This is a genomic window from Herbaspirillum sp. WKF16 (assembly GCF_028993615.1).
Classification (GTDB): domain Bacteria; phylum Pseudomonadota; class Gammaproteobacteria; order Burkholderiales; family Burkholderiaceae_D; genus Herbaspirillum.
The window spans coordinates 2,998,014-3,055,684 of sequence record NZ_CP118632.1 but is presented as its reverse complement, the minus strand read 5'-3'; the positions used below and the strand labels follow the sequence as shown (position 1 = coordinate 3,055,684).

Below are 57,671 nucleotides of genomic sequence, written 5' to 3'. Positions count from 1 at the left end.
GACATGCTCATACGCGATGCGCGCTCGGAAGACCTGCAGTTGCGCCGCCTGAAGAAGCGCAAGCTGCAATTGAAGGACCACATCTCGCTGCTGAAGATGCAGCTGGTGCCCGACATTCCCGCCTGATATTGCCTGCCTTGCCGTCCCGCGCCAGCGATTGCGTCATCAATTGGCGCATTGGCCCCAGGCCGCAGCGCCTGCATCCGCGAGTCCGCGTAAAATAGCGCCTTGTCCCGGTTATCCGGTTGCCCGGATGATTTGCCCTCTTCGGAACCGGCCGCGCCGCGGCGGTTCCGCCGTCCAGTTCCTATTCCTACAGGTTTGCCCCAGTGAGTGCCCCCGACGATACCGCCGTACCGGAAACACCAGGTATCCATGATGCCGAAATCGACGCCATGTTCGGCGCCGGCGGGCCGCTGGGCGGCGCCGTGGGCAGCTACCGGCCGCGCCATTCGCAGACCGCCATGGCCAAGGCCATCGCCTCGGCCATCGCCAACCAGGGCACCCTGATCGCCGAGGCCGGCACCGGCACCGGCAAGACTTTCGCCTATCTGGTGCCGGCCCTGCTGTGGGGCGGCAAGGTGATCGTCTCGACCGGCACCAAGACCCTGCAGGACCAACTCTACAACCGCGACATCCCGACCGTGCGTCGCGCGCTGCACGCGCCGGTGTCGGTGGCGCTGCTCAAGGGGCGCAGCAACTACGTCTGCCATTTCCACCTGGAGCGCACGCTGCAGAATGGCCGCCTGACTGCGCGCGAGGACGTCGGCTACCTGCGCGAGATCTCGCGCTTCGTGAAGACGACTTCTTCGGGCGACAAGGCCGAGCTGACCAAGGTGCCGGAAACCGCGCCGGTGTGGAACCTGGTGACCTCGACCCGCGACACCTGTTTCGGCTCCGAGTGCCAGTACTACCAGGACTGCTTCGTCATGAAGGCGCGCAAGGAGGCGCAGCAAGCCGACGTGGTGGTGGTGAACCATCACCTGTTCTTCGCCGACGTGGCGTTGAAGGACACCGGTATCGCCGAGCTGCTGCCGTCGGCCAATACGGTGATCTTCGACGAGGCGCACCAGCTGCCCGAGACCGCCACGCTGTTCTTCGGCGAGACCGTGTCCACCTCGCAGGTGCTGGAACTGTGCCGCGACGTGCTGGCAGAGGGCCTGTCTCATGCCCGCGACGGCGCCGACTGGCCGCGTGTGGTGGCGCCGGTGGAGCGCGCCGCGCGCGACCTGCGGCTGGCCTTTCCGGAAGACTCGGTGCGCCTGGCGCTGAACCAGATCGCCCCGTCCGCCGCCTTCTTCCCGGCGCTCGATACGCTCAAGGATTGCATGGACGACATGATCGCCGTGCTGGAGAAGCAGGCCGAGCGCGCCGAGAGTATCCAGCAATGCCGCGACCGCGCCAATGAGATCCTGCGCCAGCTGGAAACCTGGAACGCGCCGGAAGCACCCGCCGGGAAATCCGCGAAGCCGCCCGCCAAGGCGCTCGCGGCCGAGAAGGACGGGCAGGATCCGGCGCCGGAAGAAAAGCCTTTCTACGTGCTGTGGGTCGAGGCGTTCTCGTCCTCGCTGCAGCTGCACCGCACGCCGCTGTCGATCGCGCCCATCTTCAACAAGCAGCGCGAAGGCACGCCGCGCTCGTGGATTTTTACCTCGGCCACGTTGGCGGTGAAGCGCGACTTCAATCACTACGCGGCGCAGATGGGCTTGTGGAACGCGCCGGCGCATTCCTGGCCGAGCCCGTTCAACTACGCCGAACAGGGGCTGCTGTATGTGCCGCAGAACCTGCCGCAGCCCAATTCCTTCGAGTACACCGACGCCGTCATCGACGCCGCGTTGCCGACCATCGAGGCCGCCGGCGGGCGCTGCTTCTTCCTGTGCACCACGCTGCGCGCGGTCAACCGCGCCGCCGAGCGCCTGCGCGCGGAGTTCGAGGCGCGCGGCCTGGGCTTCCCGCTGTTCGTGCAGGGCGAGGCCGGACGCACCGAGTTGCTCGACCGCTTCCGCGCGGCCGGCAACGGCGTGCTGATCGGCAGCCAGAGTTTCTGGGAAGGCGTGGACGTGCGCGGCGACGCGCTGTCGCTGGTGATCATCGACAAGCTGCCGTTTTCGCCACCGGACGACCCGGTGCTGGCCGCGCGCATCTCCGAGATGGAGAAACAGGGCCTGAACGGCTTCGTGCATCACCAGCTGCCCTCGGCCATCATCAACCTCAAGCAGGGCGCGGGCCGCCTGATTCGCGACGAGGGCGACCGCGGCGTGCTGATGATCTGCGATCCGCGCATCATCACCAAGAACTACGGCCGCCGCATCTGGCAGAGCTTGCCGCCGTTCAAGCGCACCCGCGAGCTGTCGCTGGTGCAGGAGTTTTTCCGCGAGCAGGACGCGCGCCGCGAAGCTGCGGCAGCAGCTGCGGCGGCGCCCGCCCCCGCCGCGCAAGCTGAACCCGACCTGGCCTGACCGCGCGCGATCGGCTTCATGCAAATGCTGCGTGAAACCGGATTTTTGGTTAAGGTAGTGATTACTTCAATAACAATGGGATCGCGGCGCGCCTGCAGGGCCGCCGCGCGGGAAACGACATGTCCAGTTCGACTTCACTGGTGCCGGTACGGGCTTCCGAACTGATGCTGGGAAAGGCCGCGCCCTGGCCGATCTACAACGAGGCCGGCAAGCTGCTGCTGGCGCGCGGCACCATCATCGATACGCAGGATCAACTGGACGGGCTGGTGGAGAACGGCCTGTACCGCAACGCCAACTGGGTCAGCGAACCGGATACCGAATCGGTGCCCTTGCCCAAGGCGCGCGACGTGCTGCGCAAGAAGGCCGGCGGCGACCGCAAACCGCTCAAGCCTTCCGCCGCCGCCCGCGGCACGGAGAGCGTGATCACCATCGACGAGGTGCGCTGGCAGATCGGCGACACCCTGTGGCTGCAGTTCGCCGACGATGCCAATCAGCGCTACGCGGTCAGCCTGGTGGGCAGCCTGCCCAACCGCAGCATCCTGGTGACGGCTCCGGTGCGGGAGGGCAAGCAGCTGTTCGTGCGCGAAGGCCAGGCCTTTGTGGTGCGCGCGCTGGCCGGCAAGCGCGCCTACGCGTTCAGCGCGCAGCTCATCAAGTACCAGCAGACGCCGTTCATCTACATGCACCTGTCGATTCCTCGCGAAGTGCGCTGCACGGTGATCCGCCAGGATACGCGCGTGCCGGTCGGCGCCGAGGGTTTCCTCGCGCTGGGCGGCGCCAATCCCTTGCCGGCCAGCGTGATCGACCTGAGCCTGGGCGGCGCCTCGCTGGTGGCGCCGCCGCTGCCGGGCAGGATCGAGGCGCAGAAGGGCGCCACCGGCACCTTGCGTTTCGTGGCCTCCGTGGCCGACCAGCAGCTGAGCCTGGAGCTGCCGCTGGTGCTGCGCGCGGTGGAGTCCCTGGGGGACCCGAATTTCTTCAAGTACGGGGTGGAATTCGCCAGCCTGCCCACGCGCGACAAGCTGGTGCTGTCGGCCTACGTCTACCAGGAGTCCAGCGTACAGGAGTAGGCCGGGCAGCCGTGCCGGCAGCCTGCCGGCGGCGAGCTGCATTTTGTCTCCCGGATGGCCGATTGTTGGCCGCGGGCTTCGGTTAAAATGCAGCCCATGAAAATCCTGATCAGCAACGACGACGGCTACCTCGCGCCGGGCATCATCGCCCTGGCCGAGGCGCTCGCACCGATCGCCGACATCACCGTGGTCGCCCCGGACAGCAACCGCTCCGGCAGCTCCAATTCACTGACGCTGGATCGCCCGCTGTGGGTTGAGCAGGCCGCCAATGGATTCCACTACCTGAACGGCACGCCGTCCGATTGCGTTCACGTGGCGCTCACGGGGCTGATGAAGGAGCGTCCGGACCTGATCGTCTCGGGCATCAACCAGGGGCAGAACATGGGCGACGACACGCTGTATTCCGGCACCGTCGCGGCCGCTACCGAAGGCTTCCTGTTCGGCATTCCCTCGATCGCCTTCTCGCAGATGCACAAGGGCTGGGCCGAGCTGAAGTCGGCGGCGCGCATCGCCCGGGAAGTGGTCGAGCGCCAGTTCGATTCGCTGCCCAAGCCTTACCTGCTCAATGTCAACATTCCCAACCTCCCGTATGCCGAGCTCAAGGGCTGTGTCGCCACCCGCCTGGGCAAGCGCCACATGTCGGAGCCGGTGCACAAGCTGACCGACCCGCACGGCCGCGACCTGTACTGGATCGGCCCGGCCGGCGCGGCCAAGGATGGCGGGGAGGGCACCGATTTCCACGCCACCGCCAACGGCTATGTATCGATCACGCCGCTGCAGATCGACCTGACGCACAACGCGCAGCTGGACAACCTGAAGAAAGCGCTCGCATGAGCGACAAGCCGAGCCGCTTTCCGTTGAGCCTGTCCTCGGTGGTCGACAAGAAGGGCAAGAGCGCCGCGCCGGCCGGCGCACGGGCGCAGGCGACCACACAGACGGCGGCCAAGAATGCGGCGCAATCCTTGCAGCGCACCGCGTTGAAACCGGTGCAGCAAGGCTTGTCCCAGGCCCTGCGCGCGCAGCCTGCGGCGTTGCCTGCCGCCGGCCGGGCGCCATTGCCGCAGCAACCGCTCTTGAGCGCCGCGCCGGCGCCGAAGAGCGCGGTGAAGAATGTGATGGCGGTGACCCAGACCAACAGCTCCAGCCATGCCTCGCCGCTGGCGTCGGAAGCCGTGCGCCGCGCCATGGTGGCGCGCGTGGCCAAGCAAGGCGTGGCCGACGCCAAGGTGCTGGCGGCGCTGGAGGCGGTGCCGCGCCACATGTTCGTCGAGCCGGGGCTGGGCAGCCAGGCCTACATCGACGCTTCGTTGCCGATCGGCCACCACCAGACCATTTCCCAGCCCTACATCGTGGCGCGGATGATAGAAATCATGCGCCAGAACAACAAGGGCGGCGTCCTGAACCGGGTGCTGGAGATCGGCACCGGCTGCGGCTACCAGGCGGCGGTGCTGTCGCGGGTGGCGGGCGAGGTGTATTCGATCGAACGCATCAGGCCGCTGCATGAACTGGCCAAGACCAACCTGCGTCCGCTGCGGGTCGCAAACATCCGCTTGCATTACGGAGATGGTATGCTTGGCTTGCCTCAGGTGGCGCCGTTCGACGGCATCATTCTGGCGGCCGCCGGAATGGAGGTGCCGCAGGCGCTGCTGGAGCAACTGGCCGTGGGTGGCCGGCTGGTCGCGCCGGTCGGCGGGCGCCAGCAGGTGCTCGAGCTGATCGAACGCGTCAGCCAGCGTGAATGGCGCCGTACGACGATGGAGCAGTGCCATTTCGTGCCGTTGCGGCCGGGAACGGTGTAAGGCCGGGGACGTCTTCCGGCTCGTTATAGGTATAGGTCGGAATCGCGCAGGTATCAAGAACGGCGGCGAATTGTCGAAACCTGAAGCAGGCGGCAAGCACAACAGCAAAGGCCGCCGCCGCATGGCGATGGCGCAATGACAGACCGGCAAGGGCGCCGGGTTTCCCTGATGAACTTCTCACGCTGGCTGCGGGTCAACTAGCGTTGTACAAAATTTAATGTAAGAGCATGAAGAAAATTCGTTTGGCTGTGTTGGGGAGCGTAGTCGGTATCCTGGCTGCTTGCAGCTCGACACCAAATCAGCAGGCGCCGGTCGTGGAGCGCACCTCCAGCGGCGGCAAGGCGGCTGATGTGGCGGCGGCCGCTCCAGCGGCGGCGCCTGCGCCGTCGGGGCGCGGCTACTACACGGTCAAGAAAGGCGACACCCTGTACCGCATCGCGCTGGAGGTGGGGCAGAGCTACCGCGATATCGTGGCCTGGAACAACCTGACCAACCCCAACGACATCAAGGTCGACCAAGTGCTGCGCGTGGCGCCGCCGGGGGCGGTCACCGCGCCGCAAACCGCCGCCGTGGCTGCGGCGCCGGCTTCGGGCATCGAGGTCAAGTCGCTGGGCGCGCCGGGTGCGGCAGCGCCGGCCGCTGCGGCTGCCGGCTCTAACAAGACCGGTCCGCGCGGCGACAAGCGCGCCTATTCCGACAGCGCGCTGGCGGAGCTGGAGAAGCCCGATGTGGCGTCCGCCCCGGCAGCTGCGCAGGCGCCGGCCAAGGCCGACGTGGCGCATCCGGCCGAGAAGCCGGCAGCCAGCGCGGCCGCAGCCGCCCCGGGCGACGATGAAGGCGTGTCCTGGATGTGGCCGGCCGAAGGCAAGGTCGTGGGCACCTTCGACGGCGGCAAGAAGGGATTGGACATCTCCGGCAAGTCGGGCCAACCTGTGATGGCGGCCGGCGCCGGCAAGGTGATGTATGCGGGCAGCGGCATCCGCGGCTACGGCAACCTGGTGATCATCAAGCACACCAACAACCTGCTGTCGGCCTATGCGCACAACAAGACCATCCTGGTGAAGGAAGGGCAGAGCGTCACCAAGGGGCAGAAGATCGCCGAAATGGGCAATTCCGACAGTGACAGCGTCAAGCTGCACTTCGAAATCCGTCAGCAAGGCAAGCCTGTCGATCCTTCCAAATACTTGCCGCCACGCTAGAAATGAAATAACTCATAACATGCCCTTATGACAAGCAATCGCCACGATCACTTGCCGGACCAGGACCCTCGCCATGAGGATGCCGACGATCCCATTGATGAGATCGATGAACCGGAAGTGATCGATGGCGATCCGGATGCCGCCGAGCAGCAGGAGCCTGCGGCGGCGGAAACGGGTGTGGACGAGATCAAGAAGGCGCTCGCCGCCGAGCTCTCCACCGACACCACCCAGCACTACCTCAACAAGATCGGCGCCAAGCCGCTTCTGACCGCGGCCGAGGAGCTGCACTTCGCGACGCTTGCCAAGCAGGGCGAGTTCGACGCGCGGCAGAAGATGATCGAGCACAACCTGCGGCTGGTGGTCTCGATCGCCAAGCATTACATCAATCGCGGGGTCGCGCTGCTGGACCTGATCGAAGAGGGTAACCTCGGCCTGATGCGCGCCATCGACAAGTTCGAACCCGAGCGCGGCTTCCGCTTCTCCACTTACGCCACCTGGTGGATACGCCAGAGCATCGAGCGCGCCATCATGAACCAGGCGCGCACGGTGCGCCTGCCGGTGCACATGGTGCGCGAACTGAACCAGATCCTGCGCGCCAAGTACCACCTGGAGGCGCAGCAGCGCGACGGCCGCGACGCCACTGCCGAAGACATCGCGCATCTGGTGGAGCGCCCGGTGGAAGAGGTGCAGGACGTGCTGGCGCTGTCCGAGCACGCGGCCTCGCTGGATACCCCGCTGGACAACGATCCCCAGGCCAGCCTGATGGATCTGTTGCCCAGCGCCGTGGAAGAGCACCCCGATACCCGCGCCGAAAGCCACGAGATGGCGATCCTGATCCGCGAATGGTTGAAGAGCCTGTCCGAAAAACAACGGGTGGTGGTGGCGCGCCGGTTCGGTCTCGACAACGACGACCCCTCCACCCTGGAGCAGTTGGCCAGCGAAATGGGCATCACCCGCGAGCGCGTGCGCCAGGTCCAGCAGGAGGCGCTGGTCAAGCTCAAGCGCTTGCTGACCTCGCGCGGCGTGGGGCGCGACGCGCTGTTCTGAGTCGGGCCGGCGACGACTGCCGTTACGGCGTGGCCTCCCTGATTTTCCGTTTGCGTTGCGCGGATGCGCAACGCGCTTCCCTCCGGCTGCCGGATCGCGGACAATACCGCCTTTCTTTCGTTCTTCGGCAGCGGACAGGCGGTGCATCACGCGCCGCAGTCCCACCCTGCGGTTTCCCTCATGCAACAAGACAACATCATCGAAATCAAGTCGCTCGACATGGACGGCCGCGGCGTCGGCCACCTCGACAACGAGGACGGTTCGCCGGGCAAGGTCATCTTCGTCGAGGGCGCGCTGCCGGGCGAGCGCGTCAGTTTCCAGTCCTACCGCAAGAAGCCCAAATGGGAAGCGGGCGTGATGACGGCGCTGCATCGCGAGTCCTCGTTGCGCATCAAGCCGCGCTGCCCGCATTTCGGCGTCTGCGGCGGCTGCGCCATGCAGCACCTGGAGCCTTCGGCCCAGGTGGCGATGAAGCAGCGGGTGCTGGAAGACAACCTGTGGCACCTCGGCAAGACCCGCGCCGAAACCATGCTGCGCCCGATCTACGGACCGACCTGGGGCTATCGCTATCGCGCCCGCATCTCGGTGCGTTACGTGGCCAAGAAGGGCGGAGTGCTGGTGGGCTTCCACGAAAAGCGCTCGACCTTCATCGCCGATATGAAGACCTGCGAGATCCTGCCGCCGAAGGTCTCCGCCATGCTGGTGCCGCTGCGCGAGCTGGTGGCCGGGCTGTCGATCCGCGACCGCATGCCGCAAATCGAGCTGGCCGTGGGCGAGGGCGATGACGGCGCCAAGATCACGGTGCTGGTGCTGCGCATCATGGGGGCGCTGACCCCGGCCGACGAAATCATCCTCAAGGCCTTCGCCGACCAGCACCAGATCGAATGGTGGTTGCAGACCAAGGGTCCGGACACCGCCGCGCCTTACTATCCGGCGCAGTCGAGGCTGCAATACACGCTGCCGGAATTCGGCATCCGCATGCCGTTCAAGCCGACCGACTTCACCCAGGTCAACCACCAGATCAACCGCGTGCTGGTGGCGCGCGCGCTGCGCCTGCTCGACGTGCAGCCGCAGGATCGCGTCGCCGACCTGTTCTGCGGCCTGGGCAACTTCACGCTGCCGCTGGCCACGCAGGCGCGCGAGGTGGTGGGCATCGAGGGCAGCACCGCGCTGACCGAGCGCGCGCTGGAGAATGCCAGGGTCAACGGCGTGGACGGCAAGACCTCCTTCTATTGCCGCAACCTGTTCGAAGCCAAGCCCGAGGATTTCGTCGCGCTCGGCAAGTTCGACCGTATGCTGATCGATCCGCCGCGCGAGGGCGCAATGGAGGTGTGCAAGGCCCTGGTGGAGTTGCCGCCGGAACAGCAGCATTTGAAGCCCCGGCGCATCGTCTACGTCTCGTGCAATCCGGCAACCCTGGCGCGCGATGCCGGCGTGCTGGTGCACCTGGGCGGCTATGTGCTCAAGCATGCGGGCGTGGTCAACATGTTCCCGCATACCGCGCACGTCGAGTCGATCGCCGTATTCGACCTGCCTGAATAAGGCCTTGTCGCGCAGGAAATGAAAAAGCCGGCTTGCGCCGGCTTTTTTGTTGCTGCGGTGAAAGTGCCCGTCGCGTCAGTCGCGGTTGCCGCCGACGATGCCCAGGATGGACAGCAGGTTCACGAAGACGTTGTAGACGTCCAGGTAGATCGACAGGGTGGCGGAGATGTAGTTGGTCTCGCCGCCGTTGATCACCTGCTGCACGTCGAACAGGATGTAGGCCGAGAAGATGGCGATGGCCACCACCGAGATCGCCAGTTGCAGCGCCGGCAGGTGCAGGAAGATGTTAGCCAGCGACGCCACCAGGATCACCAGCACGCCGGCGAACAGCCATTTGCCCAGGCCCGAGAAGTCGCGCTTGGAGACGGTCGCGACGGTTGCCATGCCGGTGAAGATGATCGCAGTGCCGCCGAAGGCCGTCATGATCAGGCCGGCGCCGTTGGAGAAGCCCAGCGTGAACTCGATCAGGCGCGACAGCATCAGGCCCATGAAGAAGGTGAAGCCCAGCAGCACGGCCACGCCGAGGCCGGAATTCTTGGTTTTTTCGATCGCGTAGAAGAAGCCGAAGGCGATCGCCAGGAACAGCACGAAGCCGATCATCGGGCTGCCCGCGAACAGGCTGAAGTGCAGTTGCACGCCCAGCCAGGCGCCCAGCACGGTCGGGATCATCGACAGCGCCAGCAGCCAGTAGGTGTTGCGCAGCACGCGGTTGCGAGCGGCCGTGCCCACGTTCGAGTGGCCGAAAGTCGTGTCCAGATGTTGATTCATTTGTCCTCCGATTGCGTTGAAATGCGAGTGACAGCATAGCACGGCAGGCACTTGTTCAGACAGCTCGCCGGTCGTTCAAGTTCGAGGCTGGGAGGCAATATGAGTGATATCGATGCCAAAGCCTGTCCGTACGCCTCGAATTGCCATGTAATTTGATGGTTTCATGCTAAAATACAAGGTTCATTGAATTATCATTTATTGGCTTTAAGCCATTATTTTTATTGGAGTTTTTCTCATGGCAATTGAACGCACCCTGTCGATTATCAAACCGGACGCCGTCGCAAAGAACGTGATCGGCCAGATCTACACCCGTTTTGAAAACGCCGGCCTGAAGATCATCGCTTCGCGCATGACCCAACTGTCGCGCGCCGAAGCCGAAGGCTTCTACGCCGTGCACCGCGAGCGTCCTTTCTTCAAGGACCTGGTGGACTTCATGGTGTCCGGCCCGGTCGTGATCCAAGTGCTGGAAGGCGAAGGCGCGATCCTGAAGAACCGCGACCTGATGGGCGCCACCGATCCGAAGAAGGCAGAGAAGGGCACCATCCGCGCCGACTTCGCCGATTCCATCGACGCCAACGCCGTGCACGGTTCGGACGCCGCTGAAACTGCGAACGTCGAAATCGCCTACTTCTTCCCGGCGCTGAACGTCTATTCGCGTTAATCTGTATTTGTTTTTATCGGTTTTCAGGATGGGGCGCGAACCGGTGCGGCAATTCCTGCCGCGCCTTTGTTCTCCGGCCTGATCCGACAGTGTCATGACTACAGCTCTCACCAATCTGCTGGATATGGATCCCGCGCAACTCGTCGCTTACTGCGGCGAGTTGGGTGAGAAGCCGTTTCGCGCAAAACAATTGCAGCGTTGGATACACCAGTTCGGCGTCGCTGATTTCGATCAGATGACCGACCTGGCCAAATCGCTGCGCGACAAGCTGAGAACCCGCGCCGAAGTGCGTGCGCCGGCCATCATCAGCGACCACACCTCCACCGACGGCACACGCAAGTGGCTGGTCGACGTGGGCCAGGGCAACGCGGTCGAAACCGTGTTCATTCCTGAAGAAAACCGCGGCACGCTTTGCATCTCCTCGCAGGCGGGCTGCGCCGTCAATTGCCGCTTCTGTTCGACCGGCAAGCAAGGCTTCAACCGCAATCTCACCGTGGCCGAAATCATCGGCCAGCTGTGGATGGCGGAATTCGAATTGCGCAAGACCAAGGGCATCGAGCCCGGCCCAAAGGGTGAGCGCCAGATCACCAACGTGGTGATGATGGGCATGGGTGAGCCGCTGCTGAACTTCGAGCCGACCGTCACGGCCCTGCGCCTGATGCTGGACGACAACGCCTACGGCCTGTCGCGCCGCCGCGTGACGCTTTCCACCAGCGGCGTGGTGCCGATGATCGACAAACTGTCGCAGGAATGCCCGGTGGCGCTGGCGGTGTCGCTGCATGCCTCCAACGACGCGCTGCGCGATTCGCTCATTCCCCTGAACCGCAAGCATCCGCTGCGCGAACTGATGGCCGCTTGCCAGCGCTATCTCGAATTCGCGCCGCGCGACTTCGTGACCTTTGAATACTGCATGCTCGACGGCGTCAACGACAGCGATCAGAACGCGCGCGAGCTGGTCGAGCTGGTGACGCGGGGCGATACCGCCATTCCCTGCAAGTTCAACCTGATCCCGTTCAACCCCTTCCCCGAATCGGGTTTGAAGCGCTCGCACAATCCGCGCATCAAGGCGTTCGCGCAGATCCTGATGGATGCCGGCATCGTCACCACCATCCGCAAGACGCGCGGCGACGATATCGACGCCGCCTGCGGCCAGCTGGCCGGCGAGGTGAAGGATCGTACGCGCGTGCAGGAGCGCATGCAGAAGATGGCCGAATACCAAAACAAGTTCGGCAAGGATTTCGGCCGCATCGTGGAGATCTCCGGGTGACGGCAAGCTGTTCGTTCGCTTTTGCCGGCCGTGCCGCGCCTGTCCTCGCCGCAAGCGCGGCGATCCCGGCGGCTCCGCTCAAGGAAGTATCTGGAAGGACCCCGGCGGCATGCGTCTCGGCCATCGCCGGGCGTCCTTTTTGTGTTTTTGTTGAGGGTTGTGCAGTCGCCGGGGATGTCCTGCGGCGGCTGTTGAAGTTGTCGAATTTCCCGGGCGCGCGCAACGAGCCGCGCCGGGACGCTCCAGAAGAATCCGGCGCAGTCCGGTTTGAAAAAAAGCTTTCCATGTGGAGCATTTGATGAGTGATCAACAAATGAACGAAGTGCCTTCGTCGCAACCGCAAGAAGACGGGCAGCCGGTTCCGGCGCCCGTGGCGACGCTGCCTGGCGCCGCGCTGGCGGCGCAGCGGCAGAAGAAGGGCTGGTCGGTCGAGCAGGTGGCGAGCCTGGTGAAGCTCTCGCCGCGCCAGATCCAGGCGATCGAGACGGACAATTATTCGGCCCTGCCGGGCCTGGCGGTGGCGCGCGGTTTCGTGCGCAGCTATGCCAAGGCGGTGGGCCTGGACGCCAATGCGCTGACCGCGGCCATGCCGCAGGAATCGGCGGTGGCGCAGCGGGACCACATCGTGCCTAACCATTCGCTGTCGACGCCGTTCTCGGAAGGACCGTTGCCGGCCATGATGATGAGCACCCGCGGCAACAGCTCTCCGGTGGCGGTGGTCGCCGGGGTGGTGGTGCTCGCCGTGGTGATCGGCGCGGCCGCCGTGCGCTGGACCGACCTGGGCGACAACTTGCCGCAGCTGGGTTGGCTCAAGGCGCACAAGGACGATGCCGCGCCGGCGACGCCTGACGCCGCGCCTGCCGGAGACGCCGGCGCCTCGTCCGATACGCCGGTGAACGCGCGGGTCGACACGATCACCTCGAGTGCTGCCGACGACGCGGCCAAGCCGGCCGGTCCGGCCGCATCCGAGCCGGCGGCTGCAGCGCCGACACCCACGCCGGCGCCTGCCCCGTCGCCATCGGTCGCGGCGACTGCAGCGGTGCCTGCCGCGTCGGCAAGCGCTTCCGCGCCGGCCGCGGTCGCCGCGCCGGCGGCCTCGTCCAGCGCGCCCAGCGGCCTGAACATCGTCAACAGCAAGGACCTGCTGCGCCTGACCTTCCGCGAGGATTCCTGGGTGGAAATCCGCCGCGCCGACAAGACCACGATCATTTCCCGCCTGCTCAAGGCGGGAACCACCGAGGCCTTTGACGTATCGGACGCAACCGTGCTGGTGATCGGCAACGCCTCCGGCGTCGACGCCACGCTGCGGGGCCAATCGCTGGACCTGAAAGCCACCGGCGGCAGCAATGTCGCCCGCCTGAACCTGAATTGAGCATCGAACCGAGCATTCAAGCGCACGCCATGTCTTCTTCCCCGATCGCTTCCGGGCCGCTGGCCCGCCGCAACAGCCGCCGTGTGGTGATCAGCCACGGCGCGCGCGAGATCGTCGTCGGCGGCGGCGCGCCGGTGATGGTGCAGTCGATGACCAACACCGACACCGCGGACGCCATCGGCACCGCGATCCAGATCAAGGACCTGGCGCGCGCCGGCTCCGAAGTGGTGCGCCTGACCGTCAACACGCCGGAAGCGGCGGCGGCGGTGCCGGCCATCCGCGAGCAGCTCGACCGCATGGGCGTGGACGTGCCGTTGGTGGGCGACTTCCACTACAACGGCCACACGCTGCTGACCGATTATCCGGAATGCGCCCAGGCGCTTTCCAAGTACCGCATCAACCCCGGCAACGTCGGCAAGGGCGCCAAGCGCGATTCGCAGTTCGCGCAAATGATCGAGGTTGCCTGCAAGTACGACAAGCCGGTGCGCATCGGCGTCAACTGGGGCAGCCTGGACCAGGCGCTGCTGGCCCGCATCATGGATGAGAACGCCGGGCGCGCCGAGCCCTGGTCGGCGCAGGCCGTGATGTACGAAGCGCTGGTCACGTCGGCCATCGAGAACGCCCAGCGCGCGGAAGAACTGGGCATGGCGGGCGACAAGATCATCCTGTCGTGCAAGGTCTCCGGCGTGCAGGACCTGATCGCGGTGTACCGCGAGCTGGGACGCCGTTGCAACTATCCGCTGCACCTGGGCCTGACCGAGGCCGGCATGGGCAGCAAGGGCATCGTCGCCTCCACCGCGGCGCTGTCGGTGCTGCTGCAAGAGGGCATCGGCGACACCATCCGCATTTCGCTGACCCCCGAACCGGGCGGCGACCGCACCAAGGAAGTGGTGGTCGGGCAGGAAATCCTGCAGACCATGGGCCTGCGCAAATTCACCCCGATGGTGATCGCCTGCCCGGGCTGCGGACGCACCACCTCGACCGTGTTCCAGGACCTGGCCGACAAGATCCAGACCTACCTGCGCGACCAGATGCCGGTGTGGAAGGGCAAGTATCCCGGCGTGGAAGGCATGAACGTGGCGGTGATGGGCTGCATCGTCAACGGCCCCGGCGAATCCAAGCACGCCAACATCGGCATCAGCCTGCCGGGCACCGGCGAATCGCCGGCGGCGCCGGTGTTCATCGACGGCGAGAAGCGCATGACGCTGCGCGGCGACCGCATCGCCGAGGAATTCCAGAACGTGGTGCTGGAATACGTGCAGACGCACTACGGCCAGGCCTGAGGCAATCATCATCCGGCGCTGTGCCGGATGCCATGCAGTACACTTGCGCCTGCCGCGCGTGCTGAACGCATGCGGCGGGCCCGTCATTTGAATTGAAGACAACACTCTCCGGTATCGGTATGTCAGAACAAAAGAAGGTCGAGAAGATTGTCGGCGTGAAAGGGATGAACGACATCCTGCCCGCCGATGCACCGCTGTGGGAACTGTTTGAGAACACCGTGCAATCGGTGTTGAAGAGCTACGGCTTCCAGCAGATCCGCACGCCCATCGTCGAGCCGACGGCGCTGTTCGCGCGCGGCCTGGGCGAGGTCACCGACATCGTCGAGAAGGAAATGTATTCCTTCACCGATTCCATGAACGGCGACAACCTGACCCTGCGCCCGGAGAACACCGCCGGCGTGGTGCGCGCCGCGCTGGAGCACAACCTGACCTACGACGGCCCCAAGCGCCTGTGGTACGTCGGCCCGATGTTCCGCCACGAGCGCCCGCAGCGCGGCCGCTATCGCCAGTTCCACCAGGTCGGCGCAGAAGCGGTCGGCTTCACCGGCCCGGACGTCGATGCCGAACTGATCATGATGTGCCAGCGCCTGTGGGATGACCTGGGCCTGTCCGACATCCGCCTGGAGCTGAACTCGATCGGCAACGCCGAAGAGCGCAACAAGCACCGCGCCGACCTGATCGCCTACTTCGAGCAGCACAAGGATCTGCTGGACACCGATGCCCAGCGTCGCCTGCACGCCAATCCGCTGCGCATCCTCGATACCAAGAATCCGACGATGCAGGAAATGGTCAACGCCGCGCCCAAGCTGCTGGACTACCTGGGCGAGGAATCGCGCTCGCACTTCGAGGGCGTGCAGAAGATCCTGCGCCACAACAATATTCCGTTCACCATCAACCCGCGCCTGGTGCGCGGCATGGACTACTACAACCGCACCGTGTTCGAATGGGTGACCGACCAGCTCGGCTCGCAAGGCACGGTCTGCGGCGGCGGCCGCTACGATCCCCTGATCGAGATGTTCGGCGGCAAGCCGACGCCGGCCTGCGGCTTCGCCATGGGCGTGGAGCGCCTGCTGGAGCTGATGAAGGCCAACGGCGAGCAATACGCGCCGAACCAGTGCGACGTCTACATGGTGCACCAGGGTGAAGATGCGCAGATGCAATCTTTCGTATTGGCCGAGCGTTTGCGGACTGCCGGGCTCGATGTTGTGCTACATTGCGCATCGTCGAACGGCGGCGGCAGCTTCAAGGCGCAGATGAAACGCGCCGACGGCAGCGGCGCCGCATTCGCGGTGATCCTGGGCGAAGACGAAGTCAAGGCCGGCACCGCCACCGTCAAGCACATGCGCGAAGGCGATGCCGAAGAGGGCCGCGCCAACCAGAGCAGCATGGCGTTCGACGCAGTGGTCGACTACATCGTGGAACAGATCGTGGGCGACCACGATCATGACCATGATCACGTGCACTACCATCCCTAACAGTTACGTTTTTTCAGAGTTACATGGCATACGATCTCGAAGAACAAGAACAGCTCGACTCCATCAAGGCGTGGTGGGCGAAGTACGGCAACCTGGTCACCTGGTTGGTGATCATCGCATTGGCGGCCTACGCCGGCTGGACCGGCTGGAACACCTACCAGGCGCGCCAGGCCGGCCAGGCTTCCGTGCTGTATGAAGAACAGCAGAAGTCGCTGGCAGGCAAGGACAACGCCAAGGTGCAGCGCGCCGCGGCCGACATCCAGGACAAGTTCAGCGGCACCGCCTACGCCGAGATGAGCGCGCTGGTGGCGGCCAAGTCGGCGTTCGACGCCAACGACGGCGAGACTGCCAGGAAGCAGTTGCAGTGGGTGATCGACCACGGCCGCGGCGCCGAGTACAAGGCGATCGCCGCGGTGCGCCTGGCCGGCGTGCTGCTGGACGCCAAGTCCTACGACGATGCGCTCAAGGTGCTGTCGGGCGATTTCCCGGCGCAATTCGCCGGCGCCGTCGCCGACCGCAAGGGCGACGTCCTGCTGGCGCAGGGAAAGCGCGACGATGCCCGCGCCGCCTACAAGCTGGCGCTGGAAAAGACTGAAGCCAAGGATCCGGGCCGCCAGCTCATCCAGATCAAGCTGGACGCCATCGGCGGCGAAGCGCCCAAGGCCTGAGAACAATAATGCGCGCGCCCGGCACAGGCCGGACGCGCGCATCCGCAATCCGCAGGCAGGCGCGGATGCATCCCGATGCAGCGGCCGCCGGCGCGGCCGGGCGATACAACCGCAATCCCACCGCGAACCCATCCATCGCTTAGAGGAAGAACAATATGCGTAGTGCGACAGCGACTGCTGCCAAGGCAACATCCTTAGTCCGATCCGGCGCCGCCGGCAAGCTCGCCCTGAAGGTGGCGGCGGTGGCCGCGGTCGCGGCCCTGTCGGGTTGTGCATGGTTTTCCGGCAAGAAAGATCCGAACCCGCCGGCGCCGCTGGTCGAGTTCGCCCAGAAGCTGCGCGTGCAGACCGCCTGGTCGGTGTCGGTCGGCAAGGCCGGCAGCTTCACGTTCGCGCCCGTCTATGCCGCCGGCAGCGTCTTTGCCGCAGCCAATGATGGCACCGTGATCCGCATCAACGCCCAGAACGGCCAGACCGTCTGGCGCGTGCGCGCCGACATGTCGCTGACCGCAGGCGTCGGCAGTGACGGCAGCACCGTCGTGGTGGTGGGCGAGAAGGGCAAGATCCAGGCGTTCGACGGTTCGGGCAAGCCGACCTGGAGCGCGCAGGCCTCCAGCGAGGTGCTGTCGGCGCCGGCCGTGGGCGAAGGCCTGGTCGTGATCCGCAGCATCGACAACCGCGTGACCGCTTATGACGCCGACAACGGCAGCCAGCGCTGGGTGGTCCAGCGCAACGTGCCGTCGCTGACGCTGCGCAATGCGCCCGGCATCGTGATCGGCGCGCAGACCGCCTTCGTGGCGTTGCCGGGCGGCCGCCTGTCGGCGCTGGCGCTGAACAACGGCGGTCCGCGCTGGGAAGCGCCGGTCGGCGATCCGCGCGGCATCACCGAGCTGGAACGTATTTCCGACGTCTCGGGCGTCCCGGCCGTGGGCGCGCGCGATGTCTGCGCCGTGGCTTACCAGGGCCGCATCGGTTGCTTCGATTTGCCCAACGGCAATGTGCGCTGGATCAAGGACTTCTCCAGCGACGTCGGCGTGACGCTGGATGACGATTACGTCTATGCCGCCGATGTCGGCGGTGCCGTGACCGAGTTCGCGCGCGACACCGGCGCCGTCGTGTGGCGCAACGACCGCCTGAAGAATCGCCTGCTGTCCAGCCCGATCAATATCGGCAAGGCCGTAGCGGTGGGTGATTACCAAGGGTATATTCACTTCCTGTCGCGTGACGATGGCTCCTTCCTGGCGCGTCTTTCCAGCGACGGCAGCCCCATCCAGGCCCCGCCGGTTTCCACCGGCCAGTCTGTCGTTTTCCAAACCAAATCAGGAACCGTCGTCTCTGTCGTGACAGAGTGACCCAACAATTGAAATGAAACCGGTAATTGCACTCGTAGGCCGTCCCAACGTCGGCAAGTCGACGTTGTTCAACAGGCTCACCCGCAGCCGTGATGCGCTGGTGGCAGACCTGCCCGGCCTGACGCGCGATCGTCACTACGGCGAAGGCCGGGTCGGCGAACGCCCGTTCCTGGTGATCGATACCGGTGGCTTCGAACCTGTTGCCAAGGAAGGCATCATGGTCGAGATGGCCAAGCAGACCAAGCAGGCGGTGGTCGAGGCCGACGTCGTGGTGTTCATCGTCGACGGCCGCCAGGGCTTGACGCCGCACGACAAGACCATCACCGACTTCCTGCGCAAGTGCGGGCGTCCGGTGATGCTGGTGGTGAACAAGTCCGAAGGCATGAAGTACACCTCGGTCACCGCCGACTTCTACGAGCTGGGCATGGGCGATCCCTACGTGATCTCCGCGGCCCACGGCGATGGCGTGGCCGACCTGGTGGAGGAGGCGCTCAACAGCGCCGAAGCCCAGCGCGCGCCCGAGCCAGAGCTGGATGAGACGGTCGTGCGCGGCACCAAGATCGCCATCGTCGGCCGCCCCAACGTGGGCAAGTCGACGCTGGTCAACACGCTCCTGGGCGAAGAGCGCGTGATCGCCTTCGACATGCCGGGCACCACGCGCGACTCGATCGAGATTCCCTTCGAGCGCGAAGGCCGCCATTACACGCTGATCGACACCGCCGGCATCCGTCGCCGCGGCAAGGTGTTCGAGGCCATCGAGAAGTTCTCGGTGGTCAAGACGCTGAAGTCGATCTCGGACGCCAATGTCGTGCTGCTGCTGCTCGATGCCCAGCAGGACATCTCGGAGCAGGATGCCCACATCGCCGGCTTCGTGCTGGAATCCGGCCGCGCGCTGGTGGTCGGCGTCAACAAGTGGGACGGTATGCAGAGCGACCAGCGCGACCAGATCAAGATGGATCTGGAGCGCAAGCTCAACTTCCTGTCGTTTGCGAAATTCCACTTCATCTCGGCCCTGAAGTCGACCGGCATCGGTCCCCTGATGAAGTCCATCGATTCCGCCTACGCCGCGGCGATGGCCAAGCTCAGCACGCCCAGGCTCACGCGTGCCCTGGAAGAGGCGCTGGAGCACCAGCAGCCGCGCCGCAAGGGTTCGATCCGTCCCAAGATGCGCTATGCGCACCAGGGCGGCCAGAACCCGCCGGTGGTGGTCATCCACGGCAATGCGCTGGATGCCATCGACGACAACTACAAACGCTATCTCGAAAAGCATTTCCGGGAAACTTTCTCCCTGGTTGGCACTCCACTCCGTATTGAGTTCCGTTCTGGCAAGAATCCGTTTGCCCGCCAAGAGAAGTAAAGCAAAATAATGCTGTAATTCAGTTAATGATTTTTGGTGTTGCGCTGAAAATCGTTTAAATTGATAAAGCGTAAATTGGTAAAGCACTTGTTTTTAACGAAAGTGCCTCCAAGTCCTAATCACAACAACACCGTGGAGCTGCCATGAGCAACAAAGGGCAATTGTTACAAGACCCATTTCTGAACGCATTGAGAAAAGAGCACGTTCCCGTCTCTATCTATCTGGTCAACGGCATCAAGCTGCAAGGCCATGTGGAGTCTTTCGATCAATACGTGGTCCTGCTGCGCAACACCGTTACGCAAATGGTTTACAAACACGCCATCTCGACCGTCGTGCCAGCACGCGCGGTCAACCTGAGTCTCGAATCCCCGTCCGACGGCGAATAATGGCTTACCGAGCCGGCGCAACGCCGTGTGCATCTTGATATGCGTGCCGCGTTAGTCGGCCTGGACTTCGGCAAGAACGATTTCGCCGCAAGTCTGGATGAATTATTCCTGTTGGCAAAATCGGCCGGCGCGGAACCGGTGATCACCATCACCGGGCGCCGCGCCAGTCCGGACGCAGCTCTCTTTGTCGGCTCCGGCAAGGCACAAGAAGTCGCCGACGCCGTGGCTGACCTTCAGCTCGAGCTGGTCATCTTCAATCACGCCCTGTCGCCAGCCCAGCAACGCAACCTCGAACGCGTTCTCAAGGTGCGCGTGCTCGACCGTACCAGCCTGATCCTCGATATCTTCGCCCAGCGGGCCAAGAGCCATGAGGGCAAGGTCCAGGTCGAACTCGCGCAGCTGCAGCATCTGGCCACGCGCCTGATCCGCGGCTGGACCCACCTGGAGCGGCAGAAGGGCGGCATCGGCCTGCGCGGCCCAGGCGAAACCCAGCTGGAGACCGACCGTCGCCTGCTCGGCGAGCGGGTCAAGGCCTTGCGCGCGGTGCTGGCCAAATTGCGCCGGCAGCACGCGACGCAGCGGCGGGCGAGGGGACGCAGCGAGACGTTTTCAGTATCGCTGGTGGGTTATACCAACGCCGGCAAATCGACCATCTTCAACGCGGTGACCAAGGCTGGCGTGTATGCCGCCAACCAGCTCTTCGCCACGCTGGACACCACCTCGCGCCGGGTCTACCTGGGCGAGGTCGGGCACGTGGTCATTTCCGACACCGTCGGCTTCATCCGCGAGCTGCCCCACCAACTGGTGGACGCTTTCCGCGCGACGCTGGAAGAGACCATCCACGCCGACCTGCTGCTGCACGTGGTCGATGCCGCCAGCCCGGTACGCATGGAGCAGATCGAGCAGGTCAACCTGGTCCTGAAGGAGATCGGCGCCGAGCACGTGCCGCAGATCCTGGTCTGGAACAAGATCGACGCGGCGGGCCTGGAGCCCTCGGTCGAGCATGACGAGTATGGTAAAATCCAGCGGGTTTTCGTCAGTGCGAAGTCTGGTGCTGGCTTGGATCTGCTGCGCGAAGCGATAGCCGCTTCGTTGAAGGCCGCATTGGAGGCCCGGGGACGCAGCCGATCTGAGCCTGTCGATTCCGAAGACATGCACGCATGACGGTGGGCGAAAGCTTTCCTGCCATCGCGCGCATTCTCCTCCTTGATTCTCTTTTCAATCACTACAGCCGGATCGCAAACGCATGCTCTTGTCTTTATTCAAGAAAATCGGTGTGAAGTTCTCGTTGAACGATCCCCAATGGGGGCGTGGTTCGCAGGACGACAACCGCGAGAATCAGAATAACGGAAGTAACGGCGACAACCGACCCGACAAGCGACCCGAAAAGCCGGCCGGCAGCAATGACGGCCCGCCCGACCTCGACCAGCTCTGGCGCGACTTCAACCAGCGTCTTTCCGGCATGTTCGGTCGCAAGGGCGGCGGCGGTTCGTCCGATGGCGGCGGCGGCTTCAACCGCGGCGACGTCAAGGGCGCCGGCATCGGCGTGGGCGTAATCGCCATCATCGTCGTGTTCCTGTGGCTGGCCAGCGGCTTCTTCATCGTGCAGGAAGGCCAGACCGCCGTGGTGACCACCTTCGGCCGCTACAGCCATACCACGCTGCCGGGCTTCAACTGGCGCTGGCCGTACCCGATCCAGGGGCATGAGATCGTCAACATGTCGCAGGTGCGCACCGCCGAAATCGGCTACCGCGGCAGTGTGCGCAACAAGCAGCTCAAGGAATCGCTGATGCTGACCGACGACGAGAACATCATCGACATCCAGTTCGCCGTCCAGTACAAGCTCAAGAACGCCGCCGAATGGCTGTTCAACAACCGCGACCAGGACGACTCCGTGCGCCAGGTCGCCGAGACCGCGATCCGCGAGATCGTCGGCCGCAGCAAGATGGACTTCGTCCTGTACGAGGGCCGCGAAAAGGTGGCGCTGGACGTGAGCCAGCGCATGCAGCAGATCCTGGACCGCTACAAGTCCGGCGTGCAGATCACCAACGTGACCATGCAGGGTGTGCAGCCGCCCGAGCAGGTGCAGGCCGCCTTCGACGACGCCGTCAAGGCAGGGCAGGACCGCGAGCGCCTCAAGAACGAAGGCCAGGCCTACGCCAACGACGTCATCCCGCGCGCCTCCGGCGCCGCTTCGCGCCTGCTGGAAGAGGCCGAGGCCTATCGCTCGCGCGTGGTGGCCAATGCCGAGGGCGATGCCGCGCGCTTCCGCCAGGTGCTGGATGAATACCAAAAGGCGCCGGCCGTGACGCGCGACCGCATGTACATCGAAACCATGCAGCAGATCTTCGCCAACACCACCAAGGTGATGGTGGACGCCAAGTCCGGCAGCAACCTGCTGTACCTGCCGCTGGACAAGCTGATCCAGCAAAGCGACGCCGCTGCGGCGGCCGGCAAGCCGGCCCAGCCATCGGGCGCCCAGGCCCCCGCGGCCGCCGGCGCAGCATCGAACAATTCGACTTCGGGAAATGACACCGTGTACTCCTCCGACGTGACGCGCGACATCAGAACCAGGGATCCGCGCGAGTCGCGTGAAAGGGAGGTGCGCTGATGGGCCGCCTCGTCACATCCGTCATCGTCGCCGTCGTGGCGATCTGGCTGGCTTCCTCCACCATCTTCGTGGTCGACCAGCGTTCCTCGGCCATCGTGTTCGCGCTGGGCGAAGTCAAGCAGGTGATCAGCGAACCCGGCCTGCACTTCAAGCTGCCGCCGCCGTTCCAGAACGTGATGTACCTGGACAAGCGCATCCAGACGCTGGATACCCCGGACGCCGACCGCTTCATCACCGCCGAGAAGATGAACGTGCTGGTCGATGCCTACGTCAAGTGGCGCATCGTCGACCCGCGCCTGTACTTCGTCAGCTTCGGCGCCGACGAGCGTCGCACCCAGGATCGCCTGTCGCAGATCGTCAAGGCCGCGCTCAACGACGAGATCACCAAGCGCACCGTGCGTGAAGTGATTTCCAGCCAGCGCAACAGCGTGATGGACGCGATCCAGGCCCGTACCGCCAGCGAAGCCAAGCAGATCGGCGTCGAGGTCATCGACGTGCGCCTGCGCCGCGTGGACTACGTCGACCAGATCAACAATTCCGTCTTCGAGCGCATGAAGTCCGAGCGGGTGCGCGTGGCCAACGAGCTGCGCTCCACCGGCGGCGCCGAGTCCGAGAAGATTCGCGCCGATGCCGACCGCCAGCGCGTGGTGATCCTGGCCGAAGCCTACCGCGAGTCCGAGAAGGCGCGCGGCGCGGGCGACGCCAAGGCTTCGCAGATCTACGCCCAGGCCTTCGGCCAGAATCCGGACTTCTACAAGTTCTATCGCAGCCTCGAGGCCTATCGCGCCAGCTTCAAGAATCGCCATGATGTGATGGTGGTGGATCCGAGCTCGGAGTTCTTCAAATACTTCAAAGGTGTCGGCAACAGCAACAGCGCTTCCAAGAAGTAGGCCGACAACGAGGACAGGCCCGCGCCGCCGGCAGCAAGAAGGGCGGCGTGGGTGAAGATGGATGCCGCTGGTAGAGGGCATCTTTGCTTTTTTGTCCGGCGCATTGTTCCGGCTTGGCAATTTTCCCGGCACACAGGATTGGGGTGGCAAGCGATGTCCGGCCGCCCCGGTTTTTCGTCCGGACCCTGTGTGATGCTCAGTTGATGATGTAGGATGCGCCGGTTGCCGGATCATCATCCCGATTTTTTCCTGTTTATTTTTTGTCTATGCCTAACTGGCTTCTTCCTGAAAACATTGCCGACGTCTTGCCGTCCGAAGCGCGCAAGATCGAAGAACTGCGCCGCCGGCTGCTCGACAATTTCCGCCTCTACGGCTACGAAATGGTCATGCCGCCGCTGCTGGAGTACCTGGAGTCGCTGCTCACCGGCGCCGGCCAGGACACCGACCTGCGCACCTTCAAGCTGGTGGACCAATTGTCCGGCCGCACGCTGGGCGTGCGCGCCGACATGACCACCCAGGTCGCGCGCATCGACGCCCACCTGCTCAACCGCGCCTCGGTGACCCGCCTGTGCTACGCCGGCAGCGTGCTGCACACCCGTCCGACCGGTCTGCACGCCACCCGTGAGCCGATCCAGATCGGCGCCGAGATCTACGGCCATGCCGGCATCGAGGCCGATGCCGAGATCCAGGAGCTGGCGCTGAACTCGCTGGCCCTGGCCGGCATGCGCACCATCCGCCTGGACCTGTGCCACGTCGGCGTGCTGCGCGCCATCATCGCCAACGATCCCGCCGCCAAGCGCCAGGAAGCGCAGCTGTTCGGCCTGCTGGAAGCCAAGGATGTCCCGGGCCTGCAAGAGATCACCGCGGCTTACCAGGACGGCACGCGCGCCGCGCTGCTGGCATTGCCCAACCTCTACGGCGATCTCTCGGTCATCGCGCGCGCGCGCATCACGCTGCCCGCGCTGCCGGGCATCGCCCAGGCCCTGGATGAGCTGCAGGCGCTGGTCGAACTGGCCGCCGGCCACGAAGGCGCGGCCGTCACCATCGATCTGGCCGACCTGCGCGGGTATCATTACCACAGCGGCGTGATGTTCTCCGCCTACGTGCCGGGCCTGCCCAACGCGGTGGTGCGCGGCGGCCGCTATGACCACGTCGGCGAGGCCTTCGGCCGCGCGCGTCCGGCCACCGGCTTCTCGATGGACCTGCGCGAACTGGCGCGGCTGATGCCGGGCGCCGAAAGAAAGGCCGCGATTCGCGCGCCATGGGGCACCGAAGCCGGTCTGCGTGAGAAAATAGCGCAATTGCGGCAAGCGGGCGACATCGTGATCCAAAGCCTGCCGGGCCACGAAAACGATCAGGACGAATTCGATTGCGACCGCGCCGTCGAATTCAGCAATGGAAACTGGATTATCAAAAACTTGGGTTGAGTCATGTTACAGAACAGCAATGCAAAGAACGTCGTCGTCATCGGTACGCAATGGGGCGATGAAGGCAAGGGCAAAATCGTCGATTGGCTGACCGATCACGCGCAAGGCGTGGTGCGTTTCCAGGGCGGCCACAATGCCGGCCACACGCTGGTCATCGGCGGCAAGAAGACTGCGCTGCAACTGATTCCCTCGGGCATCATGCGCGAAGGCGTGGCTTGCTACATCGGCAACGGCGTGGTGCTGTCCGTGCCCGACCTGCTGCGCGAGATCGACAAGCTGGAAGCCGCCGGCGTGGAGGTGTGCTCGCGCCTGAAGGTGTCCGACGCCTGTCCGCTGATCCTGCCTTACCACGTGGCGCTGGACGTGGCCCGTGAAGCCGCGCGCGGCGACGCCAAGATCGGCACCACCGGCAAGGGCATCGGCCCGGCCTACGAAGACAAGGTGGCGCGCCGCGCCATCCGCGTGGCCGACCTGTTGAACGAAAAGCGCTTCGCCGAGAAGCTGCTGGCCAACCTGGACTACCACAACTTCGTCCTGACCCACTACCTGAAGACCCAGCCGGTGGACTACCAGAAGACCCTGGACGACGCGCTGGCCAACGTGCCGCGCATCAAGCCCATGGTCACCGACGTCTCCAGCGACCTGTACGCCGTGCACAACGCCGGCGGCAAGATCCTGTTCGAAGGCGCGCAGGGCAGCCTGCTGGACGTCGACCACGGCACCTATCCGTTCGTCACCTCGAGCAACTGCGTGGCCGGCAACGCCGCCGCCGGCACCGGCGTGGGCCCGGGCATGCTGCATTACATCATGGGCATCACCAAGGCCTACACCACCCGCGTGGGTTCGGGCCCGTTCCCGGCCGAACTGCCGACCGACGCCGGCACCGGCAAGCACCTGGCCTCCGTCGGCCATGAATTCGGCACCGTCACCGGCCGCGCGCGCCGCTGCGGCTGGTTCGACGCCGCGCTGCTCAAGCGCTCGGTGCAGATCAATGGCGTCTCCGGCATGTGCCTGACCAAGCTGGACGTGCTGGACGGCCTGGAGTCGCTCAAGCTGTGCACCGGCTACAAGCTCAACGGCAAGGTCGTCGACATCTTCCCGGTCGGCGCCGAAGAAGCCGCCGCCTGCGAACCGATCTACGAAGAAATGCCCGGCTGGTCCGAGAACACCGTCGGCGCCAAGTCGCTGGACGCGCTGCCGGCCAACGCCCGCGCCTACATCAAGCGCATCGAGGAACTGGTGGGCGTGCCCATCGACATGATCTCCACCGGCCCGGACCGCGAAGAGACCATCGTCCTGCGCCACCCGTTCAAGTAATCCCCGCATCAAGCACGACGAGCAACAAGAAGCAAGAAACACGATATGAAGATCTCTGACGACAAAGACCTGTGGGTCACCTGGGACGACTACAACCGCCTGATCGAACGCCTGGCGCTGAAAGTCTATGAATCCGGCTGGCAGTTCGACCAGGTGCTCTGCCTGGCGCGCGGCGGCCTGCGTCCGGGCGACGTGATGTCGCGCATTTTCGATGTCCCGCTGGCGATCCTGTCGACCAGCTCCTACCGCGAAGCCGCCGGCACCATCCGCAGCTCGCTGGACATTGCCAAGTACATCACCATCACCAAGGGCACCCTGGGCGGACGCATCCTGCTGGTGGACGACCTGGTCGATTCCGGCGTGACGCTGCAAAAGGTGATGGTGCACCTGAAGGAGCATTACCCGGCCGTCACCGAGATCAAGAGCGCCGTCGTGTGGTGGAAGGCTTGCTCGATCGTGGAGCCCGACTACCACGTCGACCACCTGCCGACCAACCCGTGGATCCACCAGCCGTTCGAAGACTACGACGGCCTGGGCCCGCACCAGTTGGCCGCGTGGATCAAGAAGGGCGGCGCCTGAGGCGTTGTTCTTCCTGCCTGCCAATGAAAAAGAGCTTGCCGCGGCAAGCTCTTTTTTTGTTTGCAGGCACCGATCCAGGCAATCAGAAGCGCGAGAAAACGGGCTGGCGGCGATTGGGACGCCGGTGGCGTTGCGACTGCCGTTGAACGACGCTGGGTCCCGGCGTTCGCCGGGACGACACAGAGGAAGTGGGTGGCAAGGACTGGGATTCGAGTCGCCCCACACCCTGCCGTCCCCGCGAAGGCGGGGACCCAGTGGCTTTGGGCGCGGCGCTGAGGCTCAGCAGGCTTCGACGTTGCCGCCCGGTTGCACGGCGGCGCGCTTGCCGTCCATCTTCCAGCTGATCAGGGCCACCACGATGCCGGCGATAGGCAGCAGGGCGGCGACGTAGGGCACCGCATGCAGGCCGGGGCCGTGGTCGATGGTCAGGCCGCCCAGCCAGGCGCCGGCGGCATTGCCCAGGTTGAACGCGGCGATGTTGGCCGAGGACGCCAGGTTGGGCGCGCCGGTAGCTTTTTCCAGCACGCGCATCTGCAGCGGCGGCACGGTGGCGAAGGCGGCCATGCCCATCAGGCCCACGCCGATGATGGAAGCGATCTTGTGCTCATTGGTCAGGCCGAACAGCACCAGCACGATCGCCAGCGCCGCCATGCTGCCCACCAGCGTGGCCATCAGCTTCCTGTCGGCCAGCTTGCCGCCCAGCAGGTTGCCGATCACCAGGCCCACGCCGAACAGCAGCAGGATGGGCGAGACCGCAGCCGGCGGGAAACCGCTGATGTCGGTCAGGATCGGGGCGATATAGGTGAAGGCCGCGAACACGCCGCCGAAGCCCAGCACCGTCATCGCCAGGCCCAGCATGACCTGGGGACGGGCCAGCACGCGCAGCTCGCGGCCGAAGTCGGCCTCCTCGCCGCCCTGCGAGCGCGGCACCAGGAGGGCGGTCGCGGCCAGCGCCACGAGGCCGATCACGGTGACCGCCCAGAAGGTGGCGCGCCAGCCGTACATCTGGCCCAGCCAGGTGCCGAAGGGCACGCCCAGCACGTTGGCCACGGTCAGGCCGGTGAACATCAGCGCGATGGCCGATGCCTGCTTTTCCTTGGACACCAGGCTGGTGGCTACCACCGAGCCGACGCCGAAGAACGCGCCATGGGCGAAGGACGCCACCACGCGGCCCAGCATCAGCATGCCGTAGTTGGGCGCCAGCGCGCACAGCAGGTTGCCGATCACGAACACCACCATCAGGGCGATCAACAGCGTCTTGCGCGGCAGGCGGCCGGTGGTGGCGGTCACCAGCGGCGCGCCGACGAACACGCCCAGCGCATAGCCGGTCACCAGCAGGCCGGCGGCGGAGAGCGTCACGCCCAGGTTGGCCGCCACCTCCGGCAACAGGCCCATGATCACGAACTCGGTGGTTCCGATCGCAAATGCGCTGATGGTCAGCGCCCAAAGTGCTATTGGCATTTCAATTCCTTCCCAGGAGCCCGCGGGGTTGCGGGCCGTTATCAGTTGATGAAGACCAGATGGGCCGGCGGGGCGGAAAGCCAGAGCGCTCTGCCAGCGATGGGAAGGATTGTGCCAGTGTCTTTTGTTGAGAAAAATACCGTTAGAATCAAAGAATATTTGATTTGGAGTCAAGGATGGCGATTCAATCGGAAGAACTGCGCACCTTCGTCGCCGTGGTGGAGGCGGGAACCCTGTCGGCTGCCGCCGAGGTGCTGGAGCAGACCACCTCGGGCGTGAGCCGCGCGCTGTCGCGGCTGGAGGAGAAGCTGGGCGCCAGCCTGCTGACCCGCACCACGCGCCGCATGGACCTGACCGAGGAGGGCCATGCCTTCCTGGAGCAGGCGCGCAGCATCCTGGCGGCCATGGAGACGGCCGAGGAGACCGTGCGCATGCGTACCCAGAAGCCGGTCGGCAAGCTGCGCGTGGATGCCGCCGTGCCCTTCATGCTCCATTGCGTGGTGCCGCATGTGGGCGCCTTTCGCGAGGCCTATCCCGGCATCGAGCTGGAACTGACCACCAACGACCGCTTCATCGACCTGGTGGAGCAGCGCACCGACATCGCCATCCGCATCGGTGAGCTGCAGGATTCCACGCTGCACGCCAAGCCCCTCAGTTCGGCGCGGCTCAACATCGTCGCCAGCCCCGGCTACCTGGCGCGTCATGGCGAACCGACCTCGGTCGAGGCGCTGGCCGAACACCGCCTGATCGGCTTTTCCCAGCCCGACTCGCTGAACCACTGGCCGCTGCGCCATGAGGGCGGCGACCGCTACCCGATCAAGCCGTCGATCCGCGCCTCCAGCGGCGAGACCATCCGGCAACTGGCGCTGCACGGGCAGGGCATCGCCTCGCTGTCCAATTTCATGTCGGACGCCGACATCGCCGGCGGCCGGCTGGTGAAATTGCTGGCGCCGGCCTATAGCGGCTATCAGCAAAAGATTTCAGCGGTCTACTATCGCAATACGCAACTTTCGCGGCGTATCAGCTGTTTTTTGGATTTTTTGCAGGACAAGCTTTGAACATGCATTATTGAGTTCCGCTTGCGCAACGTTTTGCCGCAAAGCTGGTCTGAGCGCCAGCGACGCCGTATGGGGGGAGCAGCCCATGGCCGACATCACAACAAGATCGATCCGGAGAGCCAGATGAAGCAAACGCAAGCCGCCATGGCCGCGGGCTGCATGCCCAGAATAAATGGAATGCAAGTCCAACCAACTCCTCCCGCCCGGCCGGAAATCCTCAAGGCATGGCGCAGCGGCCTGGCCGGGCTGGCCGCGATGGCTGCGCTGCTGCTGCCGGCGCCCGCCGCGCAGGCCGCCAACGCCAGCGTAGTCTCCTTCTCGCCGCAGGGCGAGGTGTCGCGCATCAGGCAGGTGAGGGCGCGCTTCTCCGAATCCATGGTCAGGTTCGGCGACCCCAAGGCGGCCTCGCCGTTCGACGTCGATTGCGGCGTGGCCGGCAGTTCGCGCTGGGCCGACGACAAGAACTGGGTATTCGACTTCGAGCGCGACCTGCCGCCGGGCGCCAGCTGCAGCTTCAGCGTGCGCACCGGCACCCGCTCGGTGGCCGGCAATGCGTTGGGCGGCAAGAGCCGTTTCCAGTTCAGCACCGGCGGTCCGGCGGTGACGCGCGTGCAGCCCTATGCCGAGTCGCAGATCGCCGAAGACCAGGCCTTCATCCTGTTCCAGAACGGCGCAGCCACCGAGGCCTCGGTGCGCGAGCACCTGTATTGCGAAGCCGAGGGCATCAACGAACGCATCCCCGCCAAGGCGGTGGGCGAGGGCGACCGCAAGGCCCTGCTGCAGGAGTTCGCCAAGGGCATCGACCCGGCCTCGGTCACCATCGTGCAATGCCAGCAGCGCCTGCCCAACGATGCGCACGTGAAGCTGGTGTGGGATCGCGGCATCGCCGCCGCCGGCGCGCCGGCGATCGTCACCTCGCAGCCGCAGGTGTTCAAGTTCCAGGTCCGCAGCGAGTTCAGCGCCAGCTTCTCCTGCCAGCGCGAGAACGCCAACGCGGCCTGCTCGCCCATCCTGCCGCTGACGCTGTCGTTCTCCGCGCCGGTGCCGCGCAAGCTGGCCGAACAGGTGCTCCTCAACGCCACCACCGGCAAGATCAAGCCGACGCTGGACAGCAGCGAAGGCGATGCGGTGCGCGACCTGACGTTCAAGCCGCCGTTCCCCGAGAAGTCCGAATTCACCATCACGCTGCCGAGCGGCTTCAAGGATGAGGACGGCCGCGCGTTGGGCAATGCCTCGTCCTTCCCGCTGAAATCGGCGCTGGCCGATTTCCCGCCGTTGGCCAAATTCCCGGCCGCCCCCTTTGGCATCATCGAACTCAACGCCGACCCCACGCTGCCTGTCACGCTGCGCCGCGTCGAATCCGGCCTGCTGGTGCGCGGCGCCGACGGCCGCGCGCTGCCCGGCAAGGTAGCCGACCTGAAGGTCGACGGTGGCAATGGCGACCGCGGCGTGATCGCCTGGCTGACGCGCCTGAACAAATATCACGAGAAATGGGGCGACCCGAAGAAGGTCGATTCGCGCGGCGTGAGCCTGCTTTCCAAGGAGCCGGGCGTGAAGAAACTCGACCTGCCGGCGCAGAAGGATGCCAAGGAGGGCGAATGGCCCTTCGAGGTGATCGGCATTCCCCTGAAGGAGCCGGGCTTCTACGTGGTGGAGCTGGAGTCGCAAAAGCTGGGCGCCTCGCTGCTGGGCAAGCCGCAGCCGATGTACGTGCGCACCAGCGCGCTGGTGACCAACCTGGCAGTGCACGTGAAGCTGGGCCGCGCCAACGGCGCCGTGTGGGTCACGCGCCTGGACAACGCCAAGCCTGTGGCCGAGGCCGAGGTGCGCGTCTCCAACTGCCAGGGCGCGCAGCTGTGGCAGGGCAAGACCGACGCCCGCGGCGTGGCCGTGCTGCCGCCGCTGGAAGACGCCTGCGCCAACCGCCCGTACAGCGCGGCCAATGCCGACGACATCAACGGCCTCTTCGTCAGCGCGCGCAAGACCGATGAAAAGGGTCGCGCCGACATGGCCTTCGCCCTGACCTCATGGAATGACGGCATCGAGTCCTGGCGCTTCAACCTGCCTACCGATACCGACAAGGCGGCCACCACGCGCGCCACCACCATCTTCGACCGCAGCCTGTTCCGCGCCGGCGAGACGGTGTCGATGAAGCACGTGATCCGCACCGAGACCATGCAGGGCCTGGGCCTGGTGCGCAGGGAAGACTTGCCCACGCGCGTGCGTATCACGCACCAGGGCAGCGGCCAGCAATACCAGTTCCCGCTGGCCTGGCGCGGCAACAAGAGCGCCGAGACCACGTTCGCGTTACCCAGGGAGGCCAAGCTGGGCAGCTATGAGGTGGTGCTGGACCAGGGCACGGTCAAGGCCGGCGGCCAGAATGCCGGCAATGACGGCGGCGATGGCAATGAAGAGGAAGGCGGCTACGGCTACGGCCGCGGCACCTATTACACCGGCAGCTTCCGCGTCGAGGAATTCCGCCTGCCGCTGATGCAGGGGCGCATCACGCCGCCCAAGGGCGCGCAGGTGGCGATCAGGGAACTGCCGCTGGACCTGCAGCTGAACTACATCAACGGCGGCGGCGCAGCCAACCAGCAGGTGCGGGTATCGAGCCTGCTGCGTTCGCGTGCGGTGAACATCGCCGGCTACGACGGCTTCTCGTTCGACCCGCCGCGTGCCGACGGCGATGGCAACAGCAACGCCGACGACCAGAAGATCGTGGCCGACAAGCTGGCCGTCACGCTCGACAAGAACGGCGCGGGCCGCACCGTGGTCGCCAAGCTGCCGGCGGTGCAACGGCCGCAGGAATTGCTCACCGAGATGACCTACAGCGATCCCAACGGCGAGGTGCAGACCGTCTCCAGTGTCACGCCGCTGTGGCCCTCGGCCGTGGTGGTCGGACTGCGCGCGGGCAACTGGATCTCGGTCAAGAAGAAGCTGACGCTCTCCGCCGTCACGCTCGACACCGCCGGCCGGCCGCTGGCCGGGGTGCCGGTCGAGATCCGCGCAGTCGCCCGCAAGACCAACTCGCACCGCAAGCGTATGGTCGGCGGCTTCTACGCCTATGAAAACGACCAGAGCACGCAGGACCTCGGTAAGCTATGCTCGGGCAAGAGCGACCAGCACGGCATGTTCATGTGCGACACCGAGTTGTCCGAGGCGGGCAACGTGGATCTCATCGCCAGCGCGAAGGATGAGCGCGGAAATGCTTCCAACGCCTACTCCTCCGTGTGGGTGACCGGCCGCGGCGAGCTGTGGTTCGACGGCGAGAACCAGGACCGCATCGATATCCTGGCCGAGAAGAAGAACTACCAGCCCGGCGAGACCGCCAAGTTCCAGGTGCGCATGCCGTTCCGCTATGCCACCGCGCTGGTGGCGGTGGAGCGCGAGGGCGTGATCGATACCCAGGTGGTGCAATTGTCCGGCCAGGATCCGACGATCAGCGTGCCGGTCAAGGCCGGCTACGGCCCCAACGTCTATGTGTCGGTGCTGGCGGTGCGCGGCCGCATGCGCGAGGTGCCGTGGTACTCCTTCTTCGTCTGGGGCTGGAAGGAGCCGGTCAACTGGTGGCATGAGTTCCGCGAGTACCAGGCGCCCGGCCCGGTCGTCGACCTCTCCAAGCCGGCCTGGAAGTACGGCATCGCCGAGATCAACGTCGGCGACGCCGGCCACAGGCTGCAAGTGGCGGTGACGGCCGACAAGGCGGCCTATCCGATCCGGGCCACCGCCAAGGTGCAGGTGCAGGTCAAGCTGCCCGACGGCAAGCCCGCCGCCGGCGCCGAGTTCGCGCTGGCGGCGGTGGACGAGGCGCTGCTCGAACTGCAGCCCAACAGCAGTTGGGATGTGCTGCACGCCATGCTGCAGCGGCGCAGCTACGGCGTCGAGACCTCCACCGCGCAGATGCAGGTAGTCGGCAAGCGCCATTACGGCAAGAAGGCCACGCCCGCCGGCGGCGGCGGCGGCCGCGCGCCGACGCGCGAGCTGTTCGACACGCTGCTGCTATGGAAGCCGAACGTCGTGCTCGACGCCGAGGGCCGCGCCACCCTGGAGGTGCCGCTGAACGATGCGCTGAGCTCTTTCCGCATCGTCGCCGTGGCCGAGAGCGGGACCGATTATTTCGGTACCGGCAGCATCAGCATCCGCTCGACGCAGGACGTGCAGCTGATCTCCGGCCTGCCGCCGCTGGTGCGCGAGGGCGACAGTTTCAGTGGCACGGTCACGGTGCGCAACACCACCACGCACGATATGAAGATCAAGCTTGCGGCGCGCGCCCAGGGCGGCGCTCCCGCCTCGGCGCTGAGCCTGCCCGAGCGTGAAGTGGCGGTCGCCGCCGGTCAATCGGCCGAGGTGATGTGGCCGGTGCAGGCGCCGGAAGGCGTGACCCAGCTGGCATGGGAAATCAGTGCGCAGGAGCAGGGCGGGCAGAACGCGAAGGATGCGATGAAGTTCACCCAGCGCGTGGCGCCGGCAGTGCCGGTGACGGTGCAGCAGGCCACGCTGTTCCAGCTCGACCGCAGCGCCGCCATCCCGGTGTCGCAACCGGCCGGCAACCTGCCCGGGCGCGGCGGCTTGTCCGCGGCCTTGAAGCCCAGCCTGGCCGGCGGCAGCGAGGCCCTGACGCGCTACTTTGCCGACTATCCCTTCTCCTGCCTGGAGCAGAAGACCTCCAAGGCCATCGGCCTGCGCGACGAGGCGGCATGGCAGAAGGTGGCGGCGGACCTGCCGACCTACCTCGACGGCGACGGCCTGGCCTACTACTTCCCGCCGGCCGATAGCGGCGCGCGGCGTGGCAGCGATACGCTGACGGCCTACCTGCTGGCGGCCACCGGCGAAGCCGGCTACGCGATCCCGCAGGCCAGCCGCGACAAGATGCTGGAAGGCCTGGCGAGCTTCGTCGAGGGCCGTATCACGCGCGACTTCTGGTCGCCGCAGAAGGATCTCGACGTGCGCAAGCTGGCCGCATTGGAGGCGCTGTCGCGCTACAACCGCGTGCAGCCGTCCATGCTCGGCTCGCTGCAGGTCAATCCCAACCAGTGGCCGACTTCCGGCCTGCTGGACTGGATCGCCATCCTGCAGCGCGTGCCGGCCATCCCCGAGCGCCAGAAGAAGCTGGACGAGGCCGACCAGATCCTGCGCGCGCGCCTGAACTTCCAGGGCACGCGCATGGGCTTCTCGAATGAAGAGGGCGACTACTGGTGGTGGCTCATGAGCAGCGGCGACGCCAACGCCAACCGCCTGATCCTGCTGGAACTGAACAACCCGGCCTGGCGCGACGACATGCCGCGCCTGGTGGCCGGCGCCATCGGCCGCCAGCAGCGCGGCCATTGGGGCACCACCACCGCCAACGTCTGGGGCAGCCTGGCGCTGGAGAAATTCGCGCGCAAGTTCGAGTCCGAACCGGTCACCGGCACCACCCGCGCCACGCTGGAGCAAGGCGGCGCCACGGCGGCCAGCCAGAGCCTGGCATGGAGCGGCGCGGCCGGTGGCGGCAAGCTGCTGCTGCCCTGGCCCAAGACCGATGGCGCCGGCGGCGCCGTGCGCTTCACGCAGGAGGGCAACGGCCGGCCGTGGGTGACGCTGCAAAGCCTGGCGGCGGTGCCGCTGAAGCAGCCGTTCTCCAGCGGCTACCGCATCGCGCGCAAGATCGAGGCGATCGAGCAGAAGCAGGCCGGCGCCTACACCCGCGGCGACGTACTGCGCGTAACGCTGGAGATCGACGCCCAGGCCGACATGAGCTGGGTGGTGGTCAGCGATCCGGTGCCGGGCGGCGCGACCCTGCTGGGCTCGGGGCTGGGCCGCGACTCCGCCATTGCGCAGGGCGGCCAGGACAAGCCGCGCGACCGCGGCCTGGGCTGGATGGCCTATGAAGAACGCAGCTTCGAAGCCTACCGCGCCTACTACGAATCCATGCCCAAGGGCCGCACCAGCATCAGCTATACGGTGCGCCTGAACAATGCCGGCGAGTTCAACCTGCCGCCGACGCGGGTGGAGGCGATGTACGCGCCCGAGATGTTCGGCGAGATCCCGAACCAGAAGCTGGTGGTCAAGGCGCAGCAGTAGGGCGGGCGGACATGAATGCCAGAAGCGACACGATGAAGGCGCTGCGGGCGCTGCTGCTGGGGGCCATCTTGCTGGCCCCCGCAGCGGCCTCTGCAGTGCCGTCCTTCGCCGAGGTGCAGCGTGATTTCCTGCCGTCCGAGGCCAGCCTCTACGACCGTCATGGCGAGCTCCTGCAGCGCGTGCGCCTCAATATGGACGAGCGCAAGCTGGCCTGGGTGAAGCTGGAAGATGTCTCGCCGGCGCTGCGCGACGCGCTGATCGCGTCGGAAGACCGGCGCTTCTACCAGCACAGCGGCATCGACTGGAACGCCGTGGCGGCCTCGGCCTGGGGCAACCTGTGGCATACCCGCACGCGCGGCGCCTCCACCATCACCATGCAGCTGGCGGGGCTGGTCTATGACGACCTGCGCCGCAAATCCGGCGCGCGCTCGTTTTCGCAAAAGGTCTCGCAGGCCTTCGTGGCGCAGTCGCTGGAGCGCTCCTGGCGCAAGGACCAGATCCTTGAGGCCTATCTCAACATGGTGGCCTTCCGCGGCGAGCTGGTCGGCGTGCACGCATTGTCGCGCGTGATGTTCGGCAAGCATCCCAGCGGCCTGAACCAGAGCGAGGCCGCCATCGCCGTGGCGCTGATCCGCGCGCCCAACGCCGCGCCGCGCCGGGTGGCCGAGCGCGCCTGCGCCATCCTCAAGGACGAGGGCGCGCCGCAGCAATGCCAGGGCATGGACGGCGCCGCCGAACTGGCGCTGGCGCGCGTGACCGCCCGCCGCGAGCTGCCGGGCGCCAGCGACTCGCCGCAGCTCGCGCCGCACCTGGCGCGCAAGCTGCTGACCCGGCCCGGCCAGCAACTGCGCGCCACGCTGGACGCGCCGCTGCAGCGCTTCGCCGCGCAGGCGCTGCGCCACCAGCTGGCGGGCCTGGCCGAGCGCAACATCGAAGACGGCGCGGTAATCGTCATCGACAACGCCAGCGGCGAGGTGCTGGCCTGGGTCGGCTCCAGCGGCAGCCTGTCGGCCGCGGCCAACGTCGACGGCGTGGTGGCGCAGCGCCAGGCCGGCTCCACGCTGAAACCCTTCCTCTATGAGCTGGCGATCGAGCACAAGTGGCTGACCGCAGCCTCGCTGCTGGACGACTCGCCGGTCAACCTGGCCACCTCGGCCGGCCTCTATATCCCGCAGAACTACGACAAGCAGTTCAAGGGCCTGGTCAGCCTGCGCACCGCGCTGGGTTCATCGCTCAACATCCCGGCCGTGCGCACGCTGGTGATGGTGTCGCCGGAGCGCTTCTTCCAGCGCCTGCAGGCGCTCGGTTTCGGTCTGCGCGAGAGCGGCGACTACTACGGCTACAGCCTGGCCCTGGGCAGCGCCGACGTCACCCTGGCCAATCTCGCCAACGCCTACCGCGCGCTGGCCAACCAGGGGCGGTATTCGCCGCTGCGCACACGGCTCGACGAGGCCGCCGCGCCGCGCTTCACCCGTGCAATGGATGCGGACGCGTCCTACATCATCGGCGACATCCTCTCCGACCGCAGCGCCCGCGCGCGCACCTTCGGCCTGGAGAACGCGCTGTCCACGCGCAGTTGGACGGCGGTGAAGACCGGCACCTCCAAGGACATGCGCGACAACTGGTGCGTCGGCTATTCCGCCCCCTACACGGTCGGCGTGTGGGTCGGCAACGCTTCCGGCGCGCCGATGTGGGACGTCTCCGGCGTCACCGGCGCGGCGCCCGTGTGGCAAGAGGTGATGCAATACCTGCACGCGCGCCGCCCGGGCGCGGCGCCGCCCAAGCCGGCCGGCGTCGAGGCGCGCGCGATCCGCTACGAGGACGAGGTCGAGGCCGCGCGCACCGAATACTTCCTGCCCGGCACCGCGCAATCGGAGATCCGCATCGCCCGCGCGCGCGAGATCCGGCCATCGATCAGCTATCCGACCGCCGGCATGCTGGCCGCGCTCGATCCCGATATCCCGCCGGCGCGCCAGCGCATCCGCTTCCGCGCACAGGGCGCGCCCGCGGGCAGCCGCTGGGCCCTGGACGGAAAGGCGATGCCGGAGGCCGTGATGAAAGCGGGGCAGGTGCGCGTGCAGCGCATCGCCGCCAATGCGCAGGACGAGCTCGCCTACGACTGGATGCCGTGGCCAGGCAAGCATGTGCTGAGCTTGCAGGATGCAGCGGGGAAGGAGCTGGACAGCGTGCGCTTTGAAGTGCGCGGGGCGGTGGAGCGGCCGCGTGAGGCGGGCAAGAAGAAATAACAAAGAGAGGGAACGCAGGCGCTTTGCTCGCGTGCCCCAAAACGCAAAAGGCCGATTGATTTTCATCAATCGACCTTTTATGTTTTGGTGCCCACGGAGGGACTCGGTCACGTGCCGCGACCCCGCCGGGCCTTGCAAGGCCCGGCTTTCTCGTCCCACCCGCAAAGCGCGCAGGCGCTTTGCTCGCGTGCCCCAAAACGCAAAAGGCCGATTGATTTTCATCAATCGACCTTTTATGTTTTGGTGCCCACGGAGGGACTCGAACCCCCACACCTCGCGGCACATGGACCTGAACCATGCGCGTCTACCAATTCCGCCACGTGGGCTTTTCGGCACTGCGGTGAAGCTGCTGTGCTTGAAAGAGGCTGCATATTAAGGGTAATCGTGGAGGTGGTCAACAGCTAATTTGAATTTTTTACGGATTTTTTCTGGATGCATTCAAATCGCATGATTTCGCTCTGGGTATCCACGCGAGTCATCCCGGTGACTGTCCGGATCAAGCCTCATTCGCTGCGGTTCTGGAGCCGCAGAACGACGCTGGGTCCCTGCTTTCGCAGGGACGACACTGTGGAGGTCGCCAATACCGCCACGCGCTCCAGTCACCTCACTCGCTGTCGTTCCCGCGAAAGCGGGAACCCAGTGCAATACCGCCACGCGCTCCAGTCACCTCACTCGCTGTCGTTCCCGCGAAAGCGGGAACCCAGTGTCGTTCGTTGCACTTCGATGGCCGTAGCACGACACTGGATCCCTGCTTTCGCAGGGACGACACTGCGGAGGTCGCCAATACCGCCACGCGCTCAAGTCGCCTTACTCCCTGTCGTTCCCGCGAAAGCGGGAACCCAGTGTCGTTCGTCGCGCCATGACTGCCGGGACACCTCGGTCGAACGGCGCAAGGAAAAACGGCGACCATCAGGGCCGCCGTTTTTCCTTGCGCAAGACAATGCCGGTCAACCGCCGAGATAAGCCTCGACCACCTTGGGATTGCCCAGCAGGTTGGCGCCGGTGTCGGCCAGCACGATCTTGCCGGTTTCCAGCACGTAGCCGTGCTGCGCGATGCGCAGCGCCTGGCGCACGTTCTGTTCCACCAGCAGCACCGTCATGCCGGTCTTGTTGATCTCCTGCACGATGCGGAAGATCTCCTGGATAATCAGCGGCGCGAGACCCATCGACGGTTCGTCCAGCAGCAGCACTTTGGGCTTGGCCATCAGCGCGCGGCCGATCGCCAGCATCTGCTGCTCGCCGCCGGAGAGGTTACCCGCCAGGCCGGCGGCGCGGTTCTTGAGCACCGGGAAGAGGGTGTAGACCCACTCCAGATCGCGCGCCACGCCGTCCTTGTCGCGACGGGTGTAGGCGCCCAGCGCGAGGTTCTCCTCGACCGTCAGCGTGGTCAGCGTGGCGCGGCCTTCGGCCACTTGCACCACGCCGGACTCGACGATCTTGTGCGGCGACAGGCGGGTCAGGTCCTCGCCATTGAAGAGCACCTTGCCGCGCGCGGCCTTCACCAGGCCGGAGATGGCCAGCAGCGAGGTGCTCTTGCCGGCGCCGTTGGCGCCGACCAGCGCGGTGATCTCGCCTTCGTTCAGGGTCAGGCTGATGCCCTTGACCGCTTCGATGTGGCCGTAGGCGACGGCCAGGTCCTCGACTTGCAGGATGGGTTTGGTGGCGCCTGTCATGCTTCTTCCTTGCCGAGGTAGGCCTCGATCACTTCCTGGTTGTTCTTGATCTGGTCCGGCGTGCCTTCGGCGATGATCTTGCCGAAGTTGAGCACGGCGATGCGCTCGCACAGGCCCATCACGAAACGCATGTCGTGCTCGATCATGAAGATCGAGAAGCCGCGCTGCTTGATGTTGACGATCTCGGCCATCAGCTCGGTCTTCTCCGACGGGTTCATGCCGGCCACCGGTTCGTCCAGCAGCAGCAGCTTGGGGCGCGTGGCCAGGGCGCGGGCGAACTCCAGCTTGCGCTGTTCGCCGTAGGAGAGGCTGTCGGCCAGCATGTGCGCCTTGTGCTCCAGGCGCACCCACGACAGCAGCTCCAGCGCGCGCTCGCGCGCTTCCTTCTCGACCTTGCGGAAACCGCCCAGGTTGAACAGCATGCTGGCCACGCCGTAGTTCAGGTGGTCGTGCATGCCCACCACCACGTTTTCCAGCAGCGTCATTTCCTTGAACACGCGGATGTTCTGGAAGGTGCGCGCGATGCCGCGTTCGGTGATCTTGTGCGGGGCGACCTGGCCGATGTCCTCGCCGTTGAAACTGATGCTGCCGGAAGAGGCGCGCAAGAGGCCGGTGATGAGGTTGAACACGGTCGTCTTGCCGGCGCCGTTGGGGCCGATCAGGCCGAAGATCTCGCCCTGGTTGACGTTGAAGTTCACGCCCTGCAGCACCTGCAGGCCGCCGAAGTTCTTGCTGATCTGGTTGAGTTGTAACAGCATCACTTCACCTTCTTTCCGGCTTGTTGCGCATTGCGGCCCAGGAAGCCGCGGATGCGGCGCGGATCCCAGATGCCCTTGGGCAGGTACAGCACCACCAGGATCAGGATCAGGCCGTTGATGGCCAGGCGGAAGTCCTTGAAGTGGCGCAGCACTTCAGGCAGCAGCGAGAGGATGGTCGAGCCGATCATCGGGCCGATCAGGTTGCTGGTGCCGCCGAAGACCGCCATGGTCAGGATGTCGACCGCGTTCTCGAAGCCGTAGTTGTTGGGGCCGATGGTGAAGGTGAAGTGCGCGTTCAGGCCGCCGGCCACGCCAGCGATCGCCGCGCCGATCACGAAGGCCAGCAGCTTGTAGCCGGCCACGTTCACGCCCATCAGGCGCGCCGCCACTTCGTCTTCCTTGATCGCCTCGAAGGCGCGGCCGGTCTTGGAGCGGCGCAGGCGCGCCAGCGCGTAGATGGTCACGCCCAGGATCAGCACGATATGCCACCACTCGGTGAGCGGCGGCACGCCGTTCAAGCCCATGGGGCCGCCGGTGACATCCAGGTTCAGCACGATCACGCGCACCACTTCGCCGAAGCCCAGCGTGGCCATGGCCAGGTAGACCCCGGACAGGCGCAGCGTGGGGATGCCGATCACCAGCGCCACCAGCGCGGGCAGCACGCCGCCGGCGGCCAGCGCGATGGGCAGCGGCAGCTCGTATTGCATCGTCAGCAGCGACGCGGTGTAGGCGCCGATGCCCATGAAGGCGGCGTTGGCCAGCGAGAGCAGGCCGCACGACAGCGTCACGTAGATGGAGAGGGCCAGCATGGCGTTGACGCCGATGCTGAAAATAACGGTGTTGTAGGTGGCCCAGAAGCCATCCCACCATTCCATAAAGCTCATGGTCTTATGCCTTTCTTTCCAGCACTTTGCCAAACATGCCGGACGGCTTGACCAGCAGGATCAGGAACAGGAGGCCGAAGGCCACCGCGTCGCGGAAGTCGCTTGAGATGTACGCCACGGTCAGCACCTCGGCGAAGCCGAGGAACAGGCCGCCGATCATCGCGCCGCGGATGTCGCCCATGCCGCCCAGGATGATCACGGCGATGCCCTTGTGCAGCATCGGCTGGCCCATGAAGGGCGAGATCGCATTGAAGGACACGCCCACCAGCACGCCGGCGGCGCCCCCGAGCGCGGCGGCCGCGAACGAGGTCAGGAGGAACAGGCCTTCGACGTTGATGCCCAGCAGGTATGCCGCCTTGGGCGATTCGGCGATGGCCCGCAGGGCGCGGCCCAGCTGGGTCTTGCGCATCACGCCCAGCAGCACCACCATCAGCACGAAGGCGATCACGATGATCGCCACCTGTACCGCGGTGATGTGCAGGTTGCCCAGGCTTACGCTTTCCTCGGGGATGGTGCCCACCGGGAAGCGCTTGTTCTCGGCGCCGAAGATGCCCTGCGAAATGTTGGTGATCATGATCGCCACGCCGATGGTGGCGATCATGGGAATGAGGTGGGGCGCATTGCGGCGGCGCAAAGGCTTCAAGACCAGCACGTCCACGACCAGGCCGATCAGGCCGGTGGCCACCATGGCCAGGATCAGCGCCAGCCACAGCGGCAGCGCCATCTGCTCGACCAGCAGCAGGGCGGCGTAGCTGCCCAGCATGAAGATCGCGCCGTGCGAAAGGTTGATCACGCCCAGGACGCCGAAGACCAGCGTGAAGCCGAGCGCGAAGAGCGCATACACGCTGCCCAGCGAGAGGGCATTGATGAGCTGTTGTTCTAACATAGGACCTGCATTAGGTGATGGGATGCTCCCGCGCCTGACGTATCCCCGGCAGGCGGGCGCTGTATCCCTCGTTGCATCGTCGGAACTGCGGCCTTTCCCAAGGCCTGTTCTGATTCCGTGCCGTGAAACCGGTTTGGCACCGGCGCTGCTTGCTCGCCCCCGATGCAGACATGGCCGCCATTGCCGGCGGCCATGCCGTACTTGCCGGGGAGCGCGGCCGGCCAGGCCGGACCGCTTCGGTGCTTACTTCAGCAGGACGAACTTGCCGCCCTTGGCGATGTTGACGATCGCTTCCTGGTCGGCGTCGAAACCGACCTGCTTGCCGGCCACGGCCGGTGCCGCGCGGAAGGCGAACTTGCCGGTGGCGCCGTCGATCTTCACGGCCGGCAGGGCGGCGCGGATGGCGTCGCGGTCCTTGGCCAGGTTGCCCGACAGCTTCACGGTCTTCAGCGCTTCGGCCATGATGTACAGGGCGTCATACGCTTGCGCGGCGAACTGGTCTGGCTCGGAGCCGAACTTGGTCTTGAACGCGGCGATGAAGGCCTTGTTGGCCGGCGTCAGGTTTTCCGACGACCAGGGGCTGCCCATCAGGGTGTTGTCGCCGGCATCCTTGGCGATCTCGAACAGCTTCGGCGAGTTCAGGCCGTTGCCGCCGATGAACGGCTGCTTCATGCCCAGCGCGCGGGTCTGCAGGATGATGTTGGCGGCTTCCTCGGCCAGGCAGGAGCAGACGATGGCGTCCGGGTTGCCGGCCTTGATCTTGGTCAGCTGGGCCTTGAAGTCGACGTCGCCCTTGGCATAGGCCTCGGTGGTGGTGGTCGGGATCTTCTGCTGTTCCAGCGTGGCCTTGAAGACGTCGTAGCCGGACTTGGTGAAGGCGTCGTCGTTGCCGTAGATCACGGCGACCTTCTTGATGCCGAAGTGCTTTACGGCGGCCTTGACGGTGACGGGCAGCACGTCGGCTTCCATCACGGAGTTGCGGAAGGTGAAGGGACCCATCGCGGTGATGCCGTCAGCAGTGTTGCTGGTGCCGAAGGCCACGACCTTGGCGGCGTTGGCGATCGGGTCGGCGGCGAAGGCCGAGTTCGACAGGGTGGGGCCGAACACTGCCAGCACCTTGTCCTGGAAGATCAGTTTCTTGAAGACGTTGATGGCTTCTTCCTTCTTGCCTTGTTCGTCTTCGATGACCAGTTCGAGCTTGCTGCCGTTGACGCCGCCCTTGGCGTTGATTTCTTCGGCGGCCAGCGTGAAGCCGTTCTTGATGGCCACGCCATACTTGGCGGCCGGGCCGGTCAGCGCTTCGGCGACGCCCAGCTTGATGTCGGCGGCCAGCGCGCCGGTCGACAGGGTCGCGCCCAGCAGCAGCGCGGGAATGGTCTTGAGCATGGTATTGATTTGCATCGAGTTCTCTCCTCAGTTAGATATTGTAGAAACCGACCGTCGTCGCCCGTGCAGCCCGGCGCGGGTTGGCGCGGTGGTTCCTTCATCGAGGATGATGCAAAGTCGCCTGGGATAACAGGTCTAGTGCTCCATCCTCTGAAGACTGTTTTGCAGTCTCGTTCGATACAGCCGGCACAGCATACATCAAATGGCAGCTGCGCAGGCCTCAACACACCGCCGCGGCAAGCCCGGGTAGGGCGCGCCGCGGCGACATGCGAATCCGTCCCCGAAGGTACGGCGGGTGGTGCTTACTTCAGTTCGTTGCGGATATGGGCGATGGCCGCGCGCACCTGGTTGGGTGCGGTGCCGCCGATGTGGTCGCGGGCGGCGACCGATCCTTCCAGCGTCAATACGTCGAATACGTCGGCGCCGACCAGCGGCGAGAATGCGCGCAGCTCATCCAGCGACAGGTCGGCCAGGTCGCAACCCTTGTCCACGCAGGTGCGCACCGCATGCGCGACGGCCTCGTGGGCGTCGCGGAAGGGCAGGCCCTTCTTGACCAGGTAGTCGGCCAGGTCGGTGGCGGTGGCGTAACCCTGCAGCGCGGCCGCGCGCATGGCTTCCGGCTTGACGCTGATGCCGCGCGCCATGTCGGCGAAGATGCGCAGCGTGTCGGTGAGGGTGTCGACGGTGTCGAACAGCGGTTCCTTGTCTTCCTGGTTGTCCTTGTTGTAGGCCAGCGGCTGGCCCTTCATCAGGGTCAGCAGCGACACCAGGTGGCCGTTGACGCGGCCGGTCTTGCCGCGCGCCAGTTCCGGCACGTCCGGGTTCTTCTTCTGCGGCATGATCGAGGAGCCGGTGCAGAAGCGGTCGGCGATGTCGATGAAGCCCACGCGCGGGCTCATCCAGATCACCAGCTCTTCGGACATGCGCGAGATGTGCGTCATCACCAGCGCTGCGGCGGCGCAGAATTCGATGGCGAAGTCGCGGTCGGAGACGGCGTCCAGCGAATTGCGGCAGACATCGTCGAAGCCCAGCGTCCTGGCCACGCGCAGGCGGTCGATCGGGAAGGTGGTGCCGGCCAGGGCGGCGGCGCCCAGCGGCAGGCGGTTGATGCGCTTGCGGGCGTCGAGCATGCGCTCGGCGTCGCGGCCGAACATCTCGACGTAGGCCAGCACGTGGTGGCCGAAGGTGATCGGCTGCGCCACCTGCATGTGGGTGAAGCCGGGCAGGATGGTGTCGGCGTGCTGTTCGGCCAGGTCCAGCAGGGCCAGGCGCAGTTCGCGCAAGAGGCCGGTGATGTCGTCCACGGCGCCGCGCATGTAGAGGCGGATGTCGGTGGCCACCTGGTCGTTGCGCGAGCGGCCGGTGTGCAGGCGCTTGCCGGCGTCGCCGACCAGTTCGGTCAGGCGCTTCTCGATGTTGAGGTGGACGTCTTCCAGGTCCAGCAACCACTCGAACTTGCCGGCATCGATTTCGCCCTTGATCTGCGCCATGCCGCGCTGGATTTCAGCGTAGTCGGCGGCGCTGATGATGCCCTGGTGGGCCAGCATTTCCGCGTGCGCGAGCGAGCCCTGGATGTCGACCTGGGCCAGGCGGTTGTCGAAGAAGACCGATGCGGTGTAGCGCTTGACGAGATCGGAAACGGGTTCAGAGAAGCGAGCCGACCAGGCTTCGCCCTTTTTCGAAAATTGGTCTGTCATATAGGGAATTCCGGAGAATGGGCGATTATAGCAAGCGCCGTCGCGCCAAGCCACGCCGCCGCAGTGGGAAATGCCGGGCGATGCGGTTTTTTCGCATTGGCCATGCTGTCGGGCGCACGCTTTTTTCAGCCGCCGGGAAGTCGATTTCCCACGAGTGAAGAGCTGAGAATTTATGATATTTCTGCATGGCATTGTTTATGCTTGTTGTTTCTGCGCAGTCTCTTCCGCAAAGCGCAAAAAGCTTGCCCGATTGGCAAATCTAGCCGCTATACTCGAATCGCGATGACTGACCCGGTAGTTACCGGGAAAGTTGAGAAACGCTGAAGAAAGATGTCTGGGGGTAGTCTTACAGGAGAGAAGGTCATGAATTTGGAAGCACTGTTTCAGCAGCAAACGGCATTGCCAAGCATTCCCAAGGTGGTGCAGGAAGTCATCGAAAGCTTCAACAACGAATCCGTCTCGATCGAAGAGATCGGCAAGAAACTGGCCGCAGACCAGGTGCTGAGCGCGAAGATCCTGCGCCTGGCCAACTCCTCTTATTACCATGTCTCGCGCACCATCGGCACCGTCGAGGATGCCGTGCTGATGCTGGGCTTCATGACCGTGCGCACCCTGGTGGTGTCGACCGGCATGGCGGGCAGCTTCAAGAAGCTGCCGGGCGTCGACCTGAAGCTGTTCTGGCGCTATAGCCTGGACACCGCGATCGTCGCCAAGTGGCTGGCCAAGCGCCTCAAGGTCAATTCCGATTTCGCCTTCACCGTCGGCCTGATGCATGCCATCGGCCAGCTGGTGATGCATGCCGGCATGCCCGAGCAGGCGCTGCAGGTGGACAAGGTGGCCGGCCCACTGGATGCGCGCCGCCTGGATGTCGAGCGCAAGTCCTTCGGCTACGACTTCTCCGACGTCGGCGCCGAGCTGGCCAAGCGCTGGCGCTTCCCGGACGAGTTCTCGCAGGTGATCAAGGGCTTCCCGCAGCCGCTGGAAGGCAAGTTCGACCAGTTCGCCGCGATCGTGCACCTGGCCGCCTGGCGCGCCCGCGCGGAAGAAAACAAGTATTCCGCCGACGAGCTGGAGTCGACCTTCCCGTCGGACGTGGCCGAGAAGCTGGGCCTGGGACTGGCCGTGTTCACCGAGGAAATGCCGCCGCTGCCGGAGCTGAGCGAAGGCATGCAGGAACTGATCAACTGAGATCCCTGGGCCAACGCCTCCACGCCGCAAACAAAAATGCCGGCCCCCGAAAGTGGGCCGGCATTTTTCATTGGAGCCTGCCGGCGGCCGTCGAGGCCGGGCATGCTCGGTGACGTCAATAATTGAGCTTGGCGTCCAGGAAGTTGAGCATGGAGCGGTAGGCCTGGCTGCGCGCATCGGGATTGGCGCCGCTGGTTACGCCCTCGCCGGGCTTGCCGATGCCGGCGATGTCCATGCGCACGTGCACCGGCAGGCCGGGCGCGTCGAAATCATGGTAGGTGTCGGGGTAGAGGCGCAGCGCGATCTCGGTGTCGGCGCCTTGCATCTTGCTCTGCAGGGATTCGCAGGCCTGCGGCGGCGTCCAGTCGTCGTTCTCGCCCATCAGGATCAGCAGCGGCGCGGCCGGCTTGAAGGGCGCGCTCGGCTTGGCGTAGGGGCGGCAGTCGGGATAGAAGGCCACCGCCGCGCGCGGCTGGATCTTGCGCACGGCCACGTCGGTGTCGGCCAGGTTGAGCGAGGCCAGCACCGTGGAGGCGCCGTGCGACCAGCCCAGCAGCGCGACGCGGCTCATGTCCACGTCCTTCTGGGTCGAGACCCAGTGCAAGGCCGCCTGCACGTCGTAACGGCGGTTCATGGCGCTGGTCTCGCGCTGGGCCAGGGTGTCCTGGCAGGTGGAGCGGCGCCCGCGCGGGGTGAAGCTGTCCGGGAACAGCACGTTGTAGCCGGCGTCGGAAAGCACGCGCGCCATGGCCAGGTGGCGCGGTGTGAATTCGCCCTTGCCGTCGCGCACCATGCTGTACAGGCCGCCGCAGCCGTGCAGTGCGATCACGGTCGGGAACCTGCCGTTCTTGTCGGTGGCCAGCGTGGTGCGGGCCTTGATCCAGACACCGTAGAGCGAGGTGGCGCGGCCGCCCTTGCCGTCGACGCTGGTCAGCGAGACGCGCTGCGCCTGCAGCGGAGGCGGCGGCGCCGACGTCGGCGCGGCATGGACGAGCGTGGATGCGGCAAGCAAAAGAGTGCCGATGCAAAGCGAGAAGAGAGATGTTCCCCGGATGCGCATGTTTGTGTGGTTCCCCGTATCGATGTCCGCGCCGTCGTTCTCGACTTGTCCCCATGCGCCGGTCGTTGATTCCTTGATAAGGATCGACGCCCGGCTGCGGCGGCTGCGATGTAATCCCTGATAAGGCTGTATTTTACAAAATGAAGCCCGTGCTTGTCGGGCCGGTTTGTGTTTTTGCACTGCAAAAAACTGATCCAGCGCAGGAAGCGGCATTCTCTGTACGGCTCGCGCAACACAGTTGCCCGGCCGTCAAATGCCATCCTGACCATAGGTTATCGGCATGCCAACCCGGTTCTTGAGACGATACGTTTCATCTTTTTTCTCACTTGCTGTCGCGCAACAAAAAAGCCCCGCTGCCGGGTGCGCAGCGGGGCTTGCCTGAAGCGGCGGCGGTCGGGGGCTGCCGGTCAGCCGGTATTGCGCAGGCCGGCGGCGACGCCGTTGATGGTCAGGTGGATGCCGCGCTGCACGCGTTCTTCCGGTGTGCGCTTGGCGGCCAGGGTGGCCCGGTGGCGCTTGATCAGCTCGACCTGCAAGTGATTGAGCGGATCGAGGTAGGCGAAGCGGTTCTTGATCGAGCGCGCCAGCAGCGGATTGCCGGCCAGGCGATCCTTGCTGCCCGTGATCGACGACAGCAGGGCGCTGGTGCGCTCATGCTCGTCGGTGATGCGGCCGAAGATCGCGTTGCGCAGCTTGCGGTCCGCCACCAGCCCGGCGTAGCGCGAGGCCACGGCGAGGTCGGTCTTGGACAGCACCATGTCCATGTTGGAGAGCAGCGCCGCGAAGAACGGCCACTCCTTGCACATGGCGCGCAGCGTGGCCAGGCGCTTGGCGTTTTCCTTGGCGCCGCCGCCGTCGGCCAGCCAGCCCGAGACCGCGCTGCCGAAGCCGTACCAGCCCGGGAACAGCAGGCGGCACTGGCCCCAGGAGAAACCCCAGGGGATCGCGCGCAGGTCTTCGATGCGTTGGGTCGCCTTGCGCGAGGCGGGGCGCGAGCCGATGTTCAACTGCGCGATCTCGGCGATCGGCGTGGCCGCGAAGAAGTAGTCGGTGAAGCCCGGGGTCTCATAGACCAGGTTGCGGTACGCGCGGTAGGCGCGTTCCGAGAGTTCCTCCATCACGCGCTCGAACCCGGCGATCTTGCCGGCTTGCTTGCCGTCGCCGGCGTGCGGCATCAGGCTGGCTTCCAGCGTGGCGGCCACCAGCAGCTCCAGGTTGCGGCGTCCGATCTCCGGGTTGGAGAACTTGGAGGCGATGATCTCGCCCTGTTCGGTCAGGCGGATCTGGCCGTTCACGGTGCCCGGCGGCTGCGCCAGGATAGCCTGGTAGCTGGGGCCGCCGCCGCGGCCCACGGTGCCGCCGCGGCCGTGGAACAGGCGCAGCTTTACGCCGGCCTGGTTGAACAGCGCGACCAGCTGGTTCTCGGCCTTGTACAGCTCCCAGTTGGAGGTGAGGAAGCCGCCGTCCTTGTTGGAGTCGGAGTAGCCCAGCATCACCTCCTGCAGCTTGCCCTGCCCGGCGATGAGGGGTTTCACCTGCGGCAGCGCCAGCCAGCCGTGCATGATCTCGGCGGCGCAGCGCAGGTCGGGAATGGTCTCGAACAGCGGGATGACCATCAGCTCCAGTTCCTTCAACTGGTTGCCCTCGATGTGCAGCAGGCCGGTTTCCTTCTGCAGCAGCAGCACTTCGATCAGGTCGGACAGCGTCTCGGTGTGCGAGATGATGTAGTTGCGGATGGCGCGCTCGCCGTAGCGGCGGCGGATCTCGCGCGCCGCGCGCAGGATGGACAGCTCGGAATTGGTTTCGTCGGCGTATTCCAGGTAGGGCGAATGCAGCAGGCGCGGCTTGGCCAGTTCGCCCAGCAGCAGCGCGACCTTGCGCTCCTCGGAGAGGCCGGCGTAGTCGCTCTCCACCTGCGCCTTGGCGAACAGTTCTGCCAGCACGCGCTCGTGGACGTCGGAGCTCTGGCGCATGTCCAGCGTGGCCAGGTGGAAACCGAAGATCTCGACCGCGCGCTTCAAGCCCGCCAGGCGCGGCTTGACCAGCGCGGCCCCATGGTTGGCCTGCAGCGAGCTCACCAGCACCTCCAGCTCGGCCACGCAATCGGCCGGCGCCTCGTAGGGCGCGGCGGCGCCGACTTCCTGGCGCAGGATGTTGACCACGCCCAGCGCGCGGGCCGTGGCCGCCAGACGCGCATAGATGCCGATCAGCGCGCGGCGGTAAGGCTCGTCGGCGCGGTGGTCGGAATGGTCGGGCGAGGCGTCGGCCAGCGCCAGCAGTTCGGGGCTGGCGTCCACCATCAGTGTGGAGATCGACAGCTCGGCGCCCAGCGTGTGCACTTCTTCCAGGTAGTAATCGAAGATCGTGGTGGACTGGCGCTTCAGGGCGTGCTGCATGGTGCCGGCGTTGACGTTGGGATTGCCGTCGCGGTCGCCGCCGATCCAGCTGCCCATCTGCAGGTAAGGCGGCAGCTCGGCCGCGGCGCGCGCCTTGCCGCGCGCCGGGAACTGGCTGTCGATCTCGGCTTCGACGTCGTCATACAGGGCCGGCAGCTCGCGCAGGAAGGTGATGCGGTAATAGGAGAGGGCGTTCTCGATCTCGTCGGCCACCGTCAGCTTGGTATAGCGCAGCATGCGCGTCTGCCACAGCGTGGCGATGCGCGCGCGCAGCAGCTCGGTGTTGTGACGCAGCTCCTTGGGCGTGAGCGGGTTGTCGCGTTCGGCCACCAGGCGCGCGATCTCGCGCTCGGCGTCCAGGATGCTCTTGCGCTGCACCTCGGTCGGGTGCGCGGTCAGCACCGGCGAGACCAGGGCATCCTTCAGGAAATTGCGCACCTGGGCGCCGGACACGCCGGCGTCGTCCAGCTGCGACAGCGCATAGGCCACGCTGCCCGGCTGGGCGGCGGAACCGGCCAGCAGGTGGGCGCGGCGACGGCGGTTGTGGTGCTGGTCCTCGGCGATGTTGGCCAGGTGCGAGAAGTAGGAGAACGCGCGCACCACCGAATTGGTCTGGTCGCGGGTCAGCTTCTTCAGCAGCTTGTCGAGCTCGGCGCCGGCACGGGCGTCGGACTCGCGGCGGAAGCGCACGGCGGTCTGGCGGATGGTTTCCACCACCTCGAAGACCTCGTCGCCTTCCTGCTCGCGAACCACTTCGCCCAGCAGGCGGCCGAGCAGGCGGATGTCTTCTTTCAGCGGCGCGTCCTTGTCGGCGCCGCGCACGGGTTTGCCGGTTTTTCCATTGGCGGGGATTGCCTTGGCATCGCCGGAGCGGGGAGAGGGTGAAGCGGAGCGGGCATTGCGTTTAGTTGGATTTGTAGTCGCCATGATCAACTGTTGCTGCGGTTTTCGAGGGAGAAAGTCGTGCTTGTGGATCGAATTGCCAGGGTGCTGCGTGCTAGAATTTGCTTCGATATTGTTGTCTCAGTCTAATTATTTTTTTCAGTTGGAATCGCCGGCCGCCTGCTTTCCCGTCTCCTCTGCCGCGGGTGCCACGACTGAATCGGAAAGCCCGTCTTGAAAGAATTCCCTCCTTCCAAAATCGTCATCGTCTCGCGTGAAAGCCGCCTTGCCATGTGGCAGGCCGAGTACGTGCGGGACCGGATAAAAACATTATATCCGCAGTGCAGCATCAGTATCCTCGGAACCACCACGCGCGGCGACCAGATCCTCGATCGCACGCTCTCCAAGGTCGGCGGCAAGGGCTTGTTCGTCAAGGAGCTGGAAGTGGCGATGGCCGAGGGCCGCGCCGACCTCGCCGTGCACTGCCTCAAGGACATGCCGATGGAGCTGCCCGAAGGCTTCGAATTGGCCGCCATCCTGGAGCGCGAGGATCCGCGCGACGCCTTCGTCTCCAACGACTACGCCTCGCTGGCCGCCTTGCCGGCCGGCGCCATCGTCGGCACCAGCAGCCTGCGCCGCCAGGCGATGATCGCCGCGCGCTATCCGCAGCTGGTGGTCAAGCCGCTGCGCGGCAACCTCGACACCCGCCTGGCCAAGCTCGACCGCGGCGACTATGCCGCCATCATCCTGGCCGTGGCCGGGTTGAACCGACTGGGCCTGAAGCAGCGCATCCGCGACTGGCTCGATCCCGAGGTGAGCCTGCCGTCGCCCGGCCAGGGCACGCTGGCCATCGAGATCCCGGCCGGCCGCGACGACATCCGCCGCTTCCTGGCGCCGCTGCATGACGAGACTGCTGCAGTGGCTTCCGCCGCCGAGCGCTCGGTCTCGCGCATCTTCGGCGCCAGCTGCCAGATCCCGCTGGCCGCCTATGCCACCGTGGACGGCGCGCGCGTGCGCCTGCGCGCCATGATCGCCACGCCCGACGGCAGCCGCAGCGCGGCCGCCGAAGCCGAAGGCCCGGCCGATGCGCCCGAGGCGCTGGGCGAACAGGTGGCCGACTTGCTCAAGGCCCGGGACGCCGACGCCATCCTCGCCGCCTGCAAGGCGCAGGCTGATGCCGAGGCTTCCTGATCCAGCGGCCGCCTTGCCGGTCGTGGTGACGCGACCGCTGCAGCAGGCGCAGGCCTTCGCCTCCCGCGTGGAGGCGATCGGCCGGCGCGCCGAGATCTTTCCCCTGCTGGCCATCGAGCCGGTGGACGATGTGTCGGGATTGCGGGCCGTGCTGGGCCGCTTGCATGAATTCGCGCTGGCGGTGTTCGTCAGTCCCAACGCCATCGATGCGGTATTTCGCCTGCTGGCCGGCTGGCCGGCGGCGCTGCCCATCGGCATCGTCGGCGAGGGCAGCCGGGCGGCCTTGCGCGCGCATGGCGTGGATGAGGGCAATGCCGTCATCTTCGCGCCGGCGGGCGAGGGCAAGATGGATTCCGAGGAGCTGCTCAAGTCGCTGCCGCTGGCGGGCTTGCGCGGCCGACGCGTGCTGATCGTGCGCGGGCAGAGCGGCCGCGATTTCCTCAGCGAGGCCTTGCAGGAGCAGGGCATCGAGATCGAACACGTGACCGCCTACCGGCGCCTGGCGCCGCCGCTGGACGAGCGCAATCGCGCGCAGTTGCTGGCGCTGGCCGACGGCGGCGGCGACTGGGTGGTCACCAGTTCCGAGGCCCTGCGCAATTTGCTTGAGATGACAAGACTAGCCGGAGGCGACGATCGTGTGGTAAAACTGCAACGACAACGAATCTTTGTCTCGCACCACCGGATCGCCTGCACCGCCCAGTCGCTGGGCTTTTGCTCGGTGATCCTGGCCGGTTCGGGCGACGAACGACTAATTGCCGCGTTACAATCCAGCCCATGAACGAACAGCAATCCACACCAGAGTCCAACCTGCCGGAGACCAAGCCGGAGGCGAGCTACAGCAACACGTCGGCTCCCACTTACTACCCATCCGCGCCGGACGGCACCGCGCCGCTGCGCCGCCGGCAACGCCTGCTGACGATCCTGCTGCTGCTGGTGATCGTCGCGCTGGGCGTGCAATGGTGGATGTCGCGCACCGAACTGCGCGACCTGCGCAGCGAAGTCGCGCAGCGCCTGCAGACCGGCGACAACAGCAGCAACGAGCTCAAGGGCGTGCTGAAGTCGGTGCAGGAAAACACCAAGGAACTGCAATCCAAGGTCAGCGTGCTCGACAGCAAGCAGGCCGAATCCCAGAGCCAGCAGCTGGCGCTGGAGCAGATGTACCAGGACCTCAACAAGAACCGCGACGACTGGGCGCTCTCCGAGATCGAGGAAGTCCTGTCCACCGCTGACCAGCAGCTGGAGCTGGCCGGCAACGTGCAGGGCGCGCTGATCGCGTTGCAGAACGCCGACAAGAGCCTGTCGCGTTCCGACAAGCCGCAATTCATCGCCATCCGTCGCGCCATCGCGCGCGACATCGATCGCCTCAAGGCGCTGCCTACGGTCGACATCGCCGGCATCGCCGTGCGCCTGGACAGCGCCATCGGCCAGATCGACAACATGCCGTTGCTGGTCGATGAGCGTCCGGTGGAGTCGGCCAGCGAGCCCAAGCCGCGCATGGCGCCGCAGGCGGCGCCCGCCAAGGCCAAGCAGGCCAAGGGCAAGAACGAGCCGCAGGCCGCCGCCGAACCGTCGGCCTGGTCGCAGTGGCTGGCCGGCGCCCAGGACAAGTGGCAGAGCATGAGCAGCGAGATGATGGCCGAGCTGCGCCAGCTGGTGCGCATCCGCGAAGTGCAGGCGCCCGAGGCGATCCTGCTGTCGCCGGGCCAGGCCTATTTCGTGCGCGAGAACCTCAAGCTGCGCCTGCTGAACGCGCGCCTGGCGCTGCTCTCGCGCAATGAGTTCGCCTTCCGCAACGACCTGTCGGCGGCCCAGGATTCCATCGCCAAGTATTTCGACACCCGCGCCAAGCAGGTGCAGACCACCCAGGCGCTGTTGAAGCAAGTGCAGGGCAGCAACCTGTCGATCCAGATGCCGACGCTGGCCGAGAGCCTGAACGCGGTGCGCAACTACAAAGCCCGTCGTTGAGCGGATCGGGACTAGCGATATGAAAATACTGCTCTGGCTTCTCACCCTGTTCGCGTCCGCCATCGGCCTGGCCGTGCTGGCGCGCTTCAACCCCGGCAACGTGGTGCTGTTCTATCCGCCGTACCGCGTCGACCTCTCGCTGAACTTCTTCATCTTCCTGGTGCTGGCGGCGTTCCTGGCGATCTACGTCGTCATCCGCGCAGTGCGCCTGACGCAGAAGCTGCCCGGCCGCGTCATCGCCTACCGTCGCGCCAAGCGCGAGAATGAAAGCAACAAGGCCCTGCGCGACTCGCTCAAGGCCTACTTCGAAGGCCGCTTCGGCCAGGCCGAGAAGTCTGCCACGCGCGCCTCCGACCTGCCCGACAACGCCGGCATCGCCGCCCTGATCGCCGCCCGCGCCGCGCACCGCATGCGCCAGGCCGACCGCCGCGACATCTGGCTGGCCAGCACCGAGGTCGACCCGACCCTGAAGCCGGCGCGCCTGATGACCGCGCTGGAGCTGCAGGTCGACGAGCACCAGTTCAAGCAGGCGCTGGAAACGGTGGAAGAGTTGAACGCCAACGGCACCCGCCACATCCAGGCGCTGCAATGGGCGCTCAAGGCCAACCAGCAGGCCAAGAACTGGCCCGAGGTGCTGCGCCTGGTGCAGACGCTGGACAAGCGCAATGCCCTGCATCCGGCGCTGTCCAACCGCCTGCGCGAGATGGCCTACGACGCGCTGATGTCGGACCGCTCGCACGACGCCGAATCGATCCGCCTGCTGTGGTCAGGCGTGCCCGGCGCCGACAAGCTCAAGCCCTTCATCGCCGCGCGCGCGGCTCACGCCTTCTCCAGCCGCGCCCTCCACGACGAGGCGCGCACCCTGCTGGAGCGCGCGCTGGCGGCCGACTGGGATATCCGTCTCTTGCGGGCCTATCGCGAATCCACCGCCGAAGCCGGCTCGGCCGCGCTGCTGGCGCAGATCGAGCATTGCGAGGCCTGGCTCGCCAAGAACCCGACCGATGCCGAGCTGGCGCTGACGCTGGGCATGTTCTGCCTGCGCCAGAAGCTGTGGGGTAAGGCCCAGCGCCACCTGGAGCAGGCCCTGTCGGACGCCATCGAGCCGCGCACCGTGCGCGAGTCCCACCTGGCCCTGGCCCAGCTGCACGAGGCGCTGGACCAGCCGGACCAGGCCAGCGCCCACTACAAGCAGTGCGCGCTGGCGACCGCGATCCGCTGAACCAAATCGCCGGGATCGGAACAAAGGCGGAAGCGGCCCTGGCTGCTCCGCCTTTTTTTATGCCCGCCGGCGCTGTCATGCTGGCGTAAGTTGCGGCCGCTATGTTGGCGGCGATGCTGATCGGAGGCGCCCCGGCATGGACGGCTTGACGCCGGGAAACGCTGCCGATGCGCTTTTCCCCGCGTGGGGTCGGAAGCCGGCCAGAATGCCGCTATAATTGCCGCTTTCTGCGTATTCCAGCGCTTGCGCGCCGATCCAGAATTCCGCTTTTCCGTTTTCTTTCCCCTTAGTGAGAATCCCATGAGCCTGAACAACGTCCCCTCCGGCCGCGACCTGCCGAATGACTTCAACGTGATCATCGAAATCCCGATGAACGCCGATCCGATCAAGTATGAAGTGGACAAGGACACCGGCGCGATCTTCGTCGACCGCTTCATGGGCACCGCCATGCACTACCCGTGCAACTACGGCTACATCCCCCAGACCCTGTCGCAAGACGGCGACCCGGTCGACGTGCTGGTGATCACCCCGTTCCCGCTGATCCCGGGCGTGGTGGTGCGCTGCCGTCCCATCGGCGTGCTCAAGATGAGCGATGAGTCGGGCATTGACGCCAAGCTGCTGGCCGTGCCGGTCGACAAGATCCTGCCGATCTACACCCACTGGCAAAAGCCGGAAGACTTGAACGAGCTGCGCCTGAGCCAGATCAAGCACTTCTTCGAGCACTACAAGGACCTGGAAAAGGGCAAGTGGGTCAAGGTCGAAGGCTGGGAAGGCCCGGACGCCGCCCGCGAGGAAATCCTGGCCGGCGTGGAAGCCTTCAAGAAGGCTGCCAAGTAAGTCTGCGTTTTCTGCGCGATGGAAGAGCCGGCCATGGGCCGGCTTTTTTATTGCCTTGCACTTTGCCGGCTTCGGTGCCGGAGGATGCAAACGTCACTGGATCCCGGCCTTCGCCGGGACGACATGGAATGGCGAGCTTGAACCCTTTGTTGTTTGAGGCCATCCCTTATCCGTCGTCCCGGCGAAGGCCGGGACCCAGCGTCTTCAGTTGTGCATGGCCGGAGTGGATAGAGTGCGACGAACGCCCATGGGTATCCTGCCTCGCGTCGGAATGACAGAGATGGCGACATCAACGAAACCGCGCCACGCCAAAATAAAAAACGCCCGGTCAGGCCATGCCTGCCGGGCGTTCCCATTGGATCGCAACGAAGCTCAATCCAGCTTGGCCGCATGCTCCCGCGTCGCATGGAACACCACTTCCGGCCAGCGTTCCTGCGTCAGGCGCAGGTTCACGCCGGAGCTGGCCAGGTAGGCCAGGTTGCCGGCCGCATCGATGGCCAGGTTGGCGCCGGCCGAGGAGCGCTCGAAATCGGCCAGCTTCTTCTTGTCGTCGCAGGTCACCCAGCGCGCGCTGCTGATGCTGGTGCCTTCGAACACCGCGTCCACGCCGTATTCGTTCAACAGGCGGCTGGCCACCACTTCGAACTGCAGCACGCCCACCGCGCCCAGGATCAGGTCGCTGCCGGTGACCGGCTTGAACACCTGCACCGCACCTTCTTCGCCCAGCTGCTGCAGGCCCTTGTGCAATTGCTTGATCTTCAGCGGGTTGCGGATGCGCGCCACGCGGAAGAAGTCCGGCGCGAAGTAGGGGATGCCGGTGAACTGCAGCATCTCGCCCTCGGAGAAGCTGTCGCCGATCTGCATGTTGCCGTGGTTGGGCAGGCCGATGATGTCGCCGGCGTAAGCCTCTTCCACCTGCTCGCGGCTGGACGCCATGAAGGTCACCACCGAGGACACCTTGATGTCGCGGTTCAGGCGCAGGTGCTTCAACTTCATGCCGCGCTCGAAGCGGCCCGAGCACACGCGCAGGAAGGCGATGCGGTCGCGGTGCGCCGGATCCATGTTGGCCTGGATCTTGAAGACGAAACCGGAGAACGGCTCTTCGATCGGCTGCACGTTGCGCACGGTGGCGTCGCGCCCGCCCGGACCCGGCGCCCAGTCGAGCAGGGCGTTGAGGATCTCGCGCACGCCGAAGTTGTTGATGGCCGAACCGAAGAACACCGGCGTCTGCACGCCGGCCAGGAACTCCTCCAGGTTGAACGGATGCGAGGCGCCGTGCACCAGCTCGACTTCCATCTTCAGCTGTTCGATTTCCATCGGGAACATCTCAACCAGCTTGGGATTGTCGATGCCCTTGATGATTTCCACGCTGCCGTCGGCGCGTTCCTCGCCGGCCTTGAACAGCATGATTTCATCGCGCAGCAGGTGATACACGCCGCGGAAGTTCTTGCCCATGCCGATCGGCCAGGTCACCGGCGCGCACTGGATCTTCAGCACCGACTCCAGCTCGTCGAGCAACTCCAGCGGATCGCGGGTCTCGCGGTCCATCTTGTTCATGAAGGTGATGATGGGCGTGTTGCGCATGCGGCAGACGTTGAGCAGCTTGATGGTCTGCTCTTCCACGCCCTTGGCGGCGTCGATCACCATCAGCGCCGAGTCCACCGCGGTCAGCACGCGGTAGGTGTCTTCCGAGAAGTCCTGGTGGCCCGGGGTGTCGAGCAGGTTCACCACGTGGTCGCGGTATTCGAACTGCATCACCGAGCTGGCCACCGAGATGCCGCGCTGCTTTTCGATCTCCATCCAGTCCGAGGTCGCGTGGCGGCCGCTCTTGCGCGCCTTCACGGTGCCGGCCAGCTGGATTGCGCCCGAGAACAGCAGCAGCTTCTCGGTCAGCGTGGTCTTGCCGGCGTCGGGGTGGGAGATGATGCCGAAGGTGCGGCGGCGCTTCACTTCGCGCGCGATCAGTTCGGTCGAGACCTTGCGGCCGCCGGATTCGTCGGCGCTTGCGCCGGTGATGTCGTTGCTGGGTTCTTGCATGTCGGATCTGTCGGTTCGGGACTGTGCGCCGTCACGGGAGGCCAATGAAAAAGGGCTGGAAAATCCAACCCTTGATGGCCCTGCATGCGCGGCCCGGCGGGCGCGCGCGGCATGTTCGGAAAGCTCTGGAAAGTCCGTGATTATACCCGATCCAGACCGCGCCGAGCCCGGTTTTCCGGCGAGCAACGAAGCCGCCGGAACCGGGCCGGATCAGCGTCCATCGTCGCGCGGCGGACGGGCCTGCTGCTCGCGCCGGCT

General features: G+C 65.6%; 44 protein-coding genes and 1 tRNA gene (2 of these 45 cut by a window edge). 32 read left to right on the top strand and 13 right to left on the bottom strand.

Translation table 11 applies throughout. The features are described from left to right. The 8 genes from Herbaro_RS13845 to rlmD form a co-directional block, all read left to right on the top strand. Positions 1-126 carry the 3' portion of a YdcH family protein gene (locus Herbaro_RS13845; RefSeq protein ID WP_275010210.1) on the top strand. The gene continues 81 nt to the left of window position 1, outside the view, so 126 of the gene's 207 nt are visible here — the last part of the coding sequence; its start codon lies beyond the left edge, outside the window; its stop codon occupies positions 124-126. A gap of 269 nt (positions 127-395) precedes the next feature. Beyond that, positions 396-2,459 carry a DNA repair helicase YoaA gene (locus Herbaro_RS13840; protein ID WP_275014018.1) on the top strand — a complete coding sequence of 688 codons (2,064 nt, stop codon included), beginning with the start codon at positions 396-398 and terminating at the stop codon, positions 2,457-2,459. Between the two features lie 119 nt (positions 2,460-2,578). Continuing rightward, complete coding sequence (locus Herbaro_RS13835) at positions 2,579-3,529, top strand: flagellar brake protein (protein ID WP_275010209.1); 951 nt, start codon at positions 2,579-2,581, stop codon at positions 3,527-3,529. 96 nt (positions 3,530-3,625) lie between these two features. Then, positions 3,626-4,363 (top strand): 5'/3'-nucleotidase SurE, encoded by a 738-nt coding sequence (surE, locus tag Herbaro_RS13830; protein ID WP_275010208.1) that lies wholly within the window; start codon positions 3,626-3,628, stop codon positions 4,361-4,363. Next, positions 4,360-5,328 (top strand): protein-L-isoaspartate(D-aspartate) O-methyltransferase, encoded by a 969-nt coding sequence (locus Herbaro_RS13825; RefSeq protein ID WP_275010207.1) that lies wholly within the window; start codon positions 4,360-4,362, stop codon positions 5,326-5,328. Before surE ends, Herbaro_RS13825 begins: the two co-directional genes overlap by 4 nt. Before the next feature lie 227 nt (positions 5,329-5,555). Continuing rightward, positions 5,556-6,527 (top strand): peptidoglycan DD-metalloendopeptidase family protein, encoded by a 972-nt coding sequence (locus tag Herbaro_RS13820; protein ID WP_275010206.1) that lies wholly within the window; start codon positions 5,556-5,558, stop codon positions 6,525-6,527. Positions 6,528-6,554: 27 nt separating this feature from the next. Further along, entirely contained in the window at positions 6,555-7,574 is a 1,020-nt protein-coding gene (rpoS, locus tag Herbaro_RS13815) for an RNA polymerase sigma factor RpoS (RefSeq protein ID WP_275010205.1), read from the top strand. Positions 7,575-7,754: 180 nt separating this feature from the next. Then, positions 7,755-9,116: a 23S rRNA (uracil(1939)-C(5))-methyltransferase RlmD gene (rlmD, locus tag Herbaro_RS13810; RefSeq protein ID WP_275010204.1), complete on the top strand. Its 1,362-nt coding sequence runs from the start codon at positions 7,755-7,757 to the stop codon at positions 9,114-9,116. Between the two features lie 75 nt (positions 9,117-9,191). Here the strand turns inward: rlmD and Herbaro_RS13805 are convergent, their stop codons facing one another. Then, positions 9,192-9,884 carry a Bax inhibitor-1/YccA family protein gene (locus Herbaro_RS13805; protein ID WP_275010203.1) on the bottom strand — a complete coding sequence of 231 codons (693 nt, stop codon included), beginning with the start codon at positions 9,882-9,884 and terminating at the stop codon, positions 9,192-9,194. A 235-nt stretch (positions 9,885-10,119) separates the two neighbouring features. Between Herbaro_RS13805 and ndk the strand changes: the two genes are divergently transcribed. The 15 genes from ndk (at position 10,120) to Herbaro_RS13730 (ending at position 26,529) form a co-directional block, all read left to right on the top strand. After that, positions 10,120-10,545, top strand: a complete 426-nt coding sequence (gene ndk / locus Herbaro_RS13800; RefSeq protein ID WP_275010202.1) for a nucleoside-diphosphate kinase — start codon at positions 10,120-10,122, stop codon at positions 10,543-10,545. A 94-nt stretch (positions 10,546-10,639) separates the two neighbouring features. Continuing rightward, positions 10,640-11,812 carry a dual-specificity RNA methyltransferase RlmN gene (gene rlmN / locus Herbaro_RS13795; protein ID WP_275010201.1) on the top strand — a complete coding sequence of 391 codons (1,173 nt, stop codon included), beginning with the start codon at positions 10,640-10,642 and terminating at the stop codon, positions 11,810-11,812. Positions 11,813-12,110: 298 nt separating this feature from the next. Further along, positions 12,111-13,184 (top strand): helix-turn-helix domain-containing protein, encoded by a 1,074-nt coding sequence (locus Herbaro_RS13790; protein ID WP_275010200.1) that lies wholly within the window; start codon positions 12,111-12,113, stop codon positions 13,182-13,184. Between the two features lie 29 nt (positions 13,185-13,213). Next, positions 13,214-14,467, top strand: a complete 1,254-nt coding sequence (ispG, locus tag Herbaro_RS13785) for a flavodoxin-dependent (E)-4-hydroxy-3-methylbut-2-enyl-diphosphate synthase (RefSeq protein ID WP_275010199.1) — start codon at positions 13,214-13,216, stop codon at positions 14,465-14,467. Between the two features lie 119 nt (positions 14,468-14,586). After that, a complete protein-coding gene (hisS, locus tag Herbaro_RS13780) occupies positions 14,587-15,942 on the top strand; it encodes a histidine--tRNA ligase (RefSeq protein ID WP_275010198.1) in 1,356 nt (451 codons plus the stop codon). Positions 15,943-15,965: 23 nt separating this feature from the next. Further along, entirely contained in the window at positions 15,966-16,610 is a 645-nt protein-coding gene (locus tag Herbaro_RS13775; protein WP_275010197.1) for a YfgM family protein, read from the top strand. 155 nt (positions 16,611-16,765) lie between these two features. Then, positions 16,766-17,962, top strand: a complete 1,197-nt coding sequence (gene bamB, locus Herbaro_RS13770; RefSeq protein ID WP_275010196.1) for an outer membrane protein assembly factor BamB — start codon at positions 16,766-16,768, stop codon at positions 17,960-17,962. Between the two features lie 13 nt (positions 17,963-17,975). After that, on the top strand, positions 17,976-19,319 hold the full coding sequence (gene der / locus Herbaro_RS13765) for a ribosome biogenesis GTPase Der (RefSeq protein WP_275010195.1): 1,344 nt from the start codon (positions 17,976-17,978) through the stop codon (positions 19,317-19,319). 143 nt (positions 19,320-19,462) lie between these two features. Then, positions 19,463-19,705, top strand: a complete 243-nt coding sequence (gene hfq, locus Herbaro_RS13760) for an RNA chaperone Hfq (RefSeq protein ID WP_275010194.1) — start codon at positions 19,463-19,465, stop codon at positions 19,703-19,705. 39 nt (positions 19,706-19,744) lie between these two features. Next, entirely contained in the window at positions 19,745-20,869 is a 1,125-nt protein-coding gene (gene hflX / locus Herbaro_RS13755; RefSeq protein ID WP_275010193.1) for a GTPase HflX, read from the top strand. 82 nt (positions 20,870-20,951) lie between these two features. Further along, positions 20,952-22,316, top strand: a complete 1,365-nt coding sequence (hflK, locus tag Herbaro_RS13750) for an FtsH protease activity modulator HflK (RefSeq protein WP_275010192.1) — start codon at positions 20,952-20,954, stop codon at positions 22,314-22,316. Next, the gene (hflC, locus tag Herbaro_RS13745) at positions 22,316-23,206 is read left to right on the top strand and encodes a protease modulator HflC (RefSeq protein ID WP_275010191.1); all 891 of its coding nucleotides are present in this window, start codon (positions 22,316-22,318) and stop codon (positions 23,204-23,206) included. Before hflK ends, hflC begins: the two co-directional genes overlap by 1 nt. Before the next feature lie 266 nt (positions 23,207-23,472). Beyond that, positions 23,473-24,633, top strand: coding sequence for an ATP phosphoribosyltransferase regulatory subunit (locus Herbaro_RS13740; RefSeq protein WP_275010190.1), 1,161 nt, complete (start codon positions 23,473-23,475; stop codon positions 24,631-24,633). Between the two features lie 3 nt (positions 24,634-24,636). Continuing rightward, positions 24,637-25,950, top strand: a complete 1,314-nt coding sequence (locus tag Herbaro_RS13735) for an adenylosuccinate synthase (protein ID WP_275010189.1) — start codon at positions 24,637-24,639, stop codon at positions 25,948-25,950. Between the two features lie 45 nt (positions 25,951-25,995). After that, positions 25,996-26,529: a phosphoribosyltransferase gene (locus Herbaro_RS13730; protein ID WP_275010188.1), complete on the top strand. Its 534-nt coding sequence runs from the start codon at positions 25,996-25,998 to the stop codon at positions 26,527-26,529. Between the two features lie 279 nt (positions 26,530-26,808). Here the strand turns inward: Herbaro_RS13730 and Herbaro_RS13725 are convergent, their stop codons facing one another. After that, on the bottom strand, positions 26,809-27,990 hold the full coding sequence (locus Herbaro_RS13725) for an MFS transporter (protein ID WP_275010187.1): 1,182 nt from the start codon (positions 27,988-27,990) through the stop codon (positions 26,809-26,811). A gap of 176 nt (positions 27,991-28,166) precedes the next feature. Between Herbaro_RS13725 and Herbaro_RS13720 the strand changes: the two genes are divergently transcribed. From Herbaro_RS13720 to pbpC, 3 genes are all read left to right on the top strand, one after another. After that, complete coding sequence (locus Herbaro_RS13720) at positions 28,167-29,048, top strand: LysR family transcriptional regulator (protein WP_275010186.1); 882 nt, start codon at positions 28,167-28,169, stop codon at positions 29,046-29,048. 255 nt (positions 29,049-29,303) lie between these two features. Next, positions 29,304-35,108 carry an alpha-2-macroglobulin family protein gene (locus Herbaro_RS13715; protein ID WP_275014017.1) on the top strand — a complete coding sequence of 1,935 codons (5,805 nt, stop codon included), beginning with the start codon at positions 29,304-29,306 and terminating at the stop codon, positions 35,106-35,108. An 11-nt stretch (positions 35,109-35,119) separates the two neighbouring features. Then, the gene (pbpC, locus tag Herbaro_RS13710) at positions 35,120-37,354 is read left to right on the top strand and encodes a penicillin-binding protein 1C (RefSeq protein WP_275010185.1); all 2,235 of its coding nucleotides are present in this window, start codon (positions 35,120-35,122) and stop codon (positions 37,352-37,354) included. A 241-nt stretch (positions 37,355-37,595) separates the two neighbouring features. Here the strand turns inward: pbpC and Herbaro_RS13705 are convergent. From Herbaro_RS13705 to argH, 7 genes are all read right to left on the bottom strand, one after another. After that, positions 37,596-37,680, bottom strand: a tRNA-Leu gene (locus Herbaro_RS13705). A gap of 621 nt (positions 37,681-38,301) precedes the next feature. Continuing rightward, positions 38,302-39,027 (bottom strand): ABC transporter ATP-binding protein, encoded by a 726-nt coding sequence (locus Herbaro_RS13700; protein WP_275010184.1) that lies wholly within the window; start codon positions 39,025-39,027, stop codon positions 38,302-38,304. Next, complete coding sequence (locus Herbaro_RS13695) at positions 39,024-39,785, bottom strand: ABC transporter ATP-binding protein (protein ID WP_275010183.1); 762 nt, start codon at positions 39,783-39,785, stop codon at positions 39,024-39,026. Before Herbaro_RS13695 ends, Herbaro_RS13700 begins: the two co-directional genes overlap by 4 nt. Beyond that, positions 39,785-40,669 (bottom strand): branched-chain amino acid ABC transporter permease, encoded by an 885-nt coding sequence (locus tag Herbaro_RS13690; RefSeq protein WP_275010182.1) that lies wholly within the window; start codon positions 40,667-40,669, stop codon positions 39,785-39,787. Before Herbaro_RS13690 ends, Herbaro_RS13695 begins: the two co-directional genes overlap by 1 nt. Before the next feature lie 4 nt (positions 40,670-40,673). After that, a complete protein-coding gene (locus Herbaro_RS13685; RefSeq protein ID WP_275010181.1) occupies positions 40,674-41,555 on the bottom strand; it encodes a branched-chain amino acid ABC transporter permease in 882 nt (293 codons plus the stop codon). A gap of 243 nt (positions 41,556-41,798) precedes the next feature. Further along, entirely contained in the window at positions 41,799-42,956 is a 1,158-nt protein-coding gene (locus Herbaro_RS13680; protein ID WP_275010180.1) for an ABC transporter substrate-binding protein, read from the bottom strand. A gap of 287 nt (positions 42,957-43,243) precedes the next feature. Then, positions 43,244-44,638: an argininosuccinate lyase gene (gene argH, locus Herbaro_RS13675; protein ID WP_275010179.1), complete on the bottom strand. Its 1,395-nt coding sequence runs from the start codon at positions 44,636-44,638 to the stop codon at positions 43,244-43,246. A gap of 363 nt (positions 44,639-45,001) precedes the next feature. On the opposite strand from argH, the gene Herbaro_RS13670 reads away from it, so the two are divergent. Then, positions 45,002-45,826: an HDOD domain-containing protein gene (locus Herbaro_RS13670; RefSeq protein WP_275010178.1), complete on the top strand. Its 825-nt coding sequence runs from the start codon at positions 45,002-45,004 to the stop codon at positions 45,824-45,826. Between the two features lie 115 nt (positions 45,827-45,941). Here the strand turns inward: Herbaro_RS13670 and Herbaro_RS13665 are convergent, their stop codons facing one another. After that, a complete protein-coding gene (locus Herbaro_RS13665) occupies positions 45,942-46,838 on the bottom strand; it encodes a dienelactone hydrolase family protein (protein ID WP_275010177.1) in 897 nt (298 codons plus the stop codon). Between the two features lie 455 nt (positions 46,839-47,293). Then, positions 47,294-50,209: a phosphoenolpyruvate carboxylase gene (ppc, locus tag Herbaro_RS13660; RefSeq protein WP_275010176.1), complete on the bottom strand. Its 2,916-nt coding sequence runs from the start codon at positions 50,207-50,209 to the stop codon at positions 47,294-47,296. Between the two features lie 189 nt (positions 50,210-50,398). On the opposite strand from ppc, the gene hemC reads away from it, so the two are divergent. From hemC to ppa, 5 genes are all read left to right on the top strand, one after another. Next, positions 50,399-51,355, top strand: coding sequence for a hydroxymethylbilane synthase (hemC, locus tag Herbaro_RS13655; protein ID WP_275010175.1), 957 nt, complete (start codon positions 50,399-50,401; stop codon positions 51,353-51,355). Further along, positions 51,339-52,133, top strand: coding sequence for a uroporphyrinogen-III synthase (locus Herbaro_RS13650; protein ID WP_275010174.1), 795 nt, complete (start codon positions 51,339-51,341; stop codon positions 52,131-52,133). Before hemC ends, Herbaro_RS13650 begins: the two co-directional genes overlap by 17 nt. Then, positions 52,130-53,320: a uroporphyrinogen-III C-methyltransferase gene (locus tag Herbaro_RS13645; RefSeq protein WP_275010173.1), complete on the top strand. Its 1,191-nt coding sequence runs from the start codon at positions 52,130-52,132 to the stop codon at positions 53,318-53,320. Before Herbaro_RS13650 ends, Herbaro_RS13645 begins: the two co-directional genes overlap by 4 nt. Before the next feature lie 19 nt (positions 53,321-53,339). After that, positions 53,340-54,539, top strand: a complete 1,200-nt coding sequence (locus Herbaro_RS13640; RefSeq protein ID WP_275010172.1) for a heme biosynthesis protein HemY — start codon at positions 53,340-53,342, stop codon at positions 54,537-54,539. 300 nt (positions 54,540-54,839) lie between these two features. Continuing rightward, entirely contained in the window at positions 54,840-55,376 is a 537-nt protein-coding gene (gene ppa, locus Herbaro_RS13635; RefSeq protein ID WP_275010171.1) for an inorganic diphosphatase, read from the top strand. Between the two features lie 372 nt (positions 55,377-55,748). On the opposite strand, the gene Herbaro_RS13630 is transcribed toward ppa, so the two are convergent. After that, positions 55,749-57,413 carry a peptide chain release factor 3 gene (locus tag Herbaro_RS13630; RefSeq protein ID WP_275010170.1) on the bottom strand — a complete coding sequence of 555 codons (1,665 nt, stop codon included), beginning with the start codon at positions 57,411-57,413 and terminating at the stop codon, positions 55,749-55,751. A gap of 210 nt (positions 57,414-57,623) precedes the next feature. After that, a protein-coding gene (locus Herbaro_RS13625; protein ID WP_275010169.1) for a DUF3300 domain-containing protein crosses the window boundary here: on the bottom strand, positions 57,624-57,671 show its final stretch. Its footprint extends 1,389 nt past the window's final position; only the last 48 of its 1,437 coding nucleotides appear in the window; its start codon lies beyond the right edge, outside the window; it ends in the stop codon at positions 57,624-57,626.

Coding starts and splice junctions, on each gene's coding strand:
- hflX (WP_275010193.1), top strand. CDS start 19,745: ATGCGTGCCGCGTTAGTCGGCCTGGACTTCGGCAAGAACGATTTCGCC.
- Herbaro_RS13700 (WP_275010184.1), bottom strand. CDS start 39,027: ATGACAGGCGCCACCAAACCCATCCTGCAAGTCGAGGACCTGGCCGTC.
- Herbaro_RS13690 (WP_275010182.1), bottom strand. CDS start 40,669: ATGAGCTTTATGGAATGGTGGGATGGCTTCTGGGCCACCTACAACACC.
- hisS (WP_275010198.1), top strand. CDS start 14,587: ATGTCAGAACAAAAGAAGGTCGAGAAGATTGTCGGCGTGAAAGGGATG.
- Herbaro_RS13775 (WP_275010197.1), top strand. CDS start 15,966: ATGGCATACGATCTCGAAGAACAAGAACAGCTCGACTCCATCAAGGCG.
- Herbaro_RS13835 (WP_275010209.1), top strand. CDS start 2,579: ATGTCCAGTTCGACTTCACTGGTGCCGGTACGGGCTTCCGAACTGATG.
- Herbaro_RS13735 (WP_275010189.1), top strand. CDS start 24,637: ATGTTACAGAACAGCAATGCAAAGAACGTCGTCGTCATCGGTACGCAA.
- Herbaro_RS13645 (WP_275010173.1), top strand. CDS start 52,130: ATGAACGAACAGCAATCCACACCAGAGTCCAACCTGCCGGAGACCAAG.
- hflC (WP_275010191.1), top strand. CDS start 22,316: ATGGGCCGCCTCGTCACATCCGTCATCGTCGCCGTCGTGGCGATCTGG.
- Herbaro_RS13840 (WP_275014018.1), top strand. CDS start 396: ATGTTCGGCGCCGGCGGGCCGCTGGGCGGCGCCGTGGGCAGCTACCGG.
- Herbaro_RS13825 (WP_275010207.1), top strand. CDS start 4,360: ATGAGCGACAAGCCGAGCCGCTTTCCGTTGAGCCTGTCCTCGGTGGTC.
- hflK (WP_275010192.1), top strand. CDS start 20,952: ATGCTCTTGTCTTTATTCAAGAAAATCGGTGTGAAGTTCTCGTTGAAC.
- Herbaro_RS13805 (WP_275010203.1), bottom strand. CDS start 9,884: ATGAATCAACATCTGGACACGACTTTCGGCCACTCGAACGTGGGCACG.
- Herbaro_RS13730 (WP_275010188.1), top strand. CDS start 25,996: ATGAAGATCTCTGACGACAAAGACCTGTGGGTCACCTGGGACGACTAC.
- Herbaro_RS13640 (WP_275010172.1), top strand. CDS start 53,340: ATGAAAATACTGCTCTGGCTTCTCACCCTGTTCGCGTCCGCCATCGGC.
- Herbaro_RS13680 (WP_275010180.1), bottom strand. CDS start 42,956: ATGCAAATCAATACCATGCTCAAGACCATTCCCGCGCTGCTGCTGGGC.
- Herbaro_RS13715 (WP_275014017.1), top strand. CDS start 29,304: ATGGCTGCGCTGCTGCTGCCGGCGCCCGCCGCGCAGGCCGCCAACGCC.
- pbpC (WP_275010185.1), top strand. CDS start 35,120: ATGAATGCCAGAAGCGACACGATGAAGGCGCTGCGGGCGCTGCTGCTG.
- ispG (WP_275010199.1), top strand. CDS start 13,214: ATGTCTTCTTCCCCGATCGCTTCCGGGCCGCTGGCCCGCCGCAACAGC.
- Herbaro_RS13790 (WP_275010200.1), top strand. CDS start 12,111: ATGAGTGATCAACAAATGAACGAAGTGCCTTCGTCGCAACCGCAAGAA.
- ndk (WP_275010202.1), top strand. CDS start 10,120: ATGGCAATTGAACGCACCCTGTCGATTATCAAACCGGACGCCGTCGCA.
- rlmD (WP_275010204.1), top strand. CDS start 7,755: ATGCAACAAGACAACATCATCGAAATCAAGTCGCTCGACATGGACGGC.
- Herbaro_RS13740 (WP_275010190.1), top strand. CDS start 23,473: ATGCCTAACTGGCTTCTTCCTGAAAACATTGCCGACGTCTTGCCGTCC.
- ppc (WP_275010176.1), bottom strand. CDS start 50,209: ATGGCGACTACAAATCCAACTAAACGCAATGCCCGCTCCGCTTCACCC.
- Herbaro_RS13630 (WP_275010170.1), bottom strand. CDS start 57,413: ATGCAAGAACCCAGCAACGACATCACCGGCGCAAGCGCCGACGAATCC.
- Herbaro_RS13685 (WP_275010181.1), bottom strand. CDS start 41,555: ATGTTAGAACAACAGCTCATCAATGCCCTCTCGCTGGGCAGCGTGTAT.
- rlmN (WP_275010201.1), top strand. CDS start 10,640: ATGACTACAGCTCTCACCAATCTGCTGGATATGGATCCCGCGCAACTC.
- rpoS (WP_275010205.1), top strand. CDS start 6,555: ATGACAAGCAATCGCCACGATCACTTGCCGGACCAGGACCCTCGCCAT.
- surE (WP_275010208.1), top strand. CDS start 3,626: ATGAAAATCCTGATCAGCAACGACGACGGCTACCTCGCGCCGGGCATC.
- Herbaro_RS13820 (WP_275010206.1), top strand. CDS start 5,556: ATGAAGAAAATTCGTTTGGCTGTGTTGGGGAGCGTAGTCGGTATCCTG.
- Herbaro_RS13670 (WP_275010178.1), top strand. CDS start 45,002: ATGAATTTGGAAGCACTGTTTCAGCAGCAAACGGCATTGCCAAGCATT.
- bamB (WP_275010196.1), top strand. CDS start 16,766: ATGCGTAGTGCGACAGCGACTGCTGCCAAGGCAACATCCTTAGTCCGA.
- argH (WP_275010179.1), bottom strand. CDS start 44,638: ATGACAGACCAATTTTCGAAAAAGGGCGAAGCCTGGTCGGCTCGCTTC.
- hfq (WP_275010194.1), top strand. CDS start 19,463: ATGAGCAACAAAGGGCAATTGTTACAAGACCCATTTCTGAACGCATTG.
- Herbaro_RS13725 (WP_275010187.1), bottom strand. CDS start 27,990: ATGCCAATAGCACTTTGGGCGCTGACCATCAGCGCATTTGCGATCGGA.
- Herbaro_RS13650 (WP_275010174.1), top strand. CDS start 51,339: ATGCCGAGGCTTCCTGATCCAGCGGCCGCCTTGCCGGTCGTGGTGACG.
- Herbaro_RS13720 (WP_275010186.1), top strand. CDS start 28,167: ATGGCGATTCAATCGGAAGAACTGCGCACCTTCGTCGCCGTGGTGGAG.
- ppa (WP_275010171.1), top strand. CDS start 54,840: ATGAGCCTGAACAACGTCCCCTCCGGCCGCGACCTGCCGAATGACTTC.
- Herbaro_RS13695 (WP_275010183.1), bottom strand. CDS start 39,785: ATGCTGTTACAACTCAACCAGATCAGCAAGAACTTCGGCGGCCTGCAG.
- der (WP_275010195.1), top strand. CDS start 17,976: ATGAAACCGGTAATTGCACTCGTAGGCCGTCCCAACGTCGGCAAGTCG.